The following is a 45021-nucleotide window of genomic DNA, read 5'->3' as shown; positions in this document are numbered from 1 at the left end:
AGTGAAAGCCCGGGACGCGGCCTGGAACGCCGCATCCACATCCTGAGCATCCGAGATCGGCGAGACCGCCACCGGCTGCCCAGTGGCCGGATTCACCACCTCGAAATCCTCCTGGCCCTGAGCCGGCACGAACCGACCATCGATGAAATTCTCCAACCGCTCACCCATGAGTGAACCTCCTGATCTCTGAGGGATATGCTCTGGTCTGGTGCTGCCGCCGCTCAGTCCTCTCCCACCGAGCGGGTCAGCCGCTGGGAGAGGTAGACCGGAATCATCGACGCGAGGATGACCACGGTGGCGACCACATTCAGCAGGGTCTGCTGGTTCGGCCGGGCCATGTTGTTCAGCATCCACAGCGGCAGCGTCTCCACCCCGGGCGGGGCGGTGAAGATCGTCACCACGATCTCGTCGAAGGACAGGGCGAAGGCCAGCAGGCCGCCGGCCACGAAGGCGGTCCGGAAGCCCGGAAAACTGACCTTCCAGAAGGTCCTGCCCACACCGGCGCCCAGATCTGCCGAGGCTTCCTCCAGCCCCGGGTTCATGCGGTTGAGCCGCGCCTGGACGTTGTTGAACACCATCACCACACAGAAGGTGGCGTGGCCGATGATCAGCCCGTAGAACCCCACGGTGATGCCGATCGGCTCCAGCACGTTCTTGTAGGTGTTGTTCAGTGCCACTCCGGTGATGATGCCGGGCAAGGCGATGGGCAGCACGATCAGCAGGTTGATGGAGGTCTTCCCGAAGAAGTCGTAGCGCTGCAGCGCCAGGGCGGCCAGCGTGCCGAGCACCAACGCGATGACGGTGGCGCCCAGCGCGGTCAGCAGCGAGTTGACCAGCGCCTCTCTGATGGCCGGGGTCTCAGCGGCCAGCACCCACCAGCGCAGGGAGAACTCGCTGATCGGCCATCCGGAGATCTGCGACGCGTTGAAGGAGTTCGCGATCACCAGCAGCAGAGGGGCGTACATGAAGGTCAGAATGGTCAGAGTGATGGCCCCGAGGGTGACCTTGGAGGCAGTGGACAGGTGGAACACGGTGACTCCTCACAGCTTGTCCAACGCACCGGTCCGCCGGATGGCGAACAGGTAGGCGGCGACCACCAGGATCGGGATGATCGTCAGGGCGGCGGCCAGCGGGGGGTTGAGGTTGACGTTCTGGTTGATGATCGTGGCCAGCATCTGAGTCCTGGCCCCCACGAACTGGGCGGCGATGAAGTCACCCAGGCTCAGCGAGAACGTGAACAGGGAACCGGCGATCATCGCCGGCATCAGCAGCGGCAGCACCACGGTGCGCAGCGTGAACCACGTGCCGGCGCCCAGGTCGGCGGCGGCGCTGAACAGGTTCGGCGGGATCTGGCGCATCGCCGTGTACACCGGGATCGCCATGAACGGGAACCACAGATAGGTCAGCGTCCAGATGACAGCGAACTGACCATAGCCTGGGCCGCTGAGTCCGAAGGGATCCAGCAGCCAGTTCACCGGTCCGGTCTCTCCGAGGCTGATCCGCATGGCGAAGACCTTCACCAGATACCCGGCCCACAGCGGCAACGTGATCGCCATCGCCAGGAAGCCCCTCCACCGGGCGCTGGCCACCTTCGCCATGAAGATCGCCAGCGGCAGGGACAGCACCGCACAGGTCACGGTGACGACGGCGGCGATGCCGATGGTCCGCGCCGTCGTGCTCAGATAGGCCGGGGTCGTGAAGACGTTGATGAAGTTGTCGAAGGTGAAGTCCCGCTGCACCTGAGAGGTGAAGGGGTCCGTGGTCCAGAAGGCCGTGACCAGCAGCAGCAACAGCGACCCGATGTAGACCCCCAGCATCCACAGCAGCGGGAGGCTGAGCAGCCCGTAGAGGCGGAGTCGGGGCCGGGCATGCAGCGCGCTGGAGAGCCGGGAGGGGCGCGACGTCGTCGTCATGGGGGCGGGCATCGTGGCGGGCATGGTGTCTCTCCTCATCAGGTGGGGCCCGGCGGCGTGCCGCCGGACCCCACGGCGTCCCGAACGGGACGGCTCATCCCTTGACCCGGGCCCAGGCCTCGGTCCACTGCTGGTAGTTGGTGCAGGTGACGTCGGTCCTGCCGTCCAGGCACTGCTCGATCGGAGTGGTCCAGAACCAGACCTGCGAGTAGTAGTCCTCATCGGTGGCGTGGAACATCTCGCAGTGTTCCTCGTTCTCCCGGGAGCCCTCACAGGCCAGCGTGTTCGCCGGCGCCATGCCGAAGTTCTGGGCGATCTGCGCATTGATCTCCGGGGAGGTCGCCCAGTCCATCCACAGGTAGGCGCAGGTGGTGTTCGGCGACTCGGAGTGGATCATCCAGGCGTCCGACCACCCGGTGGCGCCCTCCTCCGGAAGCACGCCGGCGTAACCGTCGCCCAGCACGTTGAGGATCACCTGCCAGCTGGTGCCCAGTGTGCTGGAACCGCTCTGGAATGAGGAGACGTTGGCGGTGTACAGAGCCCAGTACTCGCTGACGATCTCGTTCTGCTGCTGCAGCAGCTCCACGGCCGCATCAAGCTGTTCCTCGTCCAGGGCATACGGGTTCTCGATGCCCAGGTCCGGCTCATGGTGCATCAGGTACAGCGCGGCGTCGGCGATGTAGATGGGCGAGTCATAGGCGATGATCTCCCCGGCATAGGGGGAGTCCGCCTCCCAGGTGACGTCCCAGCTGGTGGGGGCCTCCTCCACCTCGTCCTCGTTGTACTGCAGGATGTTGGCCCCGCGCCCCAGCGGCACCCCGTAGGCGTCTCCGTTGATGGTGTCGTAGACCTGACCGATCATGCCTTCGGCGATGTTCTCGTCGAAGTTCTCCAGCAGATCCAGATTGATGGGGGCGACGTCGCCGCCGGCGATGAGCCGCAGACTCGCATCTCCGGACGCGGAGATCAGGTCATAGTCGCCGCTGCGCATCAGCGAGACCATCTGGTCGCTGGTCTCCCCGATGCGTCGGTTGACCTCGCAGCCGGTCTGCTCCGTGAACTCAGTGACCCAGTCGGCGTCGGGGTTGTTGGTCCCGTCCTCGACGAAGCCCGGCCAGGCCACGATGTTGACCTGCCCCTCCGGTTCGCCGAGCTCCTCCAGGGCGGGGATGTCAGGGACGTCGAGGCTGAAGCCCTCGTCGTCGCCTGCGGCGGCGTCGCCGCCTCCGCAGGCCGTCAGGGCCAGGACGGCGGCGCTGAGTGCGCCGACCGTGGTGGTCGCGGTCTTCTTCATCGGACACTCCTTCGTGTGGCGAGGTGATTCGAGCCCCCAGGGCTTCCCCCTGGGGACGGATGACGCGCAATTCTCGTCAGGTTCCGGTCGTCCCGGGGACGTCGTAGACGTCGGAGGCGGCGTAGAGCAGGCGCACCGCGTCTCCGCGCTGGTGCCCAGCCACGCCGCCGCGGGAGGTGTTCGGCACGGTGGCCATGAGCTGGATCCCGGCGACGTCGACCACGTAGGTCGTGTGCGGCCCGGCGTAGACGACCTCCGCCACCGTCCCCTCCAGGCTGCTCAGCTCGGAGGGCACCACGGCGCCGGCCGCCGCCAGCCGGACGCGCTCCGGCCGGATGCTGACCTGGGCCGGCCTGCCGAACAGCTCGGCGGCGCGGGCGGCGTCCACGATGTTCGCCGCACCCAGGAAACCAGCGACGAACGGGCTGGCGGGCCTCTCGTAGACCTCCACGGGCGTGCCCACCTGCTCGATGCGGCCCTCGTTGAAGACGGCCACGCGGTCGCTCAGAGTCAGCGCCTCCTCCTGATCATGGGTGACGAAGACGAACGTGATCCCGACGTCGCGCTGGATCTGCTTCAGCTCGATCTGCATCTGCTCGCGCAGCTGCTTGTCCAAGGCGCCGAGCGGCTCGTCGAGCAGCAGCACCCGAGGCTGGAGGATCAGGGCGCGGGCCAGGGCGATGCGCTGCCGCTGGCCGCCGGAGAGCTGGGAAGGCAGCCGGTCGGCCACATGGGCCAGCTGCACCCGCTCCAGGGCGTCGTGGACCTGCCGGCGTCGAGTCTCCTTCGGAACCCGCCGGGCCGTGAGCCCGTAGCCCACGTTCTGGGCGATGGTCATGTGAGGGAAGAGCGCGTAGTCCTGGAAGACGGTGTTGACGTCCCGGTCGAAGGGCGCGGAGCCGGTGACGTCGGCGCCGTCGAGCAGGATCCGGCCGGCGCTGGGGCGCTCGAAGCCGGCGATCATGCGCAGCACGGTGGTCTTGCCGGAGCCGGAGGGGCCCAGCATGGAGAAGAACTCACCGCGCGGGATCCGCAGGTCCAGGTCCTTCACGGCGGTGAAGTCTCCGAAGGTCTTGGTGACGCCCTCGAGGCAGACGGCCGTGTCGGCGCCGTCGACGTCCTGGTCAGCGAGGTGACCGGAAGCGGGAGTGATGGTGGCGGTCATCGGGGTGCTCCTTCGAAACCCGGGTCAGTGATGCCGACCACATTACATATGCTTCCAGATGTTATAGGTAAAGATTTGGTAACAGATGTTTTCTGGGACGGGACGCACGGCGATACTGAGACCGGGGCCAGCCCCGGCCCGCAGAGAGGAACTCCGTGACCGTCAGCTCAGCGCACAGCTCGCGGATGCATGCCGCGATCTTCAACCCCCTCGGCGAGGAGGGCCGCGCCGCACTGGTCACCGCGCGCCTGAGCCAAGGCATCCGCGCCGGCGTGCTGCGGGACGGTCAGCGGCTCCCCAACGAGTTCGAGCTCGCGGGCTCCTTCGGCGTCGCGGTGGTCACCGTGCGAGAGGCCCTCGGCACCCTGCGTGACCAGGGGCTGATCACCACCCGTCGCGGACGCAACGGGGGCAGCTTCGTCTCCACCTCCCACCAGGAGATCACCCGCGCCAATGAGCGCCTGCTGGCCTCCATGAGCCGTGTCGCCCTGACCGACCTGTGCCACCACTACCGGGCCATCGCCGTCGCCTGCGCCGAGCTGGCCTGCCGTCGCGCCACGGACGACGACGTCGCCGTGCTCGCCGGCATCGTCGACTCCCTCCCCCAGGTCCCCACCGAGACCTGGCGCGCCGCCGTCTCCGACGTGCAGCTGGAGCTCGCCGCACTCGGCGGCTCCGCACGGCTGACCCGGGAACACATGACCCTGCAGCGGGAGCTGCTGCCGCTGCTCGCCCTGCAGGACGACGAGGCAGCGGCCCGGCGTGCCCATGAGGACCATCTGCGCGGCCACCTCCAGGCGGTACGGGTACACGACGCCGACGCCGCCCGCGGCGCGCTCACCCGCAGCGTGGAGCACACCCAGGTCTGGCTGCTGGAGCGCCGCGGCACCCTGCAGGCCCAGTCCCACCAGCAGCACGATGCGACGGGAGCATGACCATGACCACCCCGACCGGCCACGCGGGCAGCGCCGCCCAGCCGAGCCCCCGACAGCCCAGCGCCGCCATGCAGCACACCGCCGATGCGGTGGACCGCTTCTTCGCCGAAGTCTTCCGCATCCTGGATGACTGGCAGCCTCGCCTGGCCGACGCGCTGCGCCCCGGCACCGCCGGCAGCGGGCTGTCCCTGCAGGACCTCAATGCCGCGGTCCGCGACGACGCCCTCGCCGCCCTGGACTCCCCCAGGGTGCCGATCTTCGGCGCCGGATTCATCGGCTCCCCAGAGGCCTTCCCCGGGCCGGCAAGCCCGCTGGCCTGGTGGCAGGGGCCCGAGAAGAGCCACCTGACAGCCACGGCTGAATTCTGCGACCGCTACTTCGTGGAGTTCCAGCGCCTGGAGTGGTACCGGATCCCTGAGCAGACCCACCGCTCCCATGTCACCGGCCCCTATGTGGACTATCTGTGCAGCACGGAGGTGACGCTCACCAGCTCCGTGCCGCTGATCCTGGAGGGGCGGTTCATCGGCGTCAGCTGCCTGGACGTCCTGGTCGAGGCCCTGGAGGACATCCTGGCGCCTCCGGGCATGTCCGGCGCGCCGCGGCTGACCATCCTCAACGACGCCGCCCGGGTGGTGGTCTCGAACAACCCGCTGCACTCCACGGGAGACGTCATCACCCCGGAACCCCACGGCCCGGCGCCGCTGCGGTGTCGGCGCGCCCCGTTCCGCATCCTGGCGGGTTAGCGGCGAGCCCTGAACGGGCGCTCCCCCGACGAGGCCAGGCGGACGCCTCGCGCTGTGACGAGTGCGTGGCCCCGAGATCTCCTGGCGTCGGCGAAGGGTCTCTTCCCCGGGCCTCAGCCCGCCGGGACGCTCGGTCCCCCATGACCCGTCAGCTCCGGAGGAAGTCCTCGACCGTGGCGGCCAGGAGGTAAGCCCCCTCGATCACGGCTCGATCAGCGGCCGGGGACACCGCTGCCTGCGCGAACTCCTTCTGATGGTTGACCGCGGGCAGTGAGTCGATGGACAGGTAGGGGTGTATCGCACGGGTGACCAGCGAGACGTTCCCCATGTCAGTGGAGGCGGTATTCATGCCGCCTCCCGCCGATTCCTCCCGGTCCATGTCCCGCCCCACGGTCCGCGCGTTGACGGCGAAGAGGTCCGCGAGCTCGGCGTCATTGCGAAACTCGGAGTAGCGCGGGCTCGTCTCCACCACCTCCATGGAGGCCCCCGCGGCGAGCGCGCCCGCCTCGAAGCAGCCACGCACTCTCTCGAAGGTGGCCTCCAGCTCGTCGAGATCAGCGGCCCTGACATACCACGAGCCACGGCAATGGTCTGGGATCACGTTCGGGGCCGAACCAGCCTCCCGGACGATGCCATGCACTCTGGTGCTCGCGGGCAGCTGCTGCCGGAGCAGCCCGATCGCCACCTGAGCGACGGTCATCGCATCAGCAGCGTTCGTCCCCAGGTGAGGATAGGCCGCGGCATGTGCCGCGAAACCCGTGTAGACGACGTCGAAGTGAGCCACCGCGAACGGGCGTGCATACAAGGAGTTCGCCGGGCCGGGGTGCACCATGAGTGCCGCCTCGAGATGGTCGAAGGCCCCGCCCTCGATGAGATGGATCTTTCCTCCGCCACCCTCCTCGGCCGGAGTGCCGATCACTTCCACCGTCGCATCCAGCTCGCCGGCGAGGTCCCGCAGCGCCGCCGCGGCCCCGACCGCGGCGGCGGCGATGATGTTGTGCCCGCACGCGTGGCCGATCCCCTCGAGCGCGTCGTATTCGGCGATGAACCCCACATGGCGGCTCCCGGTCCCCAACCGGGCACGGAAGGCCGTGTCCAGCTTCCCGAAGGGCATCTCGATCTGAAATCCCAGCTCGCGGAGCATCCCGGATATCCGCTCTGCTGAGCGAAACTCCTGCCAGCGGATCTCCGGGGCGGCATGCAAGCCATGGCTCAGGCCCACCAGCTCCTTCCCGATCGCGTTGACAGCGCGGGCCGTCTGCCGGCGAACGGCCGGGAGCTCACTCTCCGGAATCTGGTGGAGCCTCTCGCCCGCACTCATCGGAGGTCTCCGGCCACGCCGAAGCCAGGTGCTTCATCAGGGTTCAGGGCCCGAGTCCTATAGTCGTTCTTCACCGGCTCCCACAGAGACCAGAGACGCAGCAGCTCCGCGACCGGCTCGTCGGCGTCGTCGACCCGCAGGTCCGTCGTGGCCCATGAGACGTCGTCGATCACCTTGAGGCCGGCCGAGCGCACCGGACCAGCTTCTCCACCGGCCGCGAGCGCAGCCTGCAGCCCCGCCATCAGTCGGGCCTCGAGGCTGCTGCCTCGGCCTGCGTGGTACGCCTCCACCATGGCGTCGACGGTGTCGGCAGAGGCCAGCAGGTTCCCCGCCGCCACCGCAGCATCTGCCGATGCCCAATGGTTGATCCCCAGGGAGTTCTCACCTGAGTGATGAGCCGTCCGGCCCTCATCGTCCACCACGGAGAGCTGCCGATAGTCTGCGAACGGTTCCTCCTGAAGCGTCCTGCTCAGAGCATCCTCACTGCCGAGCCCCTGCTCAAGACGGTCGAGGATGGCGGGCCCCAACCCCGGGTTCGTCACGTTCTGACTGGCGACGACCCCCACCCCACGGCGCAGATGAATGCATCGGGAGGCGACAGCGGGCGACGAGGAACATACGACCATCCCGAATGAGCCGGACTCGGGGTCCCTTGCTGCAAGTGAAAACGTCATGGCATCTCCTGTGAAGAGTCGGTTCAGAGCACTGCGGTGGCGTCGATCTCCACGAGCCACTCGGGCCGGGCGAGGGCCTCCACCACCAGTCCGGTGGAGACGGGATGGACACCCCTCAGGTATCTGCCCATGACCCGGTAGACGCTCTCCCGGTACCGGATGTCCGTGAGGTAGACCGTCACCTTGACGATGTCTTCGATCGATCCGCCGGCTTCGGTCACCAGCAGCGAGATGTTCTCCATGGCCTGCACCGTCTGTGCTTCGACATCTCCGATGCCGACGGACTCCCTGGTCTCCAGGTCCTGCGCGACCTGGCCACGCAGGTAGACGACGCCGTTGGCGACGACGGCTTGGCAGAGATCGTTGTCCAGGTTCTGCTCTGGATAGGTGTCTTTGGTGTTGAACGGTCGAATACGCATGTGCTTCATCGCTGTCACTTCCTTCTCATGCTCTCTGTGAAAGGGCGGGGATCGGCAGGGGCACGGTCTATGTGGATCGCGGAGCACCCTCGAGAACAGCCGGCCGGAGGCCATCGACCGCAGTCTCATGGTCCAGGTAGCCCTGCTGGATCATGATGTGATCGGCGATGTGCTTGGCGTCATGCCAGACTCCCCAGATGAAGCTCGACCCTCTGCTCGACTGCCAGGGGAGCCCCAGGAAGTAGATCCCTGGCTCCGCTGCGACTCCTCGTTGATGACGAGGCCTGCCGTCGTGGTCGAACGCATCGACCTTCAGCCAGCTGTAGTCGACGCGGAACCCGGTGGCCCACACCACGGAGGTGATGCCGGCGTCGTCGACCTCCAGCTCCAGGATCGGGTCTGTGAGGCATCCGGGCTCCGGGCGCAGCTCACGCGCCTCCGGCTCTTCGGGCAGATCGAGGCCGTTTCTCTCGACGTAGGCATCGGCCTCATCGAGCAGGGAGAGGTAGTTGGCATCGCCATCGGCGATGTTGCTCCTCAGGTCCTCGGCGAAATGCAGTCTTCCCTCGGCGAACGATTGAGTCCGCCCGAGAAGCGTGATGCCGTCGGCGGCCAGAGCGCGGAAGTCGACGGTCTGACCTCCGTGTGCACCGCTGACAGCGATCGTGACGTGCTCGGATCCGCTCGGTGGAGCGGAAGCCGCCCACTTGTTGAGCACGCCGAGCCACCAGACGAAGTCCCGCCCACGATAGCTCCGTGGAGGCCTGTCGTGCGGGCCGACGGACAGATAGACCTGGCGTCCGGCTCTCCGGAGCTCATCGGCGATCTGCACACCTGATGACCCTGCCCCGACCACCAGCACCGCCCCTGCCGGCAGCTGCTCGGGGCGTCGATAGGAGCTGGAATGGAGCTGCTGCAGCCCCAGGTCCGCGGGAAGGAGATCCGGAACGACGCCCTTCTGGAAGGGCCCGGTCGCAGCGACGACGTACCGGGCCTCGATCGCACCGTCTGAGGTCTGCACGTGAAAGCCGGGCCTCCCGGCGTTCTTCCGGACCGAGGTGACTTCGACCCCGCACCGAACCGGGGCGTCGATCATGTCGGCATACGAGACGAAGTAGTCGGCCACCTGTTCCTTGGAAGCGAAGGCATCGCCAGGGATTCCGTCGAACTCCCGACCGGGAAAGCGGTCATGCCATGCCGGCCCGTTGGCCACCAGCGAGTCCCAGCGCTCGGAGCGCCAGCGCTCAGCGATGCGGCCCCTCTCCAGCACGAGATGAGGGATCTCCCGAGCACCCAGGTGCTCGCTGATGGCGATCCCCGCTTGACCGGCGCCGACGACGAGCACCTCAGTCTGTTCGTATGACATCCCTCGCCCTCTCACTCTTGTGACACTGCCTGGTGAGACCCATCATCAGCGGCCTTCCGCATCACTTCAAACATCGAGAAGGCATGCACTGCATAAGATCAATGGAAGAATGATGACCAGCCGCAGCTTTCCCAATCGCCCAGGGGGCACGCATGCCACGGCCACAGAACGAACTGACGCTGTCGCAGATCCGGTACTTCGTCCGCGCCGCGGAGCTCGGCTCCATGACGGAGGCCGCCGGAGAGCTGTTCGTCGCCCAATCAGCCATCTCCACCGCAATCTCGCACCTGGAGGCGTCCCTGGGGTGCAAGCTGCTGGTGAGACAACGCTCCCGAGGGGTCGTGCTCACCGAACAGGGAAGAAGCTTCTACACCCGCGCCATGAGTGTCCTGCACGGGTTGGACGACGCGGTGGACTCGGTCCGCCCTGAGCAGCTCTCCGGCTGGCTCACCGCGGGATGCTTCACGACGCTTGCACCCTTCTGGCTGCCGGAGGTCTACGACGCGCTGACCTCCAAGTACTCCGACCTCACCGTCCGCATCAGGGAGGTCACAGCCGATCAGATCCACCCGCTCCTGCTGCGCAGAGAGCTGGAGATCGCGCTGACCTACAGCTTCGACTACGGCAGAGAGGTGACATTCGAGCCCATCTGCGAGGCTCCGATCTACGCGGCCGTCGCCGACGCCTCCCCGCTCGCCGCACGCGAGAGCATCACCCTGGAGGAGCTGGCCGATGAGCCCCTCATCCTCCTCGACCTGGGGAAGAGCACCAACTACTTCCTGTCGATCTTTCGCGAAGCGCGCCTGCAGCCACGAGTGCATCAACGCTTCGAGAGCTTCGAAGTCGTCCGCTCCATGGTGGCTCGGGGCCATGGGTACACCCTCCTGAACCAGCGCCCGGCCCATGACCTGACCAACGACGGCGGCCGAATCGCGCGGCTCAGGATCGACGGCGCTCGATCCCTTCTGCAGATCGGACTGGCATACCGGTCCGGTGAAGCACTCTCACGGAAGGGCCAGGCCTTCGCGGACGAATGCAGGCGCATCTTCTCCGACGACTAGCGCGCGCACTGGGTGCGCTGCATCACGTCTCGTGATGCGCATCCTCGTTTTTCACTCATTGAATACCCTCCCTCATCGGTAAAGACTGGGCGCCATCCAGAACCACCGCTTGCACTGCGGCGCCGCTGACGGCACCTCAGCGTCCGATGAGGAGGATCGTGTGCGAACCAGACCCTACACACTCAAGACAAAAGTGATGTGGACACTTATCATCACTTTGCTGGCGCTCGCCCAGTTTCCGGGAGTTCTTTTCTTCCATGATGTCGCCGAACCCAGAATCTTCGGCATGCCGTTCATCTATGGATACATCATCATCATCTGGGCGCTCCTCTGCGGTGTCCTCCTCTGGGCGTACCTGGCCCACTGGGGCCGCCCCACACCCGCCGGAACGACCACCGACGACACTCAGAAGGGCGTGGATCGATGAATACCCAGGAGATTCTCGGAATCGCAGCCATCGGCGGGGCCCTGGCGATTCCGCTGGTCATCGGGCTGCTCGCCTCCCTTAAGGCGCGACCCACGACCAGCGACTACTTCGTCCAGGGGCGGGCGATGGGACCGATCGCCCTCTTCTTCACCGTGCAGGCCACGTGGTGGAGCGCCTTCGCCTTCCTCGGCTCCAATGCGAACTTCTACCTCTACGGTCCGGCATACTGGACAGCCGTCATCTTCAATGTCTTCTTCGGAATCATGTATTATTGGATCGGAAAGAAAGTCTGGTTCCACGGCAAACGAGGAAACTATCTCACGGCTCGCGATTTCTTCGTCGATCTCTATCGTTCACCGGGGCTGGCCACCTTCATCGCCGTGATCCTGCTGGTCTTCTCCCTGCCTCATCTTCAGATCCAGCTGACCGGTGGGGCCTACCTCATCGACGTGGCCTCCGGAGGGACCATCCCCTTCTGGGTGGGCGGCCTGCTCTTCTACACCGTCATCATCGCCTATGTCTGGGCAGGCGGGCTTCGCGCCATCGCCTGGACTGACATCTTCTACGGAGTCGGGATCTTCTTCGGACTCATCGCCGCGGGCGTCTACATCCTGGGCGAGGTAGGCGGAATGGGCACCATGTTCGATCAGATCGAGCAGGTCCGCCCCGAGAATCTCATCCTCGGGGACGGGATGTGGATGTACTGGATCGCATTGGCCATCATCACACCGATCGGTGCTCTGATGACGCCCCAGCTCTGGACACGCATGTATGCGGCGAAGAGCCCTCGCCCGTTCGACCTGATGCCGTTCCTGCTGGGTCTCGTGGCGATCGCCTACATCGGTGCCATGGTGATCGGCAATTCAGCGGTGCTCCTCGAGCCCGACGTCGAGCAGCCGGACCATGTGCTTCCGATCATGCTCCTGGAGCATGCGCCGCTGCTGCTCGCGCTGCTCGTAATCGCTGCCGGCGCCGGCGCTGCGATGTCCACGGCGAACTCACAGGTCCACGCCATGGCGGCCAGCTACACCATCGACTTCCACGGTCGGTACTTCCAGAAAGACCTGCCCGAACGAAAGCGCATCTGGGTCGGACGCTGGGCGATCCTGGCCTTCTGCGCCATCGCCTATGTGATGGCCCTCTACATTCCGGGCCTGCTGATCGCCATCGGCCTGGTCGCCTACGCCGGCCTGGCCCAGGTGATCGTCCCGACGGTGGGCGCACTCTTCTGGCGCCGCGCCAGCGTCGCCGGCGCGACCTCCGGTCTGATCGTGGGCATCACCACGCTCGTACTGTTCACGGTCTTCCCGGCACTGGTCCCCGGGCCGTTCAGCGTCCACGGTGCCGGCCTGCTGTCACTCCTGCTGAACGTGGTCGTCTTCATCAGCATCAGCCTCCTGACGAAGCCCAGGAGCTCCGAGCTCCTCCTCAAGATCCGCCGTCGCCAGCAGGACTTCGAGGAGGAGCGCTGGGAGGACACCCCCGCCGCACCGGAGACGTCGTCAGCCGCAGACGTGAGCACCACCCGCTGACACCTCGCACGGGGCTCCCCGGGCACCGGTCAGGGGAGCCCCGTGCCTCGTCCCCGCGACGGAGCCGAGGCCTGAGGCATGAGGACCGAGGAAGGGCTCAGTCATGCATACCACCCGAACAGAGCGGGACCTGCTGGGCACCCTGCCCATCCCCGCCCAGAACTACTACGGGGTGCACACCACCCGCGCAGCCGAGAACTTCCGGATCAGCGGCACCCCCATCTCCGCCTATCCGGGTCTCATCAACGCACTCGCGGCCGTAAAACAGGCAGCTGCCCACGTGAATCGTTCCCTGGGGGTGCTCAGTCCGGAACGCGCCGACGCCATCTGGGACGCATGCTCCCAGATCCGGGACGGGAAGTTCCATGACCAGTTCATCGTGGACGTCTTCCAGGGTGGGGCGGGCACCTCGACCAATATGAACGCCAACGAGGTGATCGCCAATGTGGCCCTCGAACGGATGGGATTCAGCAAGGGCGCCTACGAGAACCTGCATCCTCTTGACCACGTGAACCTCGGCCAGAGCACCAATGACGTGTATCCCACTGCGCTGAAGATCGCCCTCCTGGGCGAGCTTCGCCTGCTCCGCCATGCCATGCAGGATCTCGTGGAGACCTTCCGCAGGAAGTCAGAGGAGTTCTCCCATGTGCTGAAGATGGGCAGGACCCAGCTGCAGGATGCCGTTCCGATGACCCTCGGACAGGAGTTCTTCACCTACGCCGTCATGCTCGAGGAAGACCGCAACAGACTGGTGGAAGCCATGGACCTGCTCACCGAGATCAATCTCGGCGGAACCGCCATCGGGACCGGCCTCAACACCCATCCCGCCTATGCAGAGCTCGTGCGCTCGAAGCTCTCCGAGCTGCTGTCCACAGAACTCCGCACCGCAGAGAACCTCATCGAAGCCACCCAGGACGCCGGCGCCTTCGTCCAGCTCTCCGGTGTGCTGAAGCGGGTCGCCGTCAAGCTCTCGAAGACCTGCAGCGACCTTCGCCTGACCTCATCAGGCCCCCGAGCGGGGCTGAACGAGATCAACCTTCCCCCCGTGCAGGCGGGATCCAGCATCATGCCGGGAAAGGTCAATCCGGTGATACCTGAGGTCGTCAACCAGGTGGCCTACGAGGTCATCGGCAACGATGTGACGGTGACGCTGGCGGCAGAGGGCGGGCAGCTCCAGCTCAACGCCTTCGAGCCGGTGATCGCGATCAGCCTGCTCCGTTCGCTGACGCACCTCACAGCGGCCTGCCGGACCCTCGATGAGAAGTGCGTGCGGGGGATCACCGCCAACCAGGAGGAGCTCCATGACACGGTCCATCGATCGATCGGACTCGTGACAGTCCTGTGCCCGTACATCGGGTACGCCGAGGCGTCGCTCGTCGCCCAGGAGGCCCTGCTCTCCGGGCGCACCATCACGGAGACGGTCCTCGACAAGGGCCTGATGAGCAGAGAGGCCCTCGACGAGCTACTCGTTCCGCGGAATCTCACCGGCCCGTTCACCGATCACGATCTCATCCCCGCTTCAGCACCGCCAGCGGAATCCGCCACCGGTAGCGCAGCGCCAGCACGCGCAGGCCGAACACCAGCATCGCCACCGCCACGGCACTGACGGCGTTGAAGAGGCCGCCCTCCAGCAGCAGGGCGGTCGCCCCAGCGCCCAGGAAGGCCGGGGCCGCGTAGACGCCCCTGGGGTTGAAGATCTGCGGCACCTCATTGGCCACCACGTCACGCAGCGCTCCACCGCCGACGGCGGTGGTGACCCCGAGCAGTACAGCCGCGATCGGATTCAGCCCTGCCTCATGAGCGATGGTCGCGCCCATGACGCAGAAAAGGGAGAGCCCGAGTGCGTCGAAGACCAGCAGCGTGCGCCTCAGTCGGTCCTCATGGATGAGTCGGATGAACACCGCCAGGACCGCGAGCACCACCGGCACCAGGTATTGCGGGGCCGCGAAGGCATTGGGGACCCCGATGTTCAGCACCAGATCCCGGATCACGCCGCCGCCAAGTCCGGCGAGGCTCGCCAGCAGCAGCGAACCCACCAGATCGAAGCCCTTGCGCACGGCCAGCAGCGCCCCAGAGACGGCGAAGGCGAAGGTGCCCACCAGCTCCAGGACGAGGACCACCATGGTCACAGACATCGTGGCTTTCCTCCTCGGTCATCGCTCGGACCGCGGCGAGGCCCGTGGACACAAGCCTGCCATGCAGGGAGTCTCCTCCGGGTCAGCGGACAGGAGCGACATCAGGTCCTGAAGGGGATGGCGGCAAGGTCATTCGGCACGAGAAACTCGCCCGTATATCCGTCGGCAGCAACCCACTCCCAGGCCGTCGAGCTGAAGCCGGGGACGAGGTGATGCAGCGCCAGACGCCGCGCCCCCGCCTCACGGGCCACGCGAACCGCATCGGCCACCGAGGTGTGGGACTTGTAGTGATGCGCCAAGGAGGCACGCGACATCTCGTCGTCCTTGCCCCGGTACATCGACTCCATGAAGTCGAAATCGATGGCCTCGTGCAGTACCAGTCCGGCGTCCCGGCTCAGTCGAACCATATTCGGTGTGTACGTCGTGTCCCCCGAGACGCACACCGAGCCCTGGGCCGTGTCGAAGCGGAAAGCGAAGGCCGGGGCGACAGGCGGGTGCTGCACAAGGGTGGCCGTGACGACCACTGACTCGTCCCGGAAGATCTCGAAGCCGTTCGTCGCCGGCACCGGATTCTCATTGGGGTGAAACTCCAAGGAGCTGGGGATCTCGATGTCCTGCGCAGCAAAGATGTCGAGCGGCGACGGCCTGAGGGCATCGATGACCCGGTCGTTGAGGTCTGTCGCAGCGGCCTCCATCAGCCGCAGGAACATCTCCGCAGTCCCCGGGGTGGGACTGTACGGAGCCACCGGACTGGGCGCGACGGCGGCCAGTGGAGACACCGGCGGCAGGGCGCCCCGGTCACCGGGACCGATGATCGGCACAGGTCGGCCGATCCTGTCCTGGAGCTCAAAGAGCCCGAACAGGGCCAGTGTGTTGAGGTCCACCGTGTGATCTGAGTGCAGATGCGTGAGGAAGATGCCCTTGAGTCTGCTCATCTCGAGCCCTGCCCTCTCGATCTGGCGGCCGACACCGTGGCCGCAGTCCACCAGATAGAAGCCGTCGTCGACCACGATGGCCGTGGCAATGCCGGTGCGCGAAGAGTCCCGCCAGAACCGCGGCCCGCCGGCCGTGCCCAGTGTGATCACGTGGTGTCCACTCTGCTTCGTCAGTCCGCTCACGGGTCTCCGCTCCTCACTGTCCGCTTGGCGCCTGCTCACGCCCGTCTCGTGGATCCAGTCTGCTCGGGCTGCCCCATAGTGGAAAGCGAATTTAAGTCATGGCAGACTTCGACTCAGATTAAGTTCATGCTCGACTCGCCACGCCTCGAGGAGACACGATGCCGGAGATCACCCTTCGTCAACTGGAGTACTTCCTCGCCGTGGTTGACCACGGCTCGATCAGCGCCGCAGCCCGGCAGCTGCACATCAGCCAGGCGGCCATTTCTGTGGCGATCCGGCAGCTGGAGAAGGGCCTGGACGCAGAGCTGCTGAACCGAGCTCCGGCACGTCGCGCCCAACCCACACCTGCCGGCCAGGCCCTGCTGCCCCATGCCCGGCGGGCCGCCACAGCCATCTCTGATGCATCAGAGGCTGTCAGCAACGACCATTCCGAGATTCGCGGCACGCTGCGCGTCGTCAGTTCAATGACTGTGTCACCGCACGTGCTTCCTCGACTCGTGTCACATTTCGCTGCGGAGCATCCCGCGGTGGACGTGACCATCGCGGAGGCCACCGTTCCCGAGATCCATCAGATGCTGCGGAGCGGACAGGCCGACTTGGGGTTCGCCTATGCACGCCAGTCAGCAGAGGATCTCGACGAGACGCGGATCGGCACGAATCAGCATCACGTGATGCTCCCTGCGGAGCACCCGCTCGCCGATCGTCCCGGCATTCAGCTTCGCGAACTCATCCAGGAGCCGATGATCATGGTGGACATTCCGCCGAGCGTCGAACGCGTCACCCAGATCATCATGGACCTTGGGCTGCAGCCCCGCGTCCAGTGGTCGTCGTCGAACTTCGAGACGGTCCGGTCTCTCGTGGGGCACGGACTCGGCTGGGCGTTCGTGAATGTGACTCCTCAGACGGACATCACCTATGACGGCCTGAAGGTGTCCTACGTGCCGATCCTCGACGACATCCCAGCGAATCCCATCATCGCGCTCACCGCTCCCTCCGAAGAGCTGCCTGCACGCGTGCGAGAGGCGCTGCGGCACCTTCAGGACCAGATGGTCTGACGTCAGGCGTCGTGTCGAGGATCGGTTCCCGGATGACGCGGCGTGTCACCCTCTGCAACTGGCTCGCCCTCTGACCCCGGGCGGGCTCCTGAGTCGGACTCAGCAACCACACCCTCCGCACGCTCGGCCTCCCGAAACTGGTCGATGGTGGGGCGCATGTTCTTCCGGCGGGAGTCCACCACGGTCCAGATGATCACCGCAAGAAGCAGCGACATCAGCACCAGGGGGATCGGGCGGGTCAGGAAGATCATGAACGATCCGTCCGAGAGCACCATTGAGCGCCGGAAATGCTCCTCCAGCAGCGGTCCCAGGATGAACCCCAGGACGAAGGGTCCCAGCCCGAAGTTGAAAGTGCGCAGCACGTAACCGACGATGCCGAAGATCACCGCAAGCAGCACGTCAAACATCGAGTTCCGGACCGAGTACACGCCGGCCACGGCGACCATCAGGATGATCGGAGCCATGATTCCGCCCGGGATGCGCAGGAGTCTCACAAAGAGGCCGATCAGCGGCAGGTTGAGGATCAGCAGCAGGATGTTGCCGACGTACATGGAGGCGATGACGCCCCAGAAGACGTCCGGGTACTCATCGATGAGCTGCGGGCCCGGCGTGATGTTGTGCAGCAGCAGCGCACCGAAGATCAGGGCGAGGACCGGATTCGGGGGCACGCCCAAGGTCAGGAGCGGGAGGAAGGAAGAGTTCGACGAAGAGTTGTCGGCGGTCTCCGTGGCGGCCAGGCCGTCCATGGCACCTTTGCCGAACTTCTCCGGATGGCGGGAGAACCGCCGCTCGGCCCCATAGGCCACCACCGCGGAGATCGTGCCCCCTCCTCCTGGGATGATGCCGATGAAGAATCCGATGATCGAGGACCGCAGGATCGCCATCCGGGTCATCAGCCAGTCCGCGCGCGTTGGGAGGACCCTACCGATCGCCGATCGGGCCAGACCGCCGTAGAAGCCCTGCTGTGCGTTGTACAGGATCTCGCCGATCCCGAACAGCCCCACTGCTACGGCGACGATGCTGACACCGGCCGTCAGCTCGAAACTGCCATAGGTCAGCCGTGGATCAGCCGTGGTGGGATCCAACCCGACAGTGGCGACGATCACCCCCAGCGCGGCCGAGACGATCGCCTTGACCTTCGACCCCGAGCCGAGGAACACGATCATGAGCAACCCCATCGCGGCCAGGACAAACATGTCCGGGCTTCCGACCGACTTGGCCACCCCGGCCAACGTCGGAGCAAGGAAGGACAACCCGATGATGGCCACCGTGCCCCCGAGGAACGAACCGATCGCCGTGATCCCCAGTGCAGGTCCGGCACGGCCTTGCTGAGCCAGCGGATATCCGTCGAACGTGGTCACCACCGCAGAGGCGTCACCCGGCAGGCGCAGCAGGATAGCGGGGATCCGACCCCCGTACATGGATCCGTAGTAGATCCCGGCGAGCATCATCACGGCACCCGCGGGGTCGAGCGAGAAGGTCAGAGGGAGCAGCAGTGCGATGGTCGCCACCGGCCCAAGCCCCGGGATCAGGCCGATCAGTGTGCCCACCGTGACGCCGATGAGGACGAAGAGCAGATTCTCGGGCTGGAACGCCACGCTGAATCCGTGCCCCAGCCCCGCGAGGATGTCGGTCATGGGAAAAGTCGCTTCTCTCAGGTGGATCAGAACGGACGGAGGTTGACCCCGAGGGCCAGGGCGAAGAGCGCGTAGACGGCGGCGGGTGCGATCACAGCGATCAGGATCGACGTCCGCCACCTCATGCGTGCCACGAAGCGCGCCACGATCAACATCACGGGAGCCCCCGCCCCAATCAGGCCCAGCCAGTCATAGGCGGGGACGAAGAGCAGGAGCGGGCCGGCCACGAGGGCGACCCGGGTCAGCTCAGACCGATTCGGCGGATGGAACCGGTGCCGGGTCGCCAGCAGCAGCGGAATGGCCGCCACCACCAGCATCGCGTTGAGGAAGGGCCAGAGGCCCGGACCCGGCCTGGCGATGGAGCCAAGGCCCAGTTGGACCGCGGGGATGATGACGACGGCGGCCAGGGCAGCCAGAACCACCGGCGACCACCAGTCGACGGGTCCGGGTTCATCCAGCTGAGGAGTCCCCTCAAAGTCATCGAGGTGCTCGCGCAGGGGCTCCTGCTCCCGTGCGGGCTGAGAGTTCCGCATCGCCATCGGACTCACGGAACCTCAAGGCCCAGATCCTCGAACAGCGACCGGAACCGTTCCAGCTCAGTCGGCATGTACTCGCTGAACCAGGCTTCTCCCTCCACATCTGGGACCGCACCGCCGGACTGCTCCACGAACTCCACGAACTCGTCGGATTCGACGACAGCGGTCGACGCCGCGGCCAGCACGTCGTAGACCTCCTGGGGCGTATCGGCCGGCACCACGAGGGCCTGGGAACCGGCCGTCTGAAGCTCTTCGAACCCCAACTCGCCGAGTGTCGGGACCTCCTCATCGAGAGCGTCGGGGAGGTAGTCGGTGCTGATGGCCAGGATGCGAAGCTCCCCGGACCGGACTCGTGGCAGGGCGCTGGTGATGTCCTGGACGCCCCAGTCGACATCACCATTGACGAGCGCGGGCAAGGCAGGGGCGCCGCCTGGGAAGGTCGCCACCTCCGCGTCCAGGCCGTAACCCTGGACGATGCCCTCTCCGATCAGGTGAGTCTGGTGGCCCTCACCGAAGGCCGAGTACGTCATCCGGTCGTCGACGTCTTCAAGGTCCTCGAAACTCTCGATCGGCGAGTCATCGGGGACCACGATCACGAACGCGTTCTCAGCGACGGCCTCCACGGATCGGAAGTCCTCGATGCCGTAGGAGACGTCCTGCTGAAGCAGCACCGACGTGAAGGCACCGGTCGGGGCGAAGAGCAGCGTGTGACCGTCGGCGGCAGCATTCGCAGCCTCCGTCGCGGCGATGGCGCCGCCTCCGCCTTCCCGGTTGACCACCAGCACGTTCGCATCGAGCTCGGCCTCAAGCCCCTCGGCGAACTTGCGAGCAGTGGCGTCGTTGTGGCCCCCCGCCGCGAAGCCGACGAGAAGCTCCACGTTCTGGGAGGGGAAGTCAGAGCCGTCTCCGCCCTGCGGCCCGCAGGCCGTCACGACCAGCATGGTCAGAACCGCCCAGGGGGCGAAGAGTGCGCTGCGGGTCCTCATCTTGTCCTCCATGGGTCATCGGTGCAGAAGTGTGGTGCACTTCATAATGACAGTGGATGGAACATCACAAAACGATAAGTTGATTATGAATGACCCCACAGATCCTTATGTTTAGGAGCTCGATCCCCGCCAGATCCGCGGCTCCTGTTCGTGCCGTCGCCGCTCAGCTGCGGCGGGCCTGACGTTCGCGGTGCTGATCCCGGCTGGTCTGGGCGTGCTCGACCACCAGCCGCTCCAGCAGCTCCTCGTCCCGGGAGGCGAGCGCCTCGAACAGGCCGCGGTGCTCCTGGGTGACCACCAGCAGGTCATCATGCTGGCTGAGCATCCAGCGGACCCGGCTCTGGATGGTGCCCCACAGCTCTTGGAGGTGGGTGTTGTCAGCCAGTTCCACCACGGTGGAGTGAAAGGCGGCTGCGGCACGGTGGGCGGTGACGGCGTCGCCGGCCTGGGCCGCGGCCTCCCCGTTGACCAGGACACGCTCGAGGCGCGCCAGTCCGGCATCGTCGTGGCGCCGGGCGGCCGAGGTGAAGGCCAGCGTGTCCAGCGAGGTGCGCACCTCCTCGAGCTCGCGCACATCACGTTCCGTGAACTCACGCACGATGGCCCAGGTCCGGGGCCGGGGCGTGATGAGACCCTCGGCGGCCAGCAGGCGCAGGCCCTCGCGGACGGGCACGCGGCTCACGCCGAGCTCGGCGGCCAGCTCGCGCTCGACGAGCCTGCTGCCGGGCGGGCGCTCACCGTCGATGATCTGCTCGCGCAGCCGGGTGGCCACGCGCGTCGTCTCGGACTCTCTGTTCTCGGGCTCGGCCATGGATCTCATTGTTCCACTCCGCGTCTGCTGGGTCCGCCTCGGGAATGCTCGTCTCCGCGCCGCCCGTCTTCGCATCGGCCGCCTCCTGCGACTCGCCCGGCGGCGGCCCGTCAGGCGCCACCTCATCATCCAGAGAGTCGGGCGAGGAGGCCCACCAGGCGACGACGGCCATGGCCAGGGCCAGCACGATGAGCCCCACCAGCGGCACGGTCCAGGTGCCGGTGCGCTCCAGGACCACGCCGATGGCCAGAGGGCCGAGGGCGGCGAAGACGTAGCCGCCGGACTGAATGAATCCGGAGGCCCGCGCGGTGACCTCCGGATCCCGGGTGCGGGCGGTGATCAGCGCCAGCGCCGAGGGGAAGGAGAACCCGCCGATGGCCAGGCAGATCGCCCACAGCCATGGGGTGGTGGTGGGGGCGACCAGCAGACCGGTGTAGCCGACGGCGGAGATCAGGCCGTAGCCGACGAGCACGCTGCGCACATGCCAGCGGCGCACCACGATCTGGGGGGCGATGAAGCCGCCCGGGATGCCTCCGGCGACGATGATCGCGACCATGGCGCCGGCGGCGACAGGGTCCAGGCCGGCGTCGCGGTAGATCCGGGCCAGCCAGCCGAAGTGCGTATAGGCGTGGAGGGACTGCAGCCCGAAGTAGAGCAGCAGGATCCAGGCCCCGGACGAGGCCGTGATGCGACCCACGGCCCCGGAGGCGCCGCGGTTCTGGGTGGAGGCGGCCGGGACGCCGCCCAGGCGCCGCAGGGCGGCCCAGGCGATGAGGGCGACCAGCGGCAGTCCGGCCCACACCCCCAGACCCAGGCGCCACCCGCCGACGTGCTCGGCCAGGGGTGCGGTGAGCAGGGCTGGGACGGAGGCGCCGAGCCCCAGTCCCACCATGAAGACGGTCACCGAGACGGCCTGGCGTTCGGGGAAACGCGCTTTGGCGAAGACGGGCAGCACCACGTTGCCCATCGCCATGCCGGCGAGCGAGAGCGTGGTGAACGCCGCGAAGCCCCACCAGCTGTCCACCAGCACCCGCAGGCCCAGCCCGGTGCCGATGGCCGCCGCACAGATGGCCAGGGACCAGAACAGACCCAGCCGACGCAGCAGCAGGAAGGAGATCGCCCCGAAGACCACGAAGGCGGCTCCGGGCAGCGCGGTGAGCAGTCCGGACTGCCACCCCTGCAGCGCGAAGGCAGCTTCGACCTCGGCCAGCACGGGGCCCAGCGACGTCGCGGCGGGACGCAGGCACACGGCCAGCAGCGCCAGGGCCAGGACAGCCAGGGCCGTCGCGCCCCGTCCGGGTTGCGCGTCAGTTCTCATGCCCGCCTCCTGATCCTGTCACCTCAATATCGTGCCACTCCTGTTTGGTATACCATAATACGTGGACGTGATTTCTCCCACTCCCTCGGCAGGTCGCCCGAGACTGACCCTGTCAGCTCCACCGACGCCGTCGACGCCCGACATCACCGACCATCCAGGAGACAGCGGATGACCACCCGATTCACCGACGTCAGACTCTTCCCGCGCACCCCCGACGAACCTGCCGTCGACCTCACGGTCCAGGACGGCCGCATCGCGGAGATCATCCCGGCCGGGACCACTCCCGCCCCCGACGGCGCGGAGATCGTCGACGGCGGCGGCCGCGTCCTGCTTCCAGCCCTGGGCGACGTCCACTCCCACCTGGACTCGAACCGCCTCGGGCAGACCTTCCTGCCCCACACCGCAGACGGCACGCTGCACGGCTACATCATGAACGACCGTCGCAAATGGCGCGACGGCGAGCGCAGCGTGGCCGACCAGGCCTCCTACGCGCTGGCGCAGATCATCGCCTCCGGCGGAGTGCGTGTCCGCTCCCACGCCCAGGTGGACTCCGACTGCGGCCTGGAGCGGTTCCACGGCGTGCAGGAGGGGCTCTCCCGGTACACCGACATCATCGACCATCAGATCGTGGCCTTCCCCCAGGCCGGCATCCAGCGGGAGGCCGGCGTCGTCGACCTGCTCGACCAGGCGCTGGCCGAGGGCGCGGACTTGGTGGGCGGCCTGGACCCCGTCCTCTATGACCGCGACCCGGTCTCCCACCTCAACGTGGTGTTCGGGCTGTGCGAGAAGCACGGTGCGGGCGCCGACATCCACCTGCACGAGTCCGGCACCGCCGGCATCTTCTCGATGGAGGAGATCGCCCACCGCACCCGGGAGCTGGGTCTGCAGGGCAAGGTGACGATCTCCCACGCCTTCGCCCTGCACACCAATCCGGACAAGGAGGTGGCCCGCGTGGTGGAGCAGCTCGCCGAGGCCGGCGTCTCGCTGACCACGGTGGCCCCCTCCATCGGCTCCCTGCCTCAGAGCCTGCTGCGTGAGCACGGGGTCGCGCTCGGCCTGGGCGAGGACGGGCAGCGTGACCACTGGAGTCCCTACGGCGACGGCGACCTGCTGCGCCGGACCTGGCAGCTGGCCTTCACCAACGGGTTCCGCCGCGACGCCGACGTCGAGGCCTGCGTGGACATCGCCTCCCGCGGCGGGGCGATGGTCATGGCCGGAGCCCGCCCCGAGGGCGTGAGCCTTCTCGACGACGCCGAGTTCGGCCTCGCCGTCGGCGCTCCCGCGCACTTCATCCTGCTGCAGGCCGACACGGTCACCGCGGCGGTCATGGACAGCCCTGCCGCACGTGATGTCTATTCCGCCGGCCGGCTGGTGGCCTCTGGCGGCGAGCTGATCGGAGGTGTCCGCTGATGATCACCCGCATCCACGCCCGGTTCGTCATCGGCTACGCCGACGGCGACCACTGCCTGATCCCCGACAGCGAGCTCGTCCACGACGACGCCGAGATCCTCTTCGTGGGCCGTGATTGGCCGGGCACCCCCGACCGGGAGATCGACGCCGGCCACGCCGTCATCTCCCCCGGCTTCATCGACCTCAACGCGCTGGCCGACATCGACCACGCCCTGTTCGACTGCTGGCCCGACGCCTCCCGGCTGCTGGGCCTGGCCTGGTCCGAGGAGTACCTGCACGATCACGGTCCGCGCTTCACGCGGTCCCAGGAGAAGTTCCGGCGCGAGTTCGCGATCAGCCAGCTGGTCCGCAACGGCATCACCACGATGATGCCGATCGCCGCCGAGACCTACAAGGAATGGTGCGAGGACTACCAGGACATGGCCGACACCGCCGAGGCGGTGGAGGCGCTGGGCATCCGGGCCTACTTGGGGCCCAGCTATCGGACCCATGTGCCCTACACCGACGGCACGCAGATGCTGCTGCACCGCAACGAGCAGAAGGGTCTGGACGGGCTGGACGACGCCGTGCGGTTCATCCAGGACTACGACGGCGCCGCGGGCGGACTCATCCGCGGGGCGCTGCTGCCGGCACGCATCGAGACGCAGACCGAGCAGACGCTGCGGCTCACCCGGCAGGCGGCCGACGACCTGGACGTGCCGATCCGTCTGCACGCCGCCCAGGGGATCCAGGAGAACCGGGAGATGATCGCCCGCACCTCGCGCCGCTCGCTGCCGCATCTGGCGGAGATCGGCTTCCTGGGCGAGCGCACGTTCATTCCGCATGCCTGGACCCTCCCGGGACACCTGCACATGCCCGAGGACCTGTGCCGCCCCGAGCATGGGGCGGGCGGGGACAGCATCGATGACCTGGCGCTGCTGGCCGAGTCCGGGACCTCGGTGATCTTCTGCCCGATCCCCAGCGGGCACTACGGCTCCGCGATGGACAGCTACGAGTCCTACCGGCAGCGCGGGGTGCGGGTGGTGATCGGCACCGATTCCGCCCCGCCGAACATGGTCCGCGCCCTGGATCTGGCGATGGCCATGACCAAGACGCTGACCGGCCGGGGCCCGGCGGCCCAGCCGCATGACCTGTTCCGCTCGGCCACCCTGGACCCCGCCCGCGCCCTGGGCAGGGAGGACCTCGGGCGGCTTGCGCCGGGCGCGCAGGCGGACTACTTCGTGATGGACCTGACCGGCACCCATGTGGGCCCTCATGCGGACCCGGTGCGCACTCTGGTGATGAACGGCGACGGCCGGGACATCACCCGCGTGGTGGTGGCAGGACGGACCATCGTCGAGGACCGGGAGATCCTCACCGTCGACGACGGCGACTACCTCCCGCGCGCCCAGGAGTTCCTGGACGAGTACATCGCTTCCCACACGGTCAGCGACCATGCCGGACGGAGCCTGGAGGAGCTGCAGCCGCCGAGCTTCCCGATCCGCTGAACGCCGCGCCTGAGAGGGCGCTGCTCCCCTGATCGGCGCCGTGGACCGGCGCCGCCGTACGGGTCGGCCCGGGAGTCTCCCCCTGCTCCCGGGCCGGCTCGTCCGCGTCGCGACGCCGCGCCTGCTGTTGAGCGACAGAACCTTCTCACTCTGTGAAACGCCTCACAGCAGCTATTGACGGACGTCACACCGCTCCCTATGGTTTTGGTATACCAATTCACGCGGGAGGCTTGAATGCAGACCACCGGACACCACACCGAGGCGGCATCGGAGGCCGCCGCCGTCGACCCTCCGCACCAGAGGCACTCGCGCCGCTCCTGGATGTGGGCCATGGGACTCGGCGTCGGCGTCTCCGCGGCCGCCGTCCTCATCGGCACCTATGAGCTCACCATCGGCCTCGCCGCCATCGTGCTGTTCCCGCTGCTGTGGGCAGTGCTGATCGGCGCCGTCGTCGGACTCCAGCCCTGGCGCCCCGTCACCGGGCCCACGCGAGCCGTCAGCGAACTGCTGATCCGGGTCGGCATCGTCGTCTTCCTCGCCCTGCTGGGCACCGGCATCGGCCCGTCCCTGCCGGATCTGGTGGACATCGGACCCGCCATCGCCCTGCAGGAGCTGGGCAACGCCTTCGGCACCGTCATCATCGGCATCCCGGTGGCCGTGGCCATGGGCATGGGACGCGTGGCCATCGGCGCGACCTGGTCGGCCAACCGTGAGTCCTACCTCGCCTACGCCATCGACAAGTGGGGCGTCCGGGCACCCGAGTACCAGGGCGTGTTCGGCGTCTGGCTGCTCGGCACCGTCTTCGGTGCGGCCTTCATCTCGCTGATCGCCGGCATCACCGGCGGCCTGGAGATCTTCGACCCCCGCGCCCTCGCCCTGGCCTGCGGTCTCGGCTCGGCCTCCATGATGCTCGGCGGCGTCGGCTCGCTGACCGTGCTCTACCCGGAGATGGCTGGCGAGATCATGGCCCTGGCCGCGATCTCCAACCTGGTCACCAACATCGTGGGCTTCTACATGGGCGTCTACGTGGTGCTGCCCTTCGCCCGCTGGTTCTACCGGGTCTGGGTGAAGGTCCTCGGCAAGCAGGAGGCCGACGCGCGCAGCATCGCCGCCGAGCCTGTCCCCGCCCCGGAGGAGAGCCCGGCGCGGGCGAAGAAGCCGCAGGACCCGCCGCCGCCGACGACCATCGCCGCCTGGGTGGCCGCCTTCATCTTCACCGGCGTCGCCGGGCTGCTGATCAACTGGCAGGGCACCGGCGAGCTGAACCTGACCGGCATCATCGGCATCACCATGGTCACCGGGCTCTCCGTGCTGGCCTTCCTGCTGGCCCGCTACACCCGAGGGGTGCCGGCGAGCATCTGGGTGCTCGGCATGGCGACCCTGGCCTCGGCGCCGTTCTTCCCCGGCTCCGAGTTCCTCGTGGCCATGACCCAGGACCTCAACGTGCTGCTGGTCGGCCTTCCGCAGATCGCACTGCTCGGGCTGAGCCTCGGCCGCGACATCGATGGGCTGAAGAAGATGAGCTGGAAGGTCGTGCTCATCGGGTTCCTCACCCTGGGATCTGCGTATCTGGCGGCAGCCGTCGTCGCGCAGTTCGCCCTTCCAGCCGGCTGACCGGCGCAGGCGCATGGCGCGCCACGACGCACCGATCGGTCGATCCGACGGGATCTGAGCCTCACAGGCCCGGTGATCTCGCCGGATCGACCGATCGATGTGTGTCAGCCGCACCCGAGGCGGGTCGGCGATGTGGGTGAGTCTGTGACGCGGGGTGAGTCAGCGACTCAGAGGTGAGTCTCCACGTCGGCGTCCTCGCGGAGCTCGTCCACGTGGGCCTGGGCGGCCTCACCCTGCTTCTGGCTGGTCAGCTGGTCCTCGAGCTCGTCCTTGACGTCCTCGAACTCCGGGGTCTCGGGGGCCTCGCCCTCGGCACCCTCCTCAGCGCCCTCCTCGGGCGGGGCCTGCTGACCCACGGACTGGTCGTAGTAGTCCCGAAGCTCCTCCTCGGAGGGCTCCTCGACGTCGATGTCCTCGATCACCTGGTCGATGAGCACCTGGTTCTGGGCGTCCTCGCGGAGCTGCTCCTCGTCCATGCCCTGCTCCTCGTAGGCGGCGATGAGGTCGTCCACCGACTCCATGCCGGACTGCTCCGCGGTATCCTCCAACAGCGCCTCGACGTCGTCCTCGCTGGCCTCGTAGCCGGAGTCCTCCGCGTCCTGGATGAGCAGCTCGTTGCCGATCATGGACTCCAGGGACTGCTCCTTGATGGCGTCCTCGTCCGGCTCTTCACCGCTCATCTGGGACTGCATGACGGCCTGCTGGAACTGGCTCTCGTAGAAGGCCGCGAAGTCCTCCCCGGAGATCTCCTCCCCGTTGACCTCGGCGACCACGTCGGGGATGTCCGAGGTGTCCGGCTCGGGCATCTCGCCCTCAGCACCGGCCTCACCCTCGGCACCCTGCTCTTCAGCGCCCTGTTCGGCACCCTGCTCTTCGGCGCCCTGCTCCGCCTCGGCGGTGGTGTCCGCGTCGGCCCCCTCCTCGGGGGCATCGCCGCAGGCCGCGACTCCGAGGAGCACGCCGGCCAGGGCACAGCTTGTCAACAGCTTCTTGGACATGACAAGCACCTCCTGATCGTGGATGAGCGGGCAACGTAGCACACGGGACACAACACGCAAGCCAGGCCCCATCCAGCCTGCCACCAGACTCGACGCCGGACGTTCAGGGGGCGTTCAGGCCCACAGCACCGCGAACAGACCCAACACGCCCAGGGCGACGACGGCACCGGTAGTGCAGAGGACCGCCACGACGTCGGCCTCCACCTTCTCCTGCTGGACCCCGCGGGCCTGGCGCCGGTAGCGGACCCGCTGGGTGAGGTAGATGCCGGCCGCGACACCGGCGCAGACCAGTGTCAGCAGCAGGGTCCACAGCCCGTAGTGCGGCATCCAGCGCAGGAACACCGCTCCGATGAGGGCGAACAGCAGCATGGTGCGGCCCCAGGAGAGCACTGTGCGCTCCGGCTGGAGTCCGGGGTCGCCGTGCAGTGCGGCCGGGGTGGACGGCATCAGCTGATGACCACCAGCAGGATCACCACCGCCATCGCCACCCCGGAGGCGAAGCTGAGCACCGGGATGATCAGCGGCATGGGCAGCGGACGACGACGGCGCAGGCTGCGCTCCACATGCAGCCAGCGGGCCGCCGCCCCAAGGCTGATGAGCAGCCCGACCCCGATGGTGAGCACGGAGATGATGGTCCGGTAGGGGTCGGCGAAGACGTCGGCGGCGAACGCCTCCAGGGCGATGCCGCCGGCCAGGAAGGCCAGGGCGGTGCGGATCCAGGCCAGGAAGGTGCGCTCATTGGCGAGGGTGAACCGGGGGTCCGGCTCCTCGCCGTCGGCGAGCAGCTTGGACTCCAACCATCCGCGATCCGTGGACTCTGCCATGCGCTCCTCCCTGCCTCAGCACCGCGTCGATGCCGCTTCTGCGAAGGCCTCACCCGTCGGCTGCGCCACCACGAGTCTGCCACGTCGGCACTCGAACCCTTGGCGCCCCACCCCTTGGCTCCGGAGCGGTGGTCGGAATCCAGGCACTGAAGCGACGTTTAGGGACAATTGCTCCGGTGGCAACGCGGCAGAAGTCACCGGCCCCGGGCCACCAGCGCGGCGGCGAGCACTGCGCAGCCGGCATAGGTCCCGGCCGCGGCCAGCCACCCGGCTCGAAATCCTCCCGTGGCGCCGATCAGCAGCCCCATCACGAGCGGGCCCAGGGTGAATCCGGCGAACATCCCCGCCGTGGCGATCCCGGTGGCCGAGGCCATCTTCTCCGCGGGGATGCGGCGCAGCAGCGCCCCCATGATCACCACGGAGACCCCCAGCGCCGAGGCCCCGTGCAGCGCCACGGCCAGCCACAGCAGCGCTGCCCATCCGGTCGCCCCAGCCAGCAGGAACGTCCCGGCCCCGGCGAGCGCCATCAGCGCCAGGGCGAGCAGCAGCCTCGGTGCAGAGGCGCCGCGCGACATCACCCGGCCCCATCCCACGCGGGCGGCCACCCCGATCGCGCCGGCGGCCGCGGCGGTCATGCCGCCAGCGAGCAGACTGAACTCCAGCTCCCGCACCGCGAACAGCGGCAGGTACACGTTGGTCGCCTGGACGCCCAGCCCGTTGAGGAAGCCGAAGAGCGTCAGCGCCCACACCGCACTCGGCAGGCGCGATCTCGACGGCGCCCCTTCCGGTCCCCGGCCTGTGGCCGGTGACGCGCCGGGCGCCTCCGGCGTCGCACCCGGGGAGGCCGAGGTCGGCCTGGAGCGACCAGGATCGGGGGCGCTCAGCGGCGGTGCCGCTCGCAGGGCGCGGAAGGTCAGCGCCATCAGGCCCAGGGCCAGCAGTACAGAGAGCAGGGACGCGCCGCGCCAGCCGATCCACACCGCCAGGGCGGGGAAGGCGAGGCTGGCGGTGAGCTGGCTGGCCTGCACCCCGGACTGCTTGATTCCGGCCCAGCCGATGCGCCGGCGGGCGGGCACGCGCTGCAGCAGGATCCTGTTGGTGACCCCGTTGGGGAAGGACTGGGCCAGCCCGGAGACCCCGGCGGCCACGAGCACTAGGACGTAGCCTCCTGGCACGGCGGCCAGGCCGAGGGCGAGCGCGGCAAGCACGAAGATCAGGCTCATCAGGACACGGTCGGAGAGCCGGTCCGAGAGTCGGGCCAGAGACGCGTTGCCCACGGCGGCGCAGGCGAAGCAGACGGTGGCGAAGAGTCCGAACTGGGCTTCGGTGATGCCGAGGTCGGCGATCACCAGCTCACTGGTGGCGCTGAGCCCGTAGAGCAGCACCGGGCCGATCCCGACCGCACCGAGCAGCGCGGCCAGCAGCCCGATCCCCGGACCCTCGCGGCCCGATGCGCCCACCTGTGACGGCTCGCCTCTGCTCACCCGCGCCTCCTGACGTCTCCTTGCCCCTGCTCAGAGTACGCCGGAGCCGACGACGACGGCGGCCTGGCCGGCGTCGGGACCAACGGCGTCGGGACGGAGAGACGGCGTCAGAACGGGTACTGGGCGATCTCCGGACGCAGGGTCAGCCACTGCAGCTCGGTGAAGGACTCGATATTGGCGGCCGCGCCTCCTACCCGGCTCCCGTTGCCGGAGTCGCCGACGCCGCCGAAGGGGGCATAGGCCTCATCGGAGACGGTCTGCTCATTGATGTGGATCTTCCCAGAGGCGAGCTGGTCGGCGATTCGCATGGCCGCGCCGACGTCGCCCAGGATGGAGGCGGAGAGCCCGTAGGCGCTGCCATTGGCCAGGGCGATGGCCTCCTCCTCGGTGCGGAACCGCATCACCGGGGCCACCGGCCCGAAGATCTCCTTCGCCCAGGCGGGGCTCTCCTCGGTCAGGTCGGTGAGCACCGTAGGCCGGTAGAACGGTCCGTCATGGGTGCCGCCGGCCACCACGCGGCCGCCGTGGAGCACGGTCTCCTGGACGATGGAGTCCACCCGCTTGAGCTGGTTCTCATCGATGATCGGCCCCAGGGCCACCTGCTCCCGGGCCGGGTCACCCACCGGCAGGCCGTCGGCCTTCGCGGCGAGTCGCTCCAGGTAGTCGTCATGGATGTCCTCGTGGACGAGGTGCCGCCCCGTGGTCATGCAGATCTGTCCCTGGTGCATGAAGGAGCCGAAGGCCGCCGCGGCGACCGCCCGGTCCAGGTCAGCCTCGGGGAGCACGATCATCGCGTTGTTTCCGCCGAGTTCCAGATGCGGCCGCTTCAGCAGCCGGGCGCAGGTCTCCCCGATGCTGCGGCCGGCCTCCGTGGAACCGGTGAAGGCCACCACGCGCACCTCCGGGGCCTCGACGACGGCGGCGCCGGTCTCTCGGCCGCCGGGCAGCAGATGCAGCAGCCCCTCGGGCAGGCCGGCCTCCTCGAAGATGCGGGCCAGCACCACACCCCCGGAGACGGAGGTGCGCGGGTCGGGCTTGAGCAGCACGGCATTGCCCAGCGCCAACGCGGGCGCCACGGAGCGGATGGAGAGGATCAGCGGGAAGTTGAACGGGGCGATCACGGAGACCACTCCGGCGGGCCGGCGCCGCGCCTGGGACCAGCGATCCTCATCGGTGGCCAGCACCTCACCGTGCGGGTGGGTGGGCAGCGCGGCCGCCCCGTGGCACTCGTCAGCGGCGATCTTGGCCTCCAGCCCGCCCTTGGGCGGGATGGCGCCGGTCTCGGAGACGATCCAGGAGCGGATCTCCTCGGCGTGCTCCTCGAAGAGCCGTCCGGCCCGGCGCAGCACGGCAGCCCGCTCCCGCGGGGGTCGGGCGGCCCAGTCCTTCTGCGCGGCGGCGGCCGCGCGGGAGGCGGCGAGCACGTCCTCCCGGGAGGCGGCGCCCACGGCCCCGAGGGTCTCGCCGGTGGCGGGCTCCCGGACGGTGATCGTGCCGTCAGAGCCCTCCGTCCAGCGCGTGGAGTGGATCTTTCCCGTCCAGGTGGTGGAGTCCAGCAGCGTCATCGATGCCTCTCTCTCGTGGTGGTCTGCCCGGTGGTCTGTCCCGTGGTGGGTTCTCAGGTGGTCAGGTCGTCAGGTTCTCAGGTCGTCAGGCGTCGGCCCAGCCGGTGTACGAGTCCGCGAAGTAGGCCTGCCCGTGGACTGATCCGGTGATGGCGTCGAACTCACCGCGGCGTCGCTGGTGGGCGAAGGGATCCTCCCCGGGCCGGCGGTGCAGCAGGTTGGTGGCCCACCATGAGAAGTTCTGGGCCTTCCACACCCGGTCCAATGCGGTCTTCGAATAGCGGCGCAGGGGTTCGGTGACAGTCTCCGGGTCGACGTCGGCCGCGCCCTCGACGCCCTGCCTCAGGCCGGTGAGGAACTCCTCGATGCGCGGCACCAGGGCGCGGACGTCGGAGAAGGCGAGGTTGAGCCCCTTGGCACCGGTGGGCGGCACGGTGTGCCCGGCGTCGCCGGCCAGGACGAGCCGCCCGTGGGTCAGCGGGTCGCAGACGTAGGAGCGGAAAGGCAGCACCGTCTTGTCGATGATCCGCCCGCGTTTCAGCGCCACCACGTCCTCGCCGCCGAGCACCCGCTGGATGTGGTCGAAGATGGCGTCGTCGCTCCAGTCCTCGGGGTCGGTGTCCGGATCGCACTGGAAGTACATGCGGGTGATGTCCTCGTTGCGCTGGGAGATCAGCGCGAAGCCGACCTCGGAGTTCGCATAGATCAGCTCCGGGGCAGTAGGCGGGGCCTCGCAGAGGATCCCGAACCAGGCGAAGGGGTAGGTGGTGCGGTAGTCGGTGCGGACGTCATCAGGGATGAGCTTCCGGCACATGGACCGGGACCCGTCGGCGCCGACGATCAGCTCCGCCTCGATCCGCCGCGCCTCGCCGGCGGCATCCGTGAAGGTGATCGCCGGGGCGGCGCCCTCGAGCCCTTCGACGGCGGCGTCGTCCACCTCCCAGTGGATCTCGCCGCCCTCGGCCTGCCAGGCGGTCGCCAAATCATGGAAGACTTCGTTCTGCGGGTAGAGCCACACCGAGCGGCCCACCAGGGCCTGGAAGTCGATGCGGTGCTGGACCCCGTCGAAGCTGAGCACCGTGCCCTCGTGCTCGTGACCCTCGGTGAGCACCCGGGAGCCGATCTCGGCGTCGACCAGCATGTCCACCGTCGGAGCCTCGAGGATACCCGCCCGCTGAGTGGCCCGGATGGTCTCCTGGCTGCGGCGTTCGACGACGGCGACGCTGATCCCGCGGCGCGTGAGCAGCAGCGCCGTCATCAGGCCGGCCGGCCCGCCGCCCACGATGCCGACGTCGACTCGGCTGGTGTGTGCGCTCACTGGTTCTCCCTGCTGATCTGGTCCTGCTGATGTGTTCTGGGACACGATCAGTGTGGCGACGGCAGGGGCGAGACACCAGGAGAATCCCATTGAACAGGACTCGCCCACGGCATGGGCGATACCCTGATCCCATGGCCAACTCTCCCAGCGGCGATGCCGTCCTGGATCGCCTGATGCGGCTGTTCGCCGCCCTGGAGGAGCAGCCGGCCCAGACCCCGGGCGACCTCGTCGCCGCCGCACGCCTGCCCCGGACCACCGGATACCGGCTCATCCGGGAGCTGCGCACACGGGGGCTGCTGGCGCTGACCGACGGCGGGGAGATCGTCGTCGGGCGCCGGGTGTGGGAGATCGCCCAACACGCCCCCATCCACCGGGAGCTGCGCAGCGCGGCGCTGCCGTACATGCAGGACGTCAATGCGGTGGTCCGGCAGACCACCCAGCTCTCGGTGCTCGCCGACGACGGCGCACTGATCGTGGAGCGGCTCTCCCGGCACGGCGCCGTCGCCAACCCGGCGGAGGTGGCGACCACCATGCCGGCGCATCTGACTTCCATGGGACATGTGCTGCTGGCCTTCGCACCTCAGCGCACCGCCGAGCGCTGGTGGGCCGAGCACGGAGACCGCGCGGAGGCGGCCCGGCCGGAGCTGCGCCGGGAGCTCGCCGAGGCCCGCCGGCGGGGCCACGCCCTGCTGGTGGGCGTCATCAACACCGAGACCGCAGGGCTCTCCGTGCCGGTGCTGGACCCTCGCGGACGCGCACTGGCCGCGCTGACCGTCGTCGTACCGCGGGACTCGCCCGAGATCCCGCAGTTCCTCATGGCCTTGCAGACCGCCGCCCGCGGCATCAGCCGCGCCATGCCCCAGCCGACCGTGCCATTGAATGAGACATCCGTGGTGCGGGCCCCGGAGAGCCCCGCAGACTGAGGACGCACCCGTCCCCACCGGCGTCCTCAGGGAGCGCCCGGTCTCACCTGCGAAGGAGCGGAACCATGGCGGAGAAGCCCACCGATCCGGATGCGGCGGCGGCCTCCCAGGAGGAGATCGACGCCGAGATCGCCCAGATCCACCGCGACTACGAGTCGCGCAAGGCCGCCGACGGGGAGGAGACCAGCGCCCGGCTGAACTTCCCGCCCTACCGCAGCTCGCTGCTGCGCCACCCCACCAAGTCGCTGCACCACGCCGACCCCGAGGAGATCGAGCTCCACAGCCCGGCCTTCGGCCACCAGGACGTCTCCCCGCTGGAGGCGGACCTGACCATCCAGCACCACGGTGAGCCCATCGGAGAGCGCATCGTCGTCACCGGGCGGGTGCTCGACGGCGACGGCCGCCCCGTGGCGAATCAGCTGATCGAGATGTGGCAGGCCAACGCCGCCGGCCGGTACATGCACAAGCGGGACCAGCACCCCGCCCCGCTGGACCCCAACTTCACCGGCGTCGGCCGCGCACTGACGGGCCCGAACGGGGAATACACGTTCACCACCATCAAGCCGGCGCCCTACCCGTGGAAGAACCACCACAACGCCTGGCGCTCGGCGCATCTGCACTTCTCGATGTTCGGCACCGACTTCACCCAGCGGATCGTCACGCAGATGTACTTCCCCGGGGACCCGATCTTCGACCTGGACCCCATCTACCAGTCCATCACGGACCCCAAGGCGCGCGACCGCCTGGTGGCCGAGTACGACCACTCGGTGTCCCAGCACGAATGGAACACCGGCTACCGCTGGGACATCGTCCTCTCCGGCAGCAACCGCACCTGGTCCGAGCAGGAGGAGCACTGATCATGGCCCGCACCCCCGGCGACCTGACCCCCATCCCCGCCCAGACGGTGGGCCCCTTCTTCGGCTTCGCGCTGCCCTACGAGGGCGGGCCGGATCTGGTGGACCGCTCCCACCCGCAGGCGGTGCGGCTGCACGGCACCGTCTACGACGGCGACGGCGCCCCCGTCCCGGACGCGCTGATCGAGATCTGGCAGCCCGACGGCGAGGGCCGCATCCCTGCCGAGCCGGGCTCCCTGCACCGTGACGGCCACACCTTCACCGGGTGGGGCCGGGCCGCCGTGGACGCAGTGGGCCACTACAGCTTCACCACCGTGGAGCCGGGCCCGACGTCGGCCGGTGCGGCACCGTTCATCCTGGTCACGGTCTTCGCCCGCGGACTGATGGACCGACTCTTCACCCGCGCGTACCTGCCGGAGCACACCGACGCCTTGGCCGCCGACCCCCTGCTGGCCTCCGTGCCGGAGGACCGACGCCACACGCTGATCGCCGCCCGCGACGACGACGGCGGCCTGCGTTTCGACATCCGGTTCCAAGGCCAGGACGAGACGGTCTTCCTGAGCTACCCGAACACCCCACAGGTCACCGGCCCGGTGGACTGACACGATGGTGTCCATGACATCTCCCCTGCACCAACACTCTGCTGGGCCCGCGACCGGGCAGCACGGCCTGCTGAACCCAGCCTGGGCCGGGACCGCCGCGGCGTCGATGACCTCCGACGCCGCCGTCGTCGCCGCGCTGCTGGAGGTGGAGGCGACCTGGGGCGAGGTGCTGGCCGAGGCGGAACTCGCTCCGGCGCAGAGCGCGGACGCACTGCGGGAACTGAGCCGGGACATGGCAGCCCATCCGGACCCGGCGGTGCTGGCCGAGGCCGCCACCGGCGGCGGCAACCCGGTGATCCCACTGCTCGCCGAGGTGCGCCGGCTTCTGGCCGAGCGCGGAGCCACGGATGCCGCGCTGCACCGCGGAGCCACCAGCCAGGACGTGCTGGACACCGCCCTGATGCTGGTGGTGCGTCGGGTGATCGACCAGGTCGTGACGGATCTGCTGCGCACCGGGGAGGTGCTGAGCCGGACGGCGGACGCCCACCGGGAGACGCTCGCCGTCGCCCGGTCGCTGACCCAGCCCGCGCTGCCCACCGCCTTCGGGCTCCGCGCCGCCCAATGGCTGGCCGCGCTCAGCGACGCCGCCGAGAACCTGCATGTCGCCGCCGGTGCCGCCCCCCTGCAGTGGGGCGGGGCCGTCGGCACCCAGGCCGCGCTGGTGGAGCTCGCCGGCTCCCCCGCCCGCGCCGAGGAGCTGACCGCCCGGCTGGCAGAGAAGCTGGGCCTGGCGCTCCCGGCCATGCCCTGGCACACCCGCCGTGGCCCGGTGCTGCAGGCGGCCTCCGCCGCCGCCGAGGCCCTCGCCGCGCTGGGCACTCTGGCCTCCGACGTGCTGACCCTGCAGCGCCCGGAGATCGGAGAGCTGCGCGAGCCCTCCGCCCCAGGCCGCGGAGGCTCCTCCGCGATGCCGCAGAAGCAGAATCCGGTGCTCTCGGTGCTGATCCGCTCCGCCGCCCTGGCCGGACCCGGACATCTGGCCACGCTCCACCATGCCGCCGGCGCCGCCGTGGACGAACGGCCCGACGGCGCCTGGCACGCCGAATGGCCAGCCCTGACCGAACTGCTGCGCCTCACCGGGGGCGCGGCCGCCCGAGCCGCGGAGCTGTGCGAGGGCCTTCAGGTGTTCCCCACCGCGATGAGTCAGAACCTGGACGCCGCGGGCCCGGGAGTGCTCGGCGAACGGCTGCTGGCCCGACTCGGTGAGGCCCACCCGGGCGGACCGGCCGGACTGAAGGCGCTGCTTGCGGAGGCTGCGCGTGAGGAGGTCGACCTGGCCGTCCGGCTGCGGGAGGAGCTCCCGGCCGAGACGATCAGCGACGGCGAGCTGGCCGAGACGCTGGACCCTCACCGGTACCTGGGCCGCTCGGCGCAGCTGATCGACGCCGCACGGGCTCGGTTCGCCGAGCTGCGAGCGGGGCTCGCCCACTGACGCCTCGGCGTCGCATCACCCGCCACACCCCACTGACCAACCAGCCATCACAGGAAGAGTCGATGACGCAGACCCAGGGATCCCTCACCCTCACCCCGACCCTGCTTGCCGGCCGCATCGAGGACCTGACCTCCGGCGAGCGCCCGCTGCTGCTGGTGGGCCCGTCGTTGGGCACGAGCGTCTCGGCGCTCTGGGGGCCCGCGGTGCCTCACCTGCAGGAACGGTTCGTCGTCATCGGCTGGGATCTGCCGGGTCACGGGGCGAGCCGGCCCTCCGACGGTCCGTACACCCTCCAGGACCTGGCCGACGGCGTGGAGGAGATCCTGGCGGGAGTGGCTGCCGAACACGGAGTGCCGTCGTCGACCCCGGTGCTGGCCGCCGGGGTCTCCATCGGCGGAGCCACCACGCTGACCCTGGCCCAGCGGCCGGGGACCCGCATCGACCGGCTGGCCGCGATCTGCACCGCCGCCCGGATCGGCACCCCGGAGGGTTGGGCCGAGCGGGCCGAGCTCGTGGCCCAGGCGGGGACCCCCACGATGGTGGAGGGCTCGGCCCAGCGGTGGTTCGCCCCCGGGTTCATGGCCGAGCACCCCCGGGTGGCCACGTCCCTGCTGCAGTCCCTGCAGCACGCCGACCGCCACAGCTACGCCCACGCCTGCCACGCCCTGGGCACCCATGACCTCACCGGCCGTCTGGACCGGTTCACCCGCCCTCTGCTGGTGGTCAACGGCGCCGAGGACACCGTGTGTCCGCCGGCGGATGCCGCGGTGATCGCCGACGGCGCGGCGGCAGGCTCCGTACCGGTGCGGGCGGTGACGCTGCCCGACGTCGCACACCTGGCCCCCGCCGAGGCCCCCGAGGCCACGGCCCGACTCCTGGAGGAGCTGCTCGATGACTGACCCCCGCCCCACACCCGCTGAAGACCCCTACGCCGCCGGCATGGAGGTGCGCCGCGAGGTGCTCTCGGATGCGCATGTGGACCGCGCCGAGGCGAAGAAGGACGCCTTCACCGAGGACTTCCAGGAGCTGATCACTCGCTACGCCTGGGGCAGCATCTGGACCCGCCCAGGCCTGCCGCGCACCACGCGCTCAGCCATCACGCTGACCGCCATGATCGCCGGCGGCTACTGGGAGGAGCTGGAGATGCACATCCGCGCCGCCCTGCGCAACGGCATGACTGCCGACGAGATCAAGGAGGTCTTCCTCCAGGCGGCCATCTACTGCTCCGTGCCGGCGGCGAACGTCGCCTTCGGCATCGGCCAGCGGGTCATTGCCGAGGAGCTCGGCGGGGACTGAGCATCGAGTGGCCACGAATCCCGCCATCTGCCCGATGCCACGCCGCAGATCGGGTCAAGATGCCGGGGTTCATGACCACTCGATGACGGTCAGGCGATCTCCGGGCCGGTGAATCGGGCCGAAGGCCGGATGATCTTGGAATCCTGCGCCTGCTCCAGAATGTGCGCCGACCACCCCACGACACGACCCACGGCGAACGTCGCCGTGAACATCTCGCGGGGGATTCCACATCGCTCCATCAGGACCGAGGCGTAGAACTCAAGATTGGCGTGCAGCGCCCTGCCGGGCTTGAGCTCCGCCAGCACCCTCTCGGCGGCCTGCTCGAAGTCCAGGGCCGCCTGGACACGCGAGCCGCCGAGGTCACGCACGAACTGCTTCAGCATCTGTGAGCGTGGGTCGACCGTGCGGTACACGGGATGGCCGAAGCCCATGATCCTCCGACCGGCCGCCACCTCTCCGCGCAACCACTGCTCACTGCTCCCGCCTGCTGCGTCGGCCGTGTCCAGAGCGTCGAGCGCCCGAGACGGCGCACCCCCATGGAGAGGACCCGTCAGAGAACCCAGCGCTCCGGCGAGACAGGAGGCGACGTCGGCACCCGTGGAGGCGATCACCCGCGCGGTGAAGGTGGAAGCGTTGAATCCGTGCTCCATCGCGGCGACGAGGTAGGCGCTCAGAGCGCGCTCACACGCCGGATCCGGGACGACGTCGGTGACCTGCTGGAGATACCGTCTCACCAGCCCGGGGGCGGCAGCGGGCCCATCAGCCTCTCGGCCCTCGCCCCGTCCGTCCTTGAGCCGGTGGAATGCCGCGAGCAGTTCCGGAACCAACGAGACGAGCACCACGACATCCTCCATCCGCTGCGCCTCGTCCAGGTCATACAGCGGCCGCATCTCCAGCTCCTGCGACACCAGCGGGAGCGCGGCCTTCAGCCCCGACACGACGTCGAGCCTCCGCGGGGCGGACGCGGAACCGACGGCGCGGCTCACACGGTCCACCAGTCCACGATGCTGCCGCTGCGTGCGCGAGGCGACATCGCGCAGCGTCGCCCCCTCCGACGCGGTCCCGCAGACCAGCAACGCCCAAGCCTCTTCGAATGTGGCGGTTCGGGCCATCTCGACCGCCGACCGATCGCGATACTGGTAATACCCTTCATGCCCCCGGACCCGGCTGATGCGCGTCTCGGTGACAGCGACATTCGTCAGGCCGCGAGGGACGTCGATCAGTGTCTCGTCCATCCGGTCACCACTCATGGCACGCTCCTTCTCCTCCGACTGATGGATGCGGGATCATGGTCTGGCGTGACGATGGCCGAATCAACGTTGATCGGATCAACATGACCCCTCAGGATGGGCCCCGCAGACTGACCTCCGTCGAGGTCGCCGGACGCCTCGGCATCAAGGTGGAGACGCTCTACGCCTATGTCTCCCGGGGCCGGATCAGCTGCACTCGCACCCAGGAAGGTTCACTGTTCGACCCCCTCGAGGTGGAGGCGTTCGCCGCCAGGAACCGACCCCGCCCCCTGCGCCGCCACGGAGCATCGACCGCCAGGCCGCTGATGGTCCTGGACACGGACCTCGCGCTGGTCGAGGACGACGAGCTGTACCTGCGAGGTCAGTCCGCCAGCGATCTGGCCCGGACCAGCACAGTGGAGCGGGTCGCCGCATGGATCTGGCACGGTGACTGGGAAGCCCCTCTGTCGTCGCCTCCGACGACAGACCTCGCACAAGTGGCGACGCTGCTGGCATCGCTGCCTGCCGGGGCAGATCGCATCGACCAACTCCAGGCCGCGGCGATCGGACTGGGCACCACCGACCCGGGACGCGACGAGATCTCCCAGGGGGCGCTGCAGCGGGCAGGCGCCCGATTCCTGCACGGCGTTCCCCGACTTCTCGGCGACCCCTTCACGCCGGGCGTGGAGACGCGGTCGGTGGCTGAGACACTGTGGCTGGCCCTGACGCCCCATCCCCCGCGCCCGGAGCACGTGCGGGCCGTGGATGCCGCGCTGATCCTCACCATCGACCACGATCTGGCCATTTCGACTTTCGCGGGACGGATCGCCGCCTCAGGCCGTGCCTCAGGCTACGCAGTGCTCTCCGCAGCACTGGGCGCCTTCGCCTCACCCCTGCACGGCAGCATCAGCGTGACGACCGTTCAGCTGCTCCGATCGGTTCTCGACGGAGCCGCTCCGGAGGATGCCCTCCGGACGGCCGTCCGCAGCTCGGCCGCCCGACTGCCGGGATTCGGCCACTTCCTCTATGCCGACGGCGACTCACGAGCCACCACCCTGCTGGAGCTCATCCCGGATCTGCCCCACGGAACCGAGGTGACAGCCGCCGTCACCGACCTGACGGAGGTCGTGAACAGGCGCAGCAGCCAGCACCCCAACATCGATCTGGCGCTGGCCGCGCTGGTCCTCGCTGCAGGCATGCACGAGGGCGACGGACCTCTGCTCTTCGGGCTGGGTCGGTCCGTCGGGTGGATCGCGCATGGGCTCGCAGAACAGACGGAGAGGCCCCTGCGGCTGCGTCCCCAAGGCCGCTACACAGGCCCTTGATCAGTGGATGGGGTCAGGCGTGCAGCTCGCGCAGGGCGGGCTTGCGGATCTTCCCGGAGGCGGTGCGCGGCATGTCCTCGACGAACACCACTGACTTGGGGATCTTGTAGCGGGCGAGCCTTCCCTGCAGGTGCTCGATGATCTCCTCCGCCGTGATCTCGTGGCCTTCGCGGACCACGACGACGGCGCGGGGCACCTCGCCCCAGCGATCGTCCTCGACGCCGATGACCGCCACCGCGGCGACGGCGTCGAGCTGGGCGAGCTCCTGCTCCACCTGGGCCGGGTAGATGTTCTCCCCGCCGGAGATGATCATGTCCTTCAGCCGATCGGTGACGTACAAGAACCCCTCCTCGTCCAGGTGCCCCATGTCCCCGGTGTGCAGCCAGGTGCCCTCGTCGGTCTCGTCCAGGGCGGCCGCAGTGGCGTCGGGCCGGTTCCAGTAGCCGGAGACCACATTCGGGCCCTGGACAAGGATCTCCCCGACCTCCCCAGGGGCGCACCGCCCGCCGTCGGGGCGGACCACGCGGACGTCGGTGTGGAAGTGCGGCAGTCCCGCGGAGCCCTGCTTGGCCCGTGAATGGGAGGGCGGCAGCATCGTGGCACCGGGCGCCGTCTCGGTGAGCCCGTACCCCATGGTGAACGCCATGCCGCGGTCCTCGTAAGCGTCGAGCACCCGCGCCGGCACCGCCGACCCGCCGCAGGTCAGCGTGCGCAGCGACGACAGGTCGGTGGACTCCCAGTCCGGGTGCTCGCAGAGCATCTGATAGGTGGTGGGCACCCCGGACATGTTCGTCACCCCGTGCTCCCGGATCAGCCGCAGGGCCCGTCCCGGATCGAACCGGGTCTCCAGGATGACGGCGCCGCCCTTGAGCAGCACCGGCAGTGTTCCCTGGCTCAGGGCGGCCACATGGAACAGCGGGGAGATCATCAGCGCCACGTCCCGACTGGTGATGTCGTAGTCGGTGATGACGTTCAGCGCGTTCCAGTGCAGGTTCCCGTGGCTGAGCATCGCACCCTTGGGCCGCCCCGTGGTGCCCGAGGTGTATAGGATGACCGCAAGGTCCTCCTGGGCCACCGGCACCTGGGGCCGCTCATCGGCTCCCGAGGTCAGGACCGGCTCATAGGCCTCCAGCACCGGCCGCGCGGAGTCCTCGGCACCCAGATGCTCGACGGCCAGGTCCTCCAGCTCGGCGGGCACGGTCTCCCCGCCGACGATCAGCACCCGCTCCACCGGGGTGTCTGGGCAGCTGACCAGACCCTGCCGGCCGAGCTCGGCGGAGCAGACCAGCGTCCGCGCCCCGGAGTCCTGCAGCTGGAAGGCCAGCTCCGGGGGCGCCAGCCGGGTGTTCAACGGCACGAACACCGCCCCCAGGCTGCCCGCGGCGAAGAGGCATTCGAGCACCGAGGGGGCGTTCTCCCCCAGGTATGCCACCCGGTCTCCCGGCCGCACTCCGCGCTCGGCCAGGGCCTGAGCCAGCCGGTCGATGCGGGAGGCCAGCTCCCCATAGGTGAGGTCGCCGGCGGTGCTGAACAGGGCGGGCCGATCAGCCATCCGGACCCGACGTCGGTGGATCCAGTCCCCCAGACCGTGGTTGATCATGTGTGGCTCCTCCTCAGTCGACGAAGTAGATCTCCGACATCTCCGGCACCTCGCTGATGAATCCGTACTTGACCATCAGTGCGGCGACCTCGTCGATCTCCTCGGTACGGATCTCCGCCTCGAACTCCTCCATGGCGATACTCATCGCGGCCTCTTCGGGCATGTCGATGAAGTCCACGAGCAGCTCACGGGCGCCCTCTTCATCGGCCTGGGCCGCCGAGAGCGCCTCGCGCATGGCGTCATGGAAGGCCTGGGCGACCTCCGGGTTCTGGTCCACGTAGTCTCCGGAGCTGAACGCCACCATGGTGGGCATCCCCGGGACGGCGTCCTGGAAGGAGTGACCCACCAGATGGTTGGCGTCATCGCTGAGCGTCTGGGACATGAACGGCTCCGGCACCCAGATGGCGTCGACGTTGTCCAGCTCCAGCTGCGCAGGCATGTCCGGGAAGGGCATCTCCGTGAAGGAGACGGCCTCCGGGTCGCCGCCGGCGTTCTCCACCGAATCCATGATGGTCAGGTCTCCCTGGGTCTGCAGCGCGTTAATCGCCACGGAGGCGCCCTCCAGGTCGGTCCAGTCCTCGATGCCGCTGTCGGCCTTGGCGATGACGCCGGCGACGTCGTCGCCCTCGGCCCAGGAGTTCGTGTAGCCGGAGACGATGCGGATGTCCAGACCCTGGTCCGCGGCATTGAGCACGGAGTTCGGGTTGCCGATGCCGAACTGGTACTGCTGGGTGCTCACCGCCGGGAGCATCGCGGCGCCGGCGTCGGCGTACTCGAGCTCGACGTCGAGCCCGTGCTCCTCGAAGATGCCGTGCTCGATGCCGTAGTAGATCCCCACCGACGGGGCGATCGGCAGCACGCCGACGGTGACCTCGACGAGCTCCCCCTCGGGGATCCCCTCCTCCGAGGCGGTGCCGTCGTCTGCTCCGCAGGCGCTGAGTGCGAGCAGGCCGACGGCGGCAGCACCCAGAGCGCGGGGACGGGGGCGGCGAGTGGTGGTGGTGCGGGCGGTGGTCATGTCTTCTCCTCAGATGTGCTCACGGGAACGGCCGTGCTCAGGCATAGAAGCGGGCCAGGAATCGGGCGACCAGCGCCGGGCGCTCCTGCCCCTCGATCTCGAAGGTGGCGTCCACGGTCAGGTGCAGCCCACCGCCGGGGAGGATCGCGACGTCGGCGACAGTGCCGTGCATCCGCACCCGGGTGCCGACCCGCACAGGGGCGGTGAACCGGACCTTGTCCAGCCCGTAGTTGACCTTGGTGGTCACCCCGGTGACGTCGAGCAGCTCCCCCCAGCACGGGATGATCAGCGCCAGGGTGAGGAACCCGTGGGCGATGGTTCCGCCGAAAGGCCCCTCGGCGGCCCGCTCGGGGTCCACGTGGATCCACTGGTGGTCCTCGGTGGCGTCGGCGAAGGTGTCGACCATCTCTTGGGTGACCGTGCGCCACGCGGTGGTGCCGAGGTCAGTGCCTGCCAGGTCTGCGGCCTCCTCGAAGGTCACCACGGTCTGCGATGCGGTGGTGGTCATATGCTCTCCTTGCTGTCGGCGTGCTGTGGGCGTGCTGTGGGGGTCATGCGAGGTGCTGGGCAGGATGCGCTGCGGTCAGGTCAGACGAAGGCGCTGTGTCCGGTGACCGCACGCCCCACCAGCAGTGCGTTGATCTCATGGGTGCCTTCATAGGAGTAGACGGCCTCCGCATCGGCATGGAAGCGGGCGACGTCGGACTCCAGGGTGATGCCGTCGCCCCCGCAGACCTCCCGGGCCAGGGCGACCACGTCCCGGAGCGCCAGGGCGGTCTGCATCTTCGCCAGGGCGGAGGTCTCCTCCCGGTAGATGCCGTCCTGCTGCTGCTCGGTCAGCCGGACCACCAACGCCAGGGAGCCGGTGAGCTGACCGAGCATCCGCGCGATCTTCTCCTGGATGAGCTGGAATCCCGCCAGGGGCCGACCGAACTGCTCGCGGCCTCCGACCTGCCGCAGCGCCGCCTCATAGGCCCCGGCCATGGCGCCGACTGCCATCCAGGCGACGTCGGAGCGCATCCGGCGCAGGCACCGGGAGACGTCAGCGAAACCGTCGATGCCGGGGAGCCGGGCGTCGTCGGGGACTTCGACCCTCTCGTACCGGATCTCCGCATTCTGCATGATGCGCAGAGAGGCCTTATGCCTGATCACCCGGACATCGACCCCTGGTGCCTCACGCGGCACCAGGAAGCAGCGGATCCGACCGCCCTCGGCGTCCCGGGCAAAGGTGGCCAGCACGTCGGCCCGGTCGGCTCCGCCGATCCAGCGCTTGGCGCCGTCGAGGATCCAGCCCGTGCCGTCGGGGGAACGGGCAGCCGTGGTGCTCAGTCCACGGGCCACATCGGAGCCGTGCCCCGGCTCGGTGAGGGCGAAGACGCCGGTGAGCTCATAGCTGCGGATCCGCTGATCCAGCTCGGCGGCGGTCTCTGGATCACCGCCGATCCGGCAGAGCGTGCGGAACAGGCTGGCCTGGGCATTGAACCAGGTGGCCACGGAGAGGTCGCAGCGGGCGATCTCGAAGCTGATGAATCCCCGCATGATCTCCCGCAGGGGCTCACCGGCCCGGGCCAGGGCCGGCGGGTCCATGAGGCGCAG

Annotated in this window: 43 protein-coding genes (1 of these 43 running past the window's edge); 17 read left to right on the top strand and 26 right to left on the bottom strand. The window is 68.6% G+C overall.

What is annotated here, in order from left to right; translation table 11 throughout:
* Positions 1–221: 221 nt before the first annotated feature.
* From Q7C18_RS12570 to Q7C18_RS12555, 4 genes are all read right to left on the bottom strand, one after another.
* Positions 222–1031, bottom strand: coding sequence for an ABC transporter permease (locus Q7C18_RS12570; RefSeq protein ID WP_311025673.1), 810 nt, complete (start codon positions 1029–1031; stop codon positions 222–224).
* A gap of 9 nt (positions 1032–1040) precedes the next feature.
* On the bottom strand, positions 1041–1937 hold the full coding sequence (locus tag Q7C18_RS12565) for an ABC transporter permease (RefSeq protein ID WP_311025672.1): 897 nt from the start codon (positions 1935–1937) through the stop codon (positions 1041–1043).
* A gap of 70 nt (positions 1938–2007) precedes the next feature.
* Positions 2008–3207 carry an extracellular solute-binding protein gene (locus tag Q7C18_RS12560; RefSeq protein ID WP_311025671.1) on the bottom strand — a complete coding sequence of 400 codons (1200 nt, stop codon included), beginning with the start codon at positions 3205–3207 and terminating at the stop codon, positions 2008–2010.
* Between the two features lie 76 nt (positions 3208–3283).
* The gene (locus Q7C18_RS12555) at positions 3284–4372 is read right to left on the bottom strand and encodes an ABC transporter ATP-binding protein (RefSeq protein WP_311025670.1); all 1089 of its coding nucleotides are present in this window, start codon (positions 4370–4372) and stop codon (positions 3284–3286) included.
* A gap of 155 nt (positions 4373–4527) precedes the next feature.
* On the opposite strand from Q7C18_RS12555, the gene Q7C18_RS12550 reads away from it, so the two are divergent.
* A complete protein-coding gene (locus Q7C18_RS12550) occupies positions 4528–5307 on the top strand; it encodes a GntR family transcriptional regulator (protein ID WP_311025669.1) in 780 nt (259 codons plus the stop codon).
* 2 nt (positions 5308–5309) lie between these two features.
* Positions 5310–6050, top strand: a complete 741-nt coding sequence (locus Q7C18_RS12545) for a cache domain-containing protein (RefSeq protein ID WP_311025668.1) — start codon at positions 5310–5312, stop codon at positions 6048–6050.
* Positions 6051–6198: 148 nt separating this feature from the next.
* On the opposite strand, the gene Q7C18_RS12540 is transcribed toward Q7C18_RS12545, so the two are convergent.
* Genes Q7C18_RS12540 through Q7C18_RS12525 form a run of 4 tightly spaced genes read right to left on the bottom strand, consistent with a single transcriptional unit; the run spans position 6199 to position 9830 of the window.
* Positions 6199–7371: a M20 family metallopeptidase gene (locus Q7C18_RS12540; RefSeq protein WP_311025667.1), complete on the bottom strand. Its 1173-nt coding sequence runs from the start codon at positions 7369–7371 to the stop codon at positions 6199–6201.
* The gene (locus Q7C18_RS12535) at positions 7368–8045 is read right to left on the bottom strand and encodes a DUF1028 domain-containing protein (RefSeq protein ID WP_311025666.1); all 678 of its coding nucleotides are present in this window, start codon (positions 8043–8045) and stop codon (positions 7368–7370) included. Before Q7C18_RS12535 ends, Q7C18_RS12540 begins: the two co-directional genes overlap by 4 nt.
* 23 nt (positions 8046–8068) lie before the next feature.
* Positions 8069–8473 (bottom strand): RidA family protein, encoded by a 405-nt coding sequence (locus Q7C18_RS12530; protein ID WP_311025665.1) that lies wholly within the window; start codon positions 8471–8473, stop codon positions 8069–8071.
* A gap of 58 nt (positions 8474–8531) precedes the next feature.
* A complete protein-coding gene (locus Q7C18_RS12525; protein WP_311025664.1) occupies positions 8532–9830 on the bottom strand; it encodes an NAD(P)/FAD-dependent oxidoreductase in 1299 nt (432 codons plus the stop codon).
* A gap of 152 nt (positions 9831–9982) precedes the next feature.
* Here Q7C18_RS12525 and Q7C18_RS12520 point away from each other — a divergent pair, with 152 nt between their 5' ends.
* The 4 genes from Q7C18_RS12520 to Q7C18_RS12505 all read left to right on the top strand — a co-directional run bounded on the left by Q7C18_RS12520 (position 9983) and on the right by Q7C18_RS12505 (position 14456).
* Entirely contained in the window at positions 9983–10891 is a 909-nt protein-coding gene (locus tag Q7C18_RS12520; RefSeq protein WP_311025663.1) for a LysR family transcriptional regulator, read from the top strand.
* Positions 10892–11051: 160 nt separating this feature from the next.
* On the top strand, positions 11052–11318 hold the full coding sequence (locus tag Q7C18_RS12515; RefSeq protein WP_311025662.1) for a hypothetical protein: 267 nt from the start codon (positions 11052–11054) through the stop codon (positions 11316–11318).
* Positions 11315–12850: a sodium:solute symporter family protein gene (locus tag Q7C18_RS12510; protein WP_311025661.1), complete on the top strand. Its 1536-nt coding sequence runs from the start codon at positions 11315–11317 to the stop codon at positions 12848–12850. The genes Q7C18_RS12515 and Q7C18_RS12510 overlap by 4 nt, the downstream gene beginning before the upstream one ends.
* 103 nt (positions 12851–12953) lie before the next feature.
* Positions 12954–14456 (top strand): aspartate ammonia-lyase, encoded by a 1503-nt coding sequence (locus tag Q7C18_RS12505; RefSeq protein ID WP_311025660.1) that lies wholly within the window; start codon positions 12954–12956, stop codon positions 14454–14456.
* On the opposite strand, the gene Q7C18_RS12500 is transcribed toward Q7C18_RS12505, so the two are convergent.
* Both Q7C18_RS12500 and Q7C18_RS12495 read right to left on the bottom strand, forming a co-directional pair.
* Positions 14359–14985 carry a TRIC cation channel family protein gene (locus Q7C18_RS12500; protein ID WP_311025659.1) on the bottom strand — a complete coding sequence of 209 codons (627 nt, stop codon included), beginning with the start codon at positions 14983–14985 and terminating at the stop codon, positions 14359–14361. The genes Q7C18_RS12505 and Q7C18_RS12500 overlap by 98 nt on opposite strands.
* Before the next feature lie 101 nt (positions 14986–15086).
* Positions 15087–16103: an MBL fold metallo-hydrolase gene (locus Q7C18_RS12495; protein ID WP_311025658.1), complete on the bottom strand. Its 1017-nt coding sequence runs from the start codon at positions 16101–16103 to the stop codon at positions 15087–15089.
* Between the two features lie 158 nt (positions 16104–16261).
* On the opposite strand from Q7C18_RS12495, the gene Q7C18_RS12490 reads away from it, so the two are divergent.
* Positions 16262–17158 carry a LysR family transcriptional regulator gene (locus Q7C18_RS12490; protein WP_070161325.1) on the top strand — a complete coding sequence of 299 codons (897 nt, stop codon included), beginning with the start codon at positions 16262–16264 and terminating at the stop codon, positions 17156–17158.
* Between the two features lie 2 nt (positions 17159–17160).
* On the opposite strand, the gene Q7C18_RS12485 is transcribed toward Q7C18_RS12490, so the two are convergent.
* From Q7C18_RS12485 to Q7C18_RS12465, 5 genes are all read right to left on the bottom strand, one after another.
* Entirely contained in the window at positions 17161–18795 is a 1635-nt protein-coding gene (locus Q7C18_RS12485; RefSeq protein WP_311025657.1) for a tripartite tricarboxylate transporter permease, read from the bottom strand.
* Between the two features lie 26 nt (positions 18796–18821).
* A complete protein-coding gene (locus Q7C18_RS12480; protein ID WP_070161331.1) occupies positions 18822–19334 on the bottom strand; it encodes a tripartite tricarboxylate transporter TctB family protein in 513 nt (170 codons plus the stop codon).
* A 5-nt stretch (positions 19335–19339) separates the two neighbouring features.
* Complete coding sequence (locus Q7C18_RS12475; RefSeq protein ID WP_311025656.1) at positions 19340–20317, bottom strand: tripartite tricarboxylate transporter substrate binding protein; 978 nt, start codon at positions 20315–20317, stop codon at positions 19340–19342.
* A 163-nt stretch (positions 20318–20480) separates the two neighbouring features.
* Positions 20481–21128 carry a GntR family transcriptional regulator gene (locus Q7C18_RS12470; RefSeq protein ID WP_311025655.1) on the bottom strand — a complete coding sequence of 216 codons (648 nt, stop codon included), beginning with the start codon at positions 21126–21128 and terminating at the stop codon, positions 20481–20483.
* Positions 21052–22446, bottom strand: a complete 1395-nt coding sequence (locus tag Q7C18_RS12465; protein WP_311025654.1) for an MFS transporter — start codon at positions 22444–22446, stop codon at positions 21052–21054. Before Q7C18_RS12465 ends, Q7C18_RS12470 begins: the two co-directional genes overlap by 77 nt.
* 168 nt (positions 22447–22614) lie before the next feature.
* Here Q7C18_RS12465 and Q7C18_RS12460 point away from each other — a divergent pair, with 168 nt between their 5' ends.
* From Q7C18_RS12460 to Q7C18_RS12450, 3 genes are all read left to right on the top strand, one after another.
* Positions 22615–23856, top strand: coding sequence for an amidohydrolase family protein (locus Q7C18_RS12460; RefSeq protein WP_311025653.1), 1242 nt, complete (start codon positions 22615–22617; stop codon positions 23854–23856).
* Positions 23856–25343: a chlorohydrolase family protein gene (locus tag Q7C18_RS12455; protein WP_311025652.1), complete on the top strand. Its 1488-nt coding sequence runs from the start codon at positions 23856–23858 to the stop codon at positions 25341–25343. Before Q7C18_RS12460 ends, Q7C18_RS12455 begins: the two co-directional genes overlap by 1 nt.
* 234 nt (positions 25344–25577) lie before the next feature.
* Positions 25578–26957, top strand: a complete 1380-nt coding sequence (locus Q7C18_RS12450; RefSeq protein ID WP_237089971.1) for a DUF3100 domain-containing protein — start codon at positions 25578–25580, stop codon at positions 26955–26957.
* Between the two features lie 167 nt (positions 26958–27124).
* Here Q7C18_RS12450 and Q7C18_RS12445 read toward each other — a convergent pair whose 3' ends face one another.
* From Q7C18_RS12445 to Q7C18_RS12420, 6 genes are all read right to left on the bottom strand, one after another.
* Positions 27125–27955, bottom strand: coding sequence for a SurA N-terminal domain-containing protein (locus Q7C18_RS12445; RefSeq protein ID WP_070161346.1), 831 nt, complete (start codon positions 27953–27955; stop codon positions 27125–27127).
* Between the two features lie 114 nt (positions 27956–28069).
* Entirely contained in the window at positions 28070–28402 is a 333-nt protein-coding gene (locus tag Q7C18_RS12440; protein ID WP_070161348.1) for a DUF202 domain-containing protein, read from the bottom strand.
* Positions 28402–28779, bottom strand: a complete 378-nt coding sequence (locus Q7C18_RS12435; RefSeq protein WP_085437264.1) for a YidH family protein — start codon at positions 28777–28779, stop codon at positions 28402–28404. The genes Q7C18_RS12440 and Q7C18_RS12435 overlap by 1 nt, the downstream gene beginning before the upstream one ends.
* A gap of 194 nt (positions 28780–28973) precedes the next feature.
* Positions 28974–30263: an MFS transporter gene (locus tag Q7C18_RS12430; RefSeq protein WP_311025651.1), complete on the bottom strand. Its 1290-nt coding sequence runs from the start codon at positions 30261–30263 to the stop codon at positions 28974–28976.
* 107 nt (positions 30264–30370) lie between these two features.
* Entirely contained in the window at positions 30371–31828 is a 1458-nt protein-coding gene (locus tag Q7C18_RS12425) for a benzaldehyde dehydrogenase (RefSeq protein WP_311025650.1), read from the bottom strand.
* A gap of 85 nt (positions 31829–31913) precedes the next feature.
* Positions 31914–33146 carry a 4-hydroxybenzoate 3-monooxygenase gene (locus Q7C18_RS12420; protein WP_311025649.1) on the bottom strand — a complete coding sequence of 411 codons (1233 nt, stop codon included), beginning with the start codon at positions 33144–33146 and terminating at the stop codon, positions 31914–31916.
* Positions 33147–33277: 131 nt separating this feature from the next.
* Between Q7C18_RS12420 and Q7C18_RS12415 the strand changes: the two genes are divergently transcribed.
* The 6 genes from Q7C18_RS12415 (at position 33278) to pcaC (ending at position 38253) form a co-directional block, all read left to right on the top strand.
* Positions 33278–34069: an IclR family transcriptional regulator C-terminal domain-containing protein gene (locus Q7C18_RS12415; protein ID WP_311025648.1), complete on the top strand. Its 792-nt coding sequence runs from the start codon at positions 33278–33280 to the stop codon at positions 34067–34069.
* A 65-nt stretch (positions 34070–34134) separates the two neighbouring features.
* A complete protein-coding gene (gene pcaH / locus Q7C18_RS12410; protein WP_311025647.1) occupies positions 34135–34926 on the top strand; it encodes a protocatechuate 3,4-dioxygenase subunit beta in 792 nt (263 codons plus the stop codon).
* A 2-nt stretch (positions 34927–34928) separates the two neighbouring features.
* Positions 34929–35525 carry a protocatechuate 3,4-dioxygenase subunit alpha gene (pcaG, locus tag Q7C18_RS12405; protein ID WP_311025646.1) on the top strand — a complete coding sequence of 199 codons (597 nt, stop codon included), beginning with the start codon at positions 34929–34931 and terminating at the stop codon, positions 35523–35525.
* Positions 35526–35538: 13 nt separating this feature from the next.
* Complete coding sequence (locus tag Q7C18_RS12400; protein ID WP_311025645.1) at positions 35539–36957, top strand: lyase family protein; 1419 nt, start codon at positions 35539–35541, stop codon at positions 36955–36957.
* 62 nt (positions 36958–37019) lie between these two features.
* Positions 37020–37856 (top strand): alpha/beta fold hydrolase, encoded by an 837-nt coding sequence (locus tag Q7C18_RS12395; protein ID WP_311025644.1) that lies wholly within the window; start codon positions 37020–37022, stop codon positions 37854–37856.
* Positions 37849–38253, top strand: coding sequence for a 4-carboxymuconolactone decarboxylase (pcaC, locus tag Q7C18_RS12390; protein ID WP_311025643.1), 405 nt, complete (start codon positions 37849–37851; stop codon positions 38251–38253). The genes Q7C18_RS12395 and pcaC overlap by 8 nt, the downstream gene beginning before the upstream one ends.
* An 89-nt stretch (positions 38254–38342) precedes the next feature.
* Here pcaC and Q7C18_RS12385 read toward each other — a convergent pair whose 3' ends face one another.
* Positions 38343–39503: a citrate/2-methylcitrate synthase gene (locus Q7C18_RS12385; RefSeq protein WP_311025642.1), complete on the bottom strand. Its 1161-nt coding sequence runs from the start codon at positions 39501–39503 to the stop codon at positions 38343–38345.
* Positions 39504–39586: 83 nt separating this feature from the next.
* On the opposite strand from Q7C18_RS12385, the gene Q7C18_RS12380 reads away from it, so the two are divergent.
* Positions 39587–40807, top strand: a complete 1221-nt coding sequence (locus tag Q7C18_RS12380; protein ID WP_311025641.1) for a citrate synthase — start codon at positions 39587–39589, stop codon at positions 40805–40807.
* A 13-nt stretch (positions 40808–40820) separates the two neighbouring features.
* Here the strand turns inward: Q7C18_RS12380 and Q7C18_RS12375 are convergent, their stop codons facing one another.
* The 4 genes from Q7C18_RS12375 to Q7C18_RS12360 form a co-directional block, all read right to left on the bottom strand.
* Positions 40821–42407: a long-chain-fatty-acid--CoA ligase gene (locus tag Q7C18_RS12375; RefSeq protein WP_311025640.1), complete on the bottom strand. Its 1587-nt coding sequence runs from the start codon at positions 42405–42407 to the stop codon at positions 40821–40823.
* Between the two features lie 13 nt (positions 42408–42420).
* Positions 42421–43425, bottom strand: coding sequence for an ABC transporter substrate-binding protein (locus Q7C18_RS12370; protein WP_311025639.1), 1005 nt, complete (start codon positions 43423–43425; stop codon positions 42421–42423).
* 37 nt (positions 43426–43462) lie between these two features.
* Positions 43463–43933 carry a MaoC family dehydratase gene (locus tag Q7C18_RS12365; RefSeq protein ID WP_070160189.1) on the bottom strand — a complete coding sequence of 157 codons (471 nt, stop codon included), beginning with the start codon at positions 43931–43933 and terminating at the stop codon, positions 43463–43465.
* A gap of 80 nt (positions 43934–44013) precedes the next feature.
* Positions 44014–45021: the 3' portion of an acyl-CoA dehydrogenase family protein gene (locus tag Q7C18_RS12360; protein WP_311025638.1), read on the bottom strand. Its footprint extends 213 nt past the window's final position; only the last 1008 of its 1221 coding nucleotides appear in the window; its start codon lies off the right edge, out of view — the gene reads right to left on this strand; the stop codon is at positions 44014–44016.

It is taken from the genome of Nesterenkonia sp. CL21, assembly GCF_031705515.1.
GTDB classification, from domain to species: Bacteria; Actinomycetota; Actinomycetes; order Actinomycetales; family Micrococcaceae; genus Nesterenkonia; species Nesterenkonia aethiopica.
This window is presented reverse-complemented; position numbering and strand designations above follow the sequence as displayed.

Bases quoted from the DNA above. Each gene is read 5' to 3' on its own strand.
- Q7C18_RS12470 (WP_311025655.1), bottom strand. From the start codon at position 21,128: ATGGCCGAGCCCGAGAACAGAGAGTCCGAGACGACGCGCGTGGCCACC.
- Q7C18_RS12425 (WP_311025650.1), bottom strand. From the start codon at position 31,828: ATGACGCTGCTGGACTCCACCACCTGGACGGGAAAGATCCACTCCACG.
- Q7C18_RS12435 (WP_085437264.1), bottom strand. From the start codon at position 28,779: ATGGCAGAGTCCACGGATCGCGGATGGTTGGAGTCCAAGCTGCTCGCC.
- Q7C18_RS12480 (WP_070161331.1), bottom strand. From the start codon at position 19,334: ATGGCGATGCGGAACTCTCAGCCCGCACGGGAGCAGGAGCCCCTGCGC.
- Q7C18_RS12545 (WP_311025668.1), top strand. From the start codon at position 5,310: ATGACCACCCCGACCGGCCACGCGGGCAGCGCCGCCCAGCCGAGCCCC.
- Q7C18_RS12505 (WP_311025660.1), top strand. From the start codon at position 12,954: ATGCATACCACCCGAACAGAGCGGGACCTGCTGGGCACCCTGCCCATC.
- Q7C18_RS12540 (WP_311025667.1), bottom strand. From the start codon at position 7,371: ATGAGTGCGGGCGAGAGGCTCCACCAGATTCCGGAGAGTGAGCTCCCG.
- Q7C18_RS12365 (WP_070160189.1), bottom strand. From the start codon at position 43,933: ATGACCACCACCGCATCGCAGACCGTGGTGACCTTCGAGGAGGCCGCA.
- Q7C18_RS12440 (WP_070161348.1), bottom strand. From the start codon at position 28,402: ATGCCGTCCACCCCGGCCGCACTGCACGGCGACCCCGGACTCCAGCCG.
- Q7C18_RS12415 (WP_311025648.1), top strand. From the start codon at position 33,278: ATGGCCAACTCTCCCAGCGGCGATGCCGTCCTGGATCGCCTGATGCGG.
- Q7C18_RS12535 (WP_311025666.1), bottom strand. From the start codon at position 8,045: ATGACGTTTTCACTTGCAGCAAGGGACCCCGAGTCCGGCTCATTCGGG.
- pcaG (WP_311025646.1), top strand. From the start codon at position 34,929: ATGGCCCGCACCCCCGGCGACCTGACCCCCATCCCCGCCCAGACGGTG.
- Q7C18_RS12400 (WP_311025645.1), top strand. From the start codon at position 35,539: ATGACATCTCCCCTGCACCAACACTCTGCTGGGCCCGCGACCGGGCAG.
- Q7C18_RS12530 (WP_311025665.1), bottom strand. From the start codon at position 8,473: ATGAAGCACATGCGTATTCGACCGTTCAACACCAAAGACACCTATCCA.
- Q7C18_RS12500 (WP_311025659.1), bottom strand. From the start codon at position 14,985: ATGTCTGTGACCATGGTGGTCCTCGTCCTGGAGCTGGTGGGCACCTTC.
- Q7C18_RS12490 (WP_070161325.1), top strand. From the start codon at position 16,262: ATGCCGGAGATCACCCTTCGTCAACTGGAGTACTTCCTCGCCGTGGTT.
- Q7C18_RS12510 (WP_311025661.1), top strand. From the start codon at position 11,315: ATGAATACCCAGGAGATTCTCGGAATCGCAGCCATCGGCGGGGCCCTG.
- Q7C18_RS12560 (WP_311025671.1), bottom strand. From the start codon at position 3,207: ATGAAGAAGACCGCGACCACCACGGTCGGCGCACTCAGCGCCGCCGTC.
- Q7C18_RS12375 (WP_311025640.1), bottom strand. From the start codon at position 42,407: ATGATCAACCACGGTCTGGGGGACTGGATCCACCGACGTCGGGTCCGG.
- pcaC (WP_311025643.1), top strand. From the start codon at position 37,849: ATGACTGACCCCCGCCCCACACCCGCTGAAGACCCCTACGCCGCCGGC.
- Q7C18_RS12445 (WP_070161346.1), bottom strand. From the start codon at position 27,955: ATGTCCAAGAAGCTGTTGACAAGCTGTGCCCTGGCCGGCGTGCTCCTC.
- Q7C18_RS12485 (WP_311025657.1), bottom strand. From the start codon at position 18,795: ATGACCGACATCCTCGCGGGGCTGGGGCACGGATTCAGCGTGGCGTTC.
- Q7C18_RS12455 (WP_311025652.1), top strand. From the start codon at position 23,856: ATGATCACCCGCATCCACGCCCGGTTCGTCATCGGCTACGCCGACGGC.
- Q7C18_RS12475 (WP_311025656.1), bottom strand. From the start codon at position 20,317: ATGAGGACCCGCAGCGCACTCTTCGCCCCCTGGGCGGTTCTGACCATG.
- Q7C18_RS12395 (WP_311025644.1), top strand. From the start codon at position 37,020: ATGACGCAGACCCAGGGATCCCTCACCCTCACCCCGACCCTGCTTGCC.
- Q7C18_RS12450 (WP_237089971.1), top strand. From the start codon at position 25,578: ATGCAGACCACCGGACACCACACCGAGGCGGCATCGGAGGCCGCCGCC.
- Q7C18_RS12460 (WP_311025653.1), top strand. From the start codon at position 22,615: ATGACCACCCGATTCACCGACGTCAGACTCTTCCCGCGCACCCCCGAC.
- pcaH (WP_311025647.1), top strand. From the start codon at position 34,135: ATGGCGGAGAAGCCCACCGATCCGGATGCGGCGGCGGCCTCCCAGGAG.
- Q7C18_RS12465 (WP_311025654.1), bottom strand. From the start codon at position 22,446: ATGAGAACTGACGCGCAACCCGGACGGGGCGCGACGGCCCTGGCTGTC.
- Q7C18_RS12370 (WP_311025639.1), bottom strand. From the start codon at position 43,425: ATGACCACCGCCCGCACCACCACCACTCGCCGCCCCCGTCCCCGCGCT.
- Q7C18_RS12385 (WP_311025642.1), bottom strand. From the start codon at position 39,503: ATGAGTGGTGACCGGATGGACGAGACACTGATCGACGTCCCTCGCGGC.
- Q7C18_RS12525 (WP_311025664.1), bottom strand. From the start codon at position 9,830: ATGTCATACGAACAGACTGAGGTGCTCGTCGTCGGCGCCGGTCAAGCG.
- Q7C18_RS12565 (WP_311025672.1), bottom strand. From the start codon at position 1,937: ATGCCCGCCACGATGCCCGCCCCCATGACGACGACGTCGCGCCCCTCC.
- Q7C18_RS12555 (WP_311025670.1), bottom strand. From the start codon at position 4,372: ATGACCGCCACCATCACTCCCGCTTCCGGTCACCTCGCTGACCAGGAC.
- Q7C18_RS12380 (WP_311025641.1), top strand. From the start codon at position 39,587: ATGACCCCTCAGGATGGGCCCCGCAGACTGACCTCCGTCGAGGTCGCC.
- Q7C18_RS12520 (WP_311025663.1), top strand. From the start codon at position 9,983: ATGCCACGGCCACAGAACGAACTGACGCTGTCGCAGATCCGGTACTTC.